Raw genomic sequence first — 57,671 nt, 5'->3', positions numbered from 1 at the left:
CGTTCCATGCAGGCGGTCAAGTATGGACGCCAAGTTTCCTTTTGAATAATCTGATACCCATTTAACGCACGTCGCAAATAGAGCATCGCATTTTGAACATCGCCCTCAAACATGGCCCTCTCTGCTGAAAGTCTAAAATAATCTGGCCAAAAGATGTCAAAAGAGCATCGCTTTAGATAACCTTCAAAGTTTTCGAACCAAATCCCCATATTCTCCGAGCGAAGCTCTAAAAGGAGCGTAAGTAATTCGCGGTAAGCCCAACCTGCATACATCCCTGAGTTATTTTTCGATATAAATTGTTCAAAAAGCTTGCAGGCTAGCCCCAGATTTCCCTCTCTAGTTTGGAACAGTGCCTCGAAAAAGCCCGGGATGGTGATAGGCAGGTTTTGACGGAAGGCAACATAACCTTGAAAAACGGACAATAAGCTGGGAATCTTCATCAAAGTGCTCGCTGTTTTCAAAAATATAGAAAATGTTTTGAACGGGGAACATTGGGATAATGGAAGAGAAAAATTGATACAACCACTCGGTTAGCAAATAAAGGATATCGTCCCCTTCATAGTGCTTTTTAAGAAGCTGATCAAATTTACGAGAAAGATTCCGCAGCATGGTGATTGATTCAGGAAATAAGCCATAAGCCAGATGTAAGGTTCGGGAGACCACTTCACGCAAAGTTGAATAAGGCAGTCCTTGAGAGACAATCTTGAAGAAATAGCCTCTTTCTAACATCTCGTTGACATTCTGCGTATAAACATCAAATCGAATGGCCTCATCCTCACAAACGAGCCCTAATAAACGCTTCTCATTTGATTGTAAAAAATAACGAAAATGCTTTTGATGCTCTTGCGTAATTGGCGCAGCGGCAGGGTGCAGCCATTTTGGGCTGTTATGGTAAAAAAGCGGTTGCACCTGCTCTGGCAGTTGAAAGGCTGCTCGAATAATATCGGCAATTTCATCAGCGAATAACATAGTTTCTGGCTCAGTGCGCAGACGCTCTGATAATTGCAGTAGGTTATTTGGCACGGAGTCGGAGCCATATATCGTATGAATTAGTAAGTGGATAGCTTCAAAATCAGCAGCTCGGGAAAGTAGAAATCGCCGTGCATAACGTGGAAATGAAGTGAATGAAAAATCCGTCAATAAATGATTAATAAACTCGATAGCGGAAGGGAATGGTTGGACATCAATGATAATCGCTAACGTTTCTGGATCGAAAAAAAGCTGCTCTGACAGCAAAAAGCCCATGTAAAACTGTTCTTCATGCAGAATGGAAAGCGCTCTACAAATGGAGATCAGCAATTTTCCTTTGGATTCATCACTTAATGCTGCTTTTTCTATATGTAAAAACGGCAAATAGCCTTCTGGTAATGGAGAAAGCTGAACGACGAGATTGCCCTCAACAAGCTTCCAATCCAGCGGCTGACGGAAATAATCTCCTTTAGCCGCTTTGGCCCAAGAGAGCAAACGATTCTCAATCTGTTTTTCATGGAAATAATTCCAAAGCTTATGATGGAGATGCATCTCCGAATAATCAGGGGCATGAGAGTATGTTAAATGTCGAAAGTCGGAATTCGTTTTTTGAGTTGTATGATTCATCATACTCCATCCTCCTTCTAAGGTATGGGAATTCAAGACGCAGGGGATGGGATGATACCATCAAATAAATGTCATTTCTCAATTGTAACAAATATATGAACCAAAAGGGAGAGGTATCATGGTGCTATTAGCCTAACATTTTCGGGTCTGCTTGGACATTTAACCTGCTTGGCCCACATAATCCGCCTAATTATTGGATAAATAGGCATTGGTACATTCATTGGACTAGGGATAAACGTATACTAACACAAACCTATAGAGGAGTTGACCCATCCATGGAACACAAACATCACCATTTCAGCCCGCTTGCCCAACCTAGCCAACTCAGTCCGCTTAGCCAACCTGGCCCAGGCAAACCATTTCAATGTCCACCTGCTGACCCGATCATGACAGATCCAGAAAGAGTTGTAAGAGATTTCTACCACCCACAAAGAGTTCAAGTTATTCATCCTATTCAAATCGTGAATAGACATCACTGTGTTCCTGTCTATGAGCATGTTTATACTTGTTCTGAGGTAGATGAATATTGCGGTACTCACCCGCATCCGCATCAAGGCATGCTGCGTGAGAAGTAGAGAAGGAAACCCTCGGAAAGAATCTGATGATTCTTTTTGGGGGTTGTTTTGTGTGGTGTTCCGAACAAAGAAATAGATATAGAAGACCATTGATTTTGATCCATTTTAATGGATCGGTTGTTGGTTCTTTGTGTACAAAAACCTTTTTTATTGATAGAAATAAAAAATCACATTTTTTGCAAAAAATGAATTTTAATCTTTAATTAATATATTATTTTCATTCTCTCTGTGGCATGTGGATAGATTTTCATCATGGCTTCAGAATCCATCGTTTTACAACACAACACAAGATAGTTTGAGATCAACTTCTGCCTCTGCTAGATATGTATAAGGCAAAAAATGTTAATTTTTTTTGTAAACGACGTATTCTTTAGAAGGATATAGGGATAGCCTTTTGACGACAAAATATTAAATGATGATCTTGAAACTCATATAGAGTTTGTGAAATCTATAAAATCCAACACGATGGTTAGAGGGCGATGAGTTATAAAGTTTAATCAGTTTTCTGAATACAATCATAGAACTATAACCGGTCATACAGTGATCAAGATACTACCAACAGTTGCTTTAAGTGGGAAAGGGTAGTTAAAGCTTCCAATCAGATAGATGGGGCTAATTTCAGCAATTCTATCGGGCTCGGTTTCATTGATTGCTATCTTCGTGAATTGCTATTTTTAGGCTTTATTTTGGTTGAAGGGTAATCTTACTCTTACAATGATGATTGGAGAGCATAACTTTAAAGTTAGTTTCTCCAACTAAGCACCATTTTCACTACCAACAGTCGCTATCGATTGAAACAAATCGAATGCACTGGCAATTTTTCCGTAAGTGACAAAGATCGTAACCGACATGAAACGGTTAACAGCGATGGTCAATACTCCTTGGTCGCGGGAATTCCAGTATTCACATCGTAAACGATGGATAATTTTCAATAAAAATGACACGTGTCGTATTTACTCGAAATATGTTATGATCAAGCATAAACAAGGGACAGGATATAATATTCAGTACATTCAAAGAAATTAACTTTTATGTTCCTTACTTAAATAGCTTAAGTTTTGAATTAAAACAAGGGAATCATCGGCAAATTAATGTTAGGTTATTGGTTTTATTTATTAAAAAGTAGTCTAACCTGATAAACTTAAGGGGGGAGCGTCAAGAAGTTTGTGTAAGGGGGTAGTGCTTCCACATTAGTTTGAAATTTTCAATCGTGTAAGGGTTGTTGATGTAGCTCAAATGAAAGAGCGAGAGCAGGAATGTTACTCCTTTGGTTTTTTTTCTTCAAGAGGATTGGGTTTAAAACTCCCCATTCCGATTACAAGGGAACTGGAGTTCATTGAAATTATTGAAATTACCAAGTATATCTAAGGTGCGTTCATAATAGCCAATACGACTTTCCGGTGGTTGGCTTGTTCAAAATCCATGAAATTTTTCATTTCTTCCTGCATGATGAACTAGGTTTTCTCTTTCACAAAACCAGTTACAAGATTTTTAAATAGATCAGAGTGCATAGTTTCATGTTTAGTTGTCATGAGTAGGGTTCCTTTCTTGGTGACGTCGAAATCCCGAGAATTCCCTGCTTTTTTGTTGTCTGGGGAGACTCCAAATTCTTTTAAACAAACTATATTAAGTTATCAAGGAAGTGTAATATGTTTAAAATAACAAAAAAGATAGAAATAATATTATTTCTATTTCCGTGTTTAATTATCCTGATTGCTATAGAGTATATTGGACGAAATGGATTTAAGGGGTTGTGGGTATGGTCAGTAATAAATCCTTTGAATTTTTTAGTCAACTATATAGTAATTATATCAATATATACCATTTTAATATTGATGTTTGGAAGAAATAAGGTTATATACACCCTATCTAGCTTCTTATTTAATTCAATAATACTTGTTTACGCTCTTATAAGTCGCATAAAATCAGATTTTGTAGGATTACCTCTTTTACCTTCTGATCTAATCCTTCATAGTGAAACTGACGATATTGTTAATTATATTCACATTTCAGATTATGCCTTCTATATATTATTAATTTGTTTTATCATTTTTCTGATGTTATTTTTTCAATGGTTCTTCTTCTTTCGAACCAATTTTAAAATAAGGTTGGTTGGAGGTGTTATTGCTGGCTTTTGTATATTTTCAATTATTACTAATCAATCTATTAAATTTTTTCATATTAATAATGTGATTTGGGATCAAACAGAAAATTTCAAAAAAAATGGTCTGGTTTTATCTGCCTTTATGAACGTATATAAAAAAAAGATACCAGCTTCTCCAGAGTATAGTAAGAAAACTATAGAGAACATTTCAAAAAACATCAAAGTCCCGAGTTCAAGCACAATAAAGCCAAATATAATAATAGAAATGAACGAGGCTTTTTGGGACCCAACATTATTAGAAACCGTATCTTTTAGTAAAGACCCACTTCCTTTTTTCCATAGCTTACAAAAACAATACACTTCTGGCTACCTGATATCTCCTCAGTTTGGGGGGGGGACATCAAATGTTGAATTTGAGGTTTTAACTGGATTGAGCATGAGATTTTTACCAACGGGGTCTCTTGCTTATGTTCAATATGTTAATCGACCAATTGATTCATTAGCAAGCATTCTAACTAGGAAGGGGTATATATCAACGGCAGTTCACTCATATCATAATTGGTTTTATAAAAGAAATGACGTGTACAAAAAAATTGGTTTTTCTAAATTTGAAAGTGGGGAATTTTTTTATAATACGGAAATTAAAGGCCCTTTTATCTCAGATGATGATGTGTCTAAAAAGATTATTGAGGTAACTTCAAAAACTAAAGAACCAGATTTTGTTTACGCAATATCAATGCAAAATCACGGGCCATATCAAGCAAATAGATATCCAAAGAATAATATTTCTATTTCTGGCTTAACGGGAAACTCAAAGGATATTTTAGAAACATATGCGCAAGGGGTAGCAGATGCAGATCAGTCTCTTCAAAAATTAGTTGACTTTTACAGTAAATCTCAAGAACCTACGATTATAGTTTTTTTTGGTGACCATTTGCCTGTTTTAGGTGATAATTATCGTGTATATCAAGAATCCAATTTTATCAGTAGACCAACGAGTTGGGACTATGAAAGTAACACAAGGATGCATAGCGTGCCTATTGTAGTTTGGAGTAACTTACCAATAGAAAAAGAAAAAATTAAAATGGACCCGTCTTTTTTGGGAGCATATATATTAGATATTACTCATCAAAATGATTCAGAACTTATGCAAGTTATCTCAGACCTGTACGAAGTATCTCCCGTGATCCCTGAAACAAAATACTATAAAGATATTAATTACGATGAGGATAATTTGAAGGATTACAAAAGTTTGCAATATGATATTTTATTCGGTTCAAATTACCTTTATCAATCAAATCATAAAAATATCGTTAATGAGAGTTACACAGTGGGGGAAAGAACTATAATAACGAATATAGGTCCTGATGAAATAACCGCAGTGCATAATGATTCATGGAGTGGGGAAACAGCTATATTCCTACAAGGAGATAATTTCATCCCCAATAGTTATATCTTTATAGATAATAAGAAAATTAAAACCTCTTATGGTGGGAAAAATCTATTGACAGCTATTATACCTAAAGAATTGTATAGAGAGCCAGGGACACTTTCGTTCCAAGTAAAGACACTAGATTCCCATGGTACAATACTTACTGAATCCAATAAAGTAGATGTACCCATAAAAAATCCAGACACCCGAAATATAACAATTGAATCTGTAAACCCCGATGAAATCAAAGCGGGCGTTGTATTTAATCCACATAATGGGGATGCTGCACTTTCTGTTAATGGTAGTGGTTTTTCAGTTGATTGTGTCATATATTTAAATGGAAATCCATTGCCTACAGCTGTTGGTGGGGATAACTTTTTAACCGCAATTGTTCCAGCTAAGTATTATAATCAATCAGGAACGCTCCAATTAGTTGTCCGTGATGCAAAAGGGGATAGACAATCTGAGCAGTATTTAATAGCGGTTAATTAATGTTTAAAAAATGAAGGAGTAAAAATTGTTTCTGGAAGGTATTTCCTGCATGTAACCGAAATTAGGCGTATATATTGTGTATACAGTGAAGTATCCAAATGCTTACACATACAAACACACGCAAATTACCTGGATTGTGCGAGATAAGATGAATAAGCTAATCTAGAACATGATCATTCCATCTAAAGGTTAGGGTTAGCCTGCTATTTTCGGGCTTGCTTGGACATTTAACCTGCTTGGCCCACTAAATCAGCCCTAATTATTGGCTAAATAGGCATTGGTACATTCCTTGGACTAGGGATAAACGTATACTACACAAACCTATATTGGAGTTGACCCATCAATGGAATACAAACCTAACCAACTCAGCCCGCTTAGCCAACCTAGCCAACCTGGCCCAGGCAAACCATATCAATGTCCACCGACTGACCCGATAATGACAAGTCCAGAAAGAATAGTAAGAGACTTCTACCACCTACAGAAAGTTCAAGTTATTCATCCTATTCAAATCGTTAACCAAGTATTGCGGCACTCAACCGCATCCGCATCAAGGCATGCTGCGCTACTAGTCGATAAAGAAACCCTCGGAAAGAATCGTTATTCTTTTCGGGGTTTTTTTTTGTGTGGTGCCAGAACAGAAGAAATTATCGATACACAGAGGACCACAAATGCAAGAGCCACTGCCGCTTCCTGACATGGAACATATGTCGCCTGGCATGGCAGCGGCTTTACGCGGCTGGGAGTAAGTATCTGGTAGAATAGATGAAATGGGATGCCATCAAGTGATATCCATTTGTGGGATGACGGTTGGTGGCTTTTATTAGTCTAGCGAAACGAATTGTATACATATTTTAGTATGAAATGTATAATTATGTATCATATTGGAAAGGATGTGTGGCTATGTCGAATCGTGTGTTCCCTTTGAAACGGGAAAAGCGTGATTTACGCGATTATCATTTTATGAGTACGGCGTTTAAGTCCCCGAGCGAGCTGCCCAAGAAAGTCGACTTGCGCTCAAACATGTCCCCCATTGTCGATCAAGGCGCACTCGGAAGCTGTACGGCCAACGCCATAGCTAGCGGGCTTCGAGAGTATTTGCTCGTAAGCAGTCAGGAGAAGTGGACAGCTCTTTCTCGGCTTTTCCTGTATTGGCACGAACGTAAACTCGAAGGTCATGTGGATGAAGATTCGGGAGCCTATATCCGAGATGGGATGAAAGTGCTCCAGAAGATTGGCGTTTGTCCAGAAGAGGATTATCCATATAACATTGTGGATTTCAGAGATACGCCCGATCCCAAAGCAGAAATGGATGCAGCTAATTACAAAATCGGCGACTACCATCGGATCACCGACTTATATGCCCTTAAGGCTGCACTGGCTGAGCAATCACCCGTTGTTATCGGCATGATGTTATACGAGAGCTTCCAATCTCCTGAAGCAGCCCAAACGGGCAAAATTCCGGTTCCGAAGAAGAAGCGTGAACGGGTGCTGGGCGGACATGCCATGTTGGCAGTCGGGTATGTAGACCGTGGCCAGTCAGGTCATGTCATCGTGCGCAACAGCTGGGGCGAGGACTGGGGAGATCATGGATACTGCTATATTCCTTATAAAATGTTTCAGGATCCGGACAGTGTGATGGATATGTGGACGGGGCGATAAAGGAAATAGGAAAAGGCACCACATCACTGTGGCGCCTTTTCCTATTTCAACTGAAAATTAGTAGCTATGATTGCATCAATATTCTGTTTCTCCGCTGGGTCCTTGGCAATAAGCTTATTTAACAAATCATTGTCCGCAGTTCCTTGCTTCTGAAGAGCAGCCAGATACCATCTGGCGACGACACGGTTCGTCTGATCATCGAATTTATCAGTCACATACGGTTTAATCGTATTAGCTGCACCCGCATAGTCACCACGCATGTAGTGAACTTGACCTACATTGAGCGCCATACTAGGCGTCACAGCGAACTCGCGTCCTTGTGCTTGTTCTTTAGGCAGATTCTTCAGGGAATCGATGCGAGCCAGAACTTCATTGTATGTGGCAAGTACATTGTCGAGCTTTTTATTCGTATCTTGTATATTATTCTTTTGAATGTCTTGGTTTGCGAGTTCGATATTTAAAGACATGCTTTTTTCATAGAGATCAATATACCAAGGATAGTTAGGAATTTGAGCGGTGGACCAGTCTAACGCTTTTTGAGTTTCGCCTTTAATCAGAAGCATATTAAGCTGTTGCATGGCGACCATCCGGTTATGCGGTTCCTTTTTCAACAATTGATTGAGAAGATCTTGTGCTTGATTGAAAAAAGTTTCTGCTTTCTTCGGGTCTTCTTTCTGCATCTGATTAGAAACTTGAAGAAGAATGCCGATTCTGCTAACCTGTCCTGTTAATAAATAGTCTGGATGAGCAGGATGCAGAGAAATCGCTTTGTCCAGCGGAGTTACAATTTGATTGTAATCTTGACTCTTTTTGATAACTTCAAGTGTCTGCTTATAAGAACTATTCGCCGAGACTAGCTGAGCTGAGATATAAAACATCACGATCGACAAGACAGCCAGGAGTGCCGGGAACATTTTTTGAAGTGCAAGTGAATCTGACTTTAATCGTATAGGAGCCGATGTACTATTACTCAGCATCCCGCCTAGTGCAAGGAAAAGAACAGCACCCAAATACACATAGCTTAAATCAAAGTCAATCATACTGTGTGCTAAGAGTGAAACTGTTACGATGAAAAATAGGAAGTGTAGATCTCTTTTTTCCTGTGAGCTTTTGATGTAGCTTCGTATATAAAACACCATAACAGCAAGTACGAAACCGATAAAGGCAAGGAAACCTAGTGCCCCGGCCTCAACTAAGTATTGAAGAGCAAAGTTATGAGCCTGGCGACTTGTGTATGGGTTGTTTTGATACTTCTCATATAAAGAAGCCCAAGCGCCACCGCCTGCTCCAATAATTGGATAATCCGACCAGAGCTTCACAGCATCCTTATAAAATGTTCCGCGCTCCAGAACGCTGTGCTGTTGGAAGTTAATGTTCTCTAGACGTATTTTTACATTGTTAGGAAGGATATTTTTCAAACCTGTATCTCCGAAGAGAAGAACAGCTCCTATAACACCAACGATAATAGCAGCTATAGGGAGGATGAAAGTAGCATTCTTCTTAGTTGAGAATCGAGCTGTCACTCGCTCCAACCAAGGAGCTCCGAAGCGTTGAATAACGATTGCAAGTGCAGTGAAAACTATCGAGGTAAGAAGTAAAATCCACCAACCGTGCCAGGATTCAGCTGCACTAGGCTGTTTTTGTAATCCAATCCCGATATCTGTTACTTTTTGTAGAATTGCCAGAGACGCTGCGAATGCTAGACCAAATTGTATGAGTGCTAGAATCTGTCTACTAATCGAAAAGAAGAAAAGCATAATTAAGAAAACAACCGGAATGACCACAATCGCGCCGCGGGAAAGTGTTAGCCAAAACGAAACAATGATGGGTACTAACATGATTGCATTAAGTAAAACTACGTACCATTTACGAGACTTAACAATGAAGAACAATGAACTAAGGGATAATGTGATTAAAAAAGCAGCATACGTATTCGCATATTGAAAAACAGACGTTAGACGTAACCCATTAGAGTCGGTCATAATCGCATCGCGGTATAAGTAAGGTGTATTTGCATCCATAAGAGCGAACCATCCTACCAAGTGTCCAACGAAGTTTCCGTTACCTAACCAGTACAAAAGTCCGAAGAGGACAATGAAGTAACCGGAGATCAATAATAAAGCGGCAACAATCGACGTGCCTAGCTTGTTTTTTGTCAGAAATACACCTAAAATGAAGAAGGTTGCATACAGCATTTGTATATAGATCATATTTGTTGCCAAATAATGTGATGCTGCATTGGACAAAGAAATGACATAAGTTAATGGCATCATTAAGACGAGAATCGTCATAACATCTTTTTGTTCCTTAAGCTTGAATACAAAGAATGCAAGGATTGCAATAAGCAGTAATATGATGGAGGACCACACCGAAGCTGAGTAGATTGTTCTTTCGAAATCGTAAGTCCCACCATTGAACAACGCACGCTGAAACGGCGCCCAGAACATAAACAAGCCCGTAAACACTACTAAAATCCAAAAAATAACAGAGCTTTTCTCTGTCGTTATCGTTCCACTCGCTTTTGCACGCGAAGCCGCGTAGGCATTCTTACTTGCACTCATGAAAGACAGTCTCCTTTTTTGCTAAAGTTCGATTTTATTTTAGCATACTGGGAAGAGGGTTTCCAAATAATAATCTACACTGAACAATTTAGAAATGAAATAATAACAGAGTTTGGGTGGTTTCAATGAGAGAATTATTGTATTTTTTCAAGGACATTTTTGATAATAGGTTACTTGTGTGGGATTTATCTAAGAAAGATTTTCAAAATAAATTTACTGGATCTTATTTAGGGATTATCTGGGCATTTATTCAACCAATCATAATGATTTTAATTTATTGGTTTGTTTTTCAGGTAGGCTTCAAATCAACTACTGTAAGCAATGTTCCTTTTGTACTTTGGCTATTATCAGGAATGATACCATGGATTTATTTTACAGATAGTGTGTTTAATTCAACGAATTCTGTTGTAGATAGTAGTTATCTTGTTAAAAAAATTGTGTTTAATGTAAGAATTCTTCCTTTTGTTAAAATAGTATCGGCTGCCTTCATTCATCTTTTTTTTATTATTGTATTATTATTAATGCTGTTCATTTATGGTTTTAGCTTTGATTTAGTATATTTTCAATTTTTTTATTACTTTATAGCTCTTTTATTGCTAATACTTGGTATTGGATTGATATCGTCTTCGATTATTGTATTTATTAAAGATGTTGGACAAATTATCAATATGCTCCTACAGTTTGGATTTTGGTTAACTCCGATCTTTTGGTCGATTCAACAAATTCCTCAGAAGTATCATTTTTACTTAAAACTCAACCCAATGTATTATATTATAATTGGCTATAGAGAAACTTTTCTTGATCATGTTTATTTTTGGGAGCACCCTATTCTTACAATCTATTATTGGGTAGTGGTTTTTGTAGTTCTCAGCATAGGGACTATGCTATTTTCTAAATTAAGATCACATTTTGCAGATGTACTGTAAGAAGGAGATATTTATGTATGAAAATGAAGTAAGTATAGAAGTATCCAGTATATCTAAAAATTATAAATTATATAATAAACCTATTGAACGATTTCAGGAATCACTTAGTCTCACGGGAAGAAAATATCACACTCTGTTTTCTGCTTTAACTAATGTTAGTTTTACTGTCTTAAAAGGAGAAACAGTGGGGTTGTTAGGGAAAAATGGTTCGGGCAAATCAACTTTACTAAAGATAATTACAGGTGTTTTATCAGCTTCATCAGGAAATTGTACAGTTACTGGTAAAATTTCTTCTATATTAGAGCTTGGGGCAGGATTTAATTTAGAATACACAGGAATAGAAAATATATACATGAATGGAACGATTCTTGGCTTAAGTAAAAAAGAAATTGATCAGCGCTTAGATGGAATTTTGAAGTTTGCAGATATTGGAGATTTTATTTATCAACCAGTTAAGCTTTATTCCAGCGGTATGTTTGCAAGATTGGCATTTGCATTGTCCATTAATGTGGATCCAGATATATTAATCGTGGATGAAGCACTTGCTGTTGGTGATATAAAATTTCAAACAAAATGTTATAACAAATTCAATGAATTAAGGCAGCAAGGTGTAACCATCTTATTCGTTAGTCATGACATTTCGTTAATAAGAAATTTCTGCAATAGGGCAATTTGGCTGGATAGTGGCGAAGTAAAAATGATTGGTGAAACAGTAGAAGTAACAGCGGAATACACAAAGTTTATTAATTCTGATCATTCAGTCATTAGTGATAATGCGAAAACAAATAATGGGCTGATTGATGTTAAACAAATTCCTACGAGTTCTTTTGAGCCAATCAATAGATGGGGTAACCCTTCAAATTTAATAAATTATGTTGAGCTTTTCAATAGTCATGGTGAATCAACAAGTATTATTAATTTGAACGAGAAAGTGTCACTTAAGGTCATCGCATATATACCAGATGGTATAGACTTAAAAAGTTTAAGTATCGCTTTCTCCATTAAAAATACTTTAGGTATAGACTTAATTGTTTCCACAACTCACGAGAATAATATTAAGATATCTATTAACTCATGTTATATAGAAGCCATTTTTGAATTTGAAAATTATTTGACAAATGGCGAATATGTGATAAATGTGGCTATTGAAAATAGAAGCAATGCAATTCCAGAATATTATGACTATATTGAAGGCGCTAAGTATTTTAAAAGTTCATCAAGTAAACAAGTTTTTGGCATGTTAAATATACCTGTTTCACAAAAAATTGTTTATCTAAGGGAGTAACTCAAATGACAAATAATGATTTAAACTCTCAGGATTATTGGAATGAGAGATTTGTTAAAGACTGGGATTCAAAAGGTGGTAGGAATCAAACCAGTTATTTCGTGAATCTTGCTCTAAAACTCATTCCATCTCCCATATTAAACGTTATTCAAAAGAAAAATTTATCTGTACTTGATTGGGGATGTGCCGAAGGTGATGGGACAGTTGTTTTAGCAAAACAATTATCTTCATCGAATGTATTCGGTTTAGATTTTGCTGAAGCAGCAATTTCAAAAGCAAAAAGTCATTATAGTAACATTACTTTTTTTGATGGTAAATTAGAAAATTACGATAACGTATATGACGTCATCTTTACTTCGAATTGTCTAGAACATTATGAAAATCCTATTGATTGGATGCATTATTTGTCAAAATGGACAAAAGAATTGCTGATAATATTAATTCCTTTTCAAGAATATGAGAGAATTGATGAACACTTCTCCACTTTTGACTACCTGAATATTGCTTTATCAATAAATAATCTCCAACTTCTATATCATAAAGTTGTACCTACCGAACCTAGTTATTGGCCAGGAAAGCAAATACTGTTGATATATGCAAATAAAGATTCTAGTATCTATGATGAATTAACTTTGGATATTTTTCAACCAACTGAACACGAAGAAAATTTACTCGAAGAAACGGTAAACAAATTAACCGCAGAAGTCGAGAAAAGGGATAATATAATATCCTTTATATCAAAAGAAAATGAAACAAATACTGAATGGATAAGCATAGCAAAAGAAGAAGTGGAAAAACGTGAGATCAGTATAACTTTCTTGAAAAATGAAATTGAAGAAAAAAATAAATGGATTGAAAACATAACTGAAGAAGTTCGGAAGCGTGACGAAAGCGTTTCCTATCTGCAGGCAGAAATAAAAGCGAAAGATGAATGGATAAAAAAACTTCAAGAGGAAGTTTCGAAAAGAGATGAAAGTGTAGCCATACTAAAACAAGAAATTGATTCCTTAATGCAGATAAAACAAGTGGAAGATCAGTAGGTGCATCTTACAAATAATCTGAGATGAGGAAAGTAAATGGTCGAATTAAAAAAGAATAATAATGAAATTAAGATTAAGGAATATGTGATTGATAAAATCGAATTTGCTTTTGAACACAATACTCAATCATTAATTCAATTAACAAGAGAAATCGAACGTGCTCAAAGTACAAAGGCCTGGAAAATCATGTGTGCTTTGAGAAGATTAAATGAACAGTTTATTAAAGGTGAAAAGAATGAAAAAAGGAAATTTTTGAAATGGGTATATAATAAAATATCGGGAAAACCAATTGTTAAAGATTTGGAATTATATCAATTTAATCCTGTTAAAAGTATTGGAAATATACTTAAAATTGATAGTTTGCAATTAGTGGATGAAGCAAAAGAATTATATCAAGTTACTGCGTCTAATACACATGAAACTGATGAAGCATATTCTGATTATTATTATTTTGATGTGTTTAGATTTCCAGTTATAGAATGGAACTTCAGATGGCAACGACCACAACAAATTTCAGTTCAGTTTGCTGAGAATGGACACCGAGTATTTTATTTTTCAATTGATACCACAGAATTAAATAATCCTGATTTAACAAGAAAAGAAGTAGAAGAACATGTTTTAATTAGAAAATTACACAACAATGTTTGGGGAGTAAAACTGTGCTCTAATAATCGTCTGAATGCTTACCGAGATGTCATTGGAGATACTATTGACTTGAAGTATCTTAACTGGTCAATTGATTATATAAAAAATAAATACAAGATATCAAATACTATTTCAATATTAGATCTGCCATTTTGGTCTGACTTGGCACATACGTTAACTAATAACAGAATAGTTTATGATTGTATGGATGATCATGAGGGGTTTTCTACTAATTCAGCAGGTATGCTCTCAAAAGAGGAATCTTTAATAAATTCATCGGATATGGTAGTGACATCATCATCTAGACTTTTTGAAAAAGCGATATTAAAAAATGAAAATACAGTTCTTATTAGAAATGCGGGTGAATATGAACATTTTTCTTCCAAAACTGAGCTGCTTACACCAGAATTATCTACTTTAAAAGGACCAGTAATTGGATACTATGGAGCTATTTCTGATTGGTTTGATATAAAACTAATTGAATATTTAGCAAAAAGAAACACTAATTGGAATTTTGTTTTGATTGGTGATACATTTGGTTGCGATATTAGTAACGTATCTGAAATGAAAAATGTAATACTTACTGGCGAGAAACCATACTCCGATTTACCTCAATATTTAAATGGTTTTGATGTTTGTATGATCCCTTTTATTGTAAATAATCTAACTCTTGCTACTAATCCTGTTAAAATTTATGAGTATCTTGCAGCTGGGAAGCCTGTAGTTTCAGTCAGATTACCGGAACTAGAATTGATATCGAATGTTGTGAAGCTTGCATCTAACTATGAAGAATTTGAAAAACTGCTGCAGGATTCATTAAAAAGTAATGATCAATCCGATATTGATAAAAGGAAAACTTTTGCATCTTTGAATACCTGGTCAAACAGATATGAAGTATTCAAAAATGAGATAAATTCCCGATTTTTCCCTAAAGTTAGCATTGTTATTGTAACGTATAACAATTGGTCTTATACAAAACAATGTTTGCAAAGCTTACTTACAAATAATGATTATCCTAATGTTGAAATAATTATAGTTGATAATGCCTCAACCGATGAAACTAAGATTCATTTATCTCGAATAAGAGATCCTAGAGTTAGTGTGTTTCAATCTTCTACGAATAGAGGATTTGCAGGAGGAAATGCACTCGGCTGTAGGAATGCTACTGGCGAGTTTATCATTCTACTTAATAATGATACAATCGTCACGCAAGGATGGATTCAAAAATTAGTTAAGCCTTTAAAAGAAAACTTGGAAATTGGTTTAGTTGGCCCAGTATCAAATTCTGTCGGTAATGACCAAATGTTAGATTTTTTTGTTGGGAATTCTTTAGCGGGGCCTGATCCTGAATGGCTAGCTGAATTTTATGAACAATACAAAGATAGAATTAGATATACGAATTTGTTAGGTTTTTTCTGTGTTGCTTTTAGAAGAGATGTTTATAATGAAATTGGTGATTTAGATAGTAATTATAAAATTGGTATGTTTGAAGATGATGATTATTGTGAAAGAGTAAGAAACAATGGCTATAAATTAGCAATTATCGAGGATGCATTTGTTTATCATCATGGAAGTGTAAGTTTTAAGAAGCTTGAAGATAAAAAGTATAGGCAAATTTGGGAGTTAAACAAAAATTATTTTGAACAAAAATGGTCTAAAACTTGGACATTTCCTAATTTACCCAATAGTATATTTTCAGGTGTACATGATAGTTCTGAAATAGACAAACACATTCAGGAACAAAATAAAAAAAATATATTAATTATTGGAGAAGGTAATTGGAACAAAGATAAAAAGCGGTGGAAAGAAATAACAAAGCTTCTTGGTAGCGATAAAGAGTTATTAATTATTAGTTATGTAACAAACTATTACAATGAAAGTATTTCAGGAATTCGAAAATATGGACCCAACATCTACTTTACAAATCGCGTTGATTTTTTCAAGAATGTAACTTTTGATGTTATTATTTATTGCGGTAGTCCTTTATTAGAAGAAATGAAGGCGCATCGAATAATCATAGATGAACCTTCTTATTCAAGTTCAGATAGTTTAATGAATTTGAAGGAAGAGTTTAAACGAGCGACTATCTTTAAAAGTGAAACTCTTATTGAAGTTTTGAATTAAATTACTTAAAAGGGAGTGCAAGGCAGTGAATGTTGGTAAATTATTTAGGATGATACGACATCCTAGAGTTTTAACTAGAAAATTGTTGCATCGTTTACCTAAATATTATCGAAACATACTGCTTTGCTTTCCTAATGAAAAGAGAATAAAGGGACAAATAAATGAATTGTTAGCTAAAAAACCAAAGAACCCTATCATAATATTTCCATCACCATCATGTCCATGGGGATATTTGTTTCAAAGACCCCAACAGCTAGCAAGAGCATTTGCAAAATTAGGATATGCAGTTATTTACTTAGTCGATACGAGTTTTGTAGGATCTCCTGATTGGGAGGTTAGGGGATTATTTAAAATAGAAGAAAACTTATACTTATATAATGATGGATTAGATGGAGAGTTACTAAAAAAATCATTGGAAGGTGAGAAAATACTGATATGGCAGTATTGGCCTCATCAGAGAAATGTTATTAAAGAAAATCTCCATCATGTAAATAGTATTCGAATATATGATTGTATCGATCACATTAATACTTTTGATAGTTATGATAAGATTCAAATTGATTTTGAAAATTCTCTGCGGGAATCAGATTACATTCTTGCAACTGCAAATGGAATAGCGAATGATTTACGTCAATTAGGATTCAACCCTCTTCTTATACCAAATGGAGTTAATATAAACGATTTTGAGCAATATCAGAGAATTAAATGGGATGATCTTGATGATTTACGACTAAATTCCAAAGTAATTGTTGGTTATTATGGAGCTATTGCTAGTTGGTTTGACTTTTCTGCAATTAGATATGCAGCTGAAATGAAGCCGGATTGGACCTTTTTAATTGTAGGTGAAGTATATTCTGATGTTCAGAAAGATGTTCATGCCCTACGTAGAAGTTATCCCAATGTTATATTTAAATCAAGGGTTTCTTATGATTTTATTCCTCAGTTACTTTCTTATTTTGACATAGCAGTATTACCTTTTCTAATTAATGAAATTACTTTAAATACATCGCCAGTTAAAATATTTGAATATCTAGCAGGTGGTAAGCCTGTAGTAAGTTCAAATTTACCTGAGGTTAATGGATTATCTTCAGTTTTTATAAGTAACAACAAAATTGAATTTTATGAAAAATTACTTGAGGCTGAGACTAAAAAAGATGATGAACAGTTCATATTGAAACTAACTAAAGAAGCTGAAGAAAACACGTGGGAAAATAGATTAAATAAAGTGTTGACCCGAGTGGAGGAGTTGCTTTGAGCAACAAAAAGATTGTTCTTTTTGATAGGTTAGATTCTGAAACTAATCCGGGTGGAGATACTGTACAGATTAGAGCAATAGCAGAATTTTTGCGTAATAAAAATCATAATGTAATTATAGCAAGAAATTATGAAATGGATTTTTCGATATATGATATTGCTATTGGATTTAATTTAACTTTACCATATGAAGCTTATTTGCAATCTCAAATAGCAAAGAAATATAATCTCTCATTTATTTTTTTTCCAGTTTACTGGGATCTTAGCAAATTAGAAATGATTGATATATTTACTATTAGAAATTTTGTTAGAAATATTTTACCTCGAAAAATCATTTTTTCATTAAAAAGTAGATATTTTCAAAAGAAAAATCAGGATATTATTAATTTACTAAATATCGACTACAAGTTAATGAGAAATAAAAATAACTTAATTTGTGAAATTTTAAATGAGACTGCACTTATCTGTCCAAATTCTTTTGCTGAGCTTGGACATATTATAGAAAATTATTCTGTTGAAAATCTGCGAAAAAAATCAATTGTTATTTATAATGGTATCGATTCAGCCGAAATTTTATTTTCGGAAGAAAAAGAGGAAGATTTATGGTCATGGCTTCCAAAAAAATTTATTTGTTGTGTTGGTGGGATTGGCCCTAGAAAAAACCAATTAAATTTAGTTAAAGCAGCGAATAATACGGAAATACCAGTAATTATTATTGGCAAAGCTTCAAAAAACGATGTAGCATATGAAAATTATATAAAAAAAATTGCAAAACCTAATGTTATCTTCCTTAAATATTTAGAACATCAAGATATATTTAAAATATTACGTAAAGCTCATGGGCATTTGCAACCTAGTTTTATTGAAACGCCAGGGCTTTCTTCTCTAGAAGCTGGTTTATTGGGATGTAATATTGGTGTTGCAGATACCGCTCCTGTTAAGGAATATTTCGGAGATTATGCAACTTATTGCGATCCTCATAATGTAAATTCCATAAAAAAATGCTTAGAGATTTTATATAATAACGAAAAGAATAATAAGTTAAGTAGATTTATAACTGAAAAATATGATTGGAAATATGTACTTGGTGAATTAAATATTGCATTAAAGAAGTTTTAAGAGGGATGAAGATATTGAAGAATCAAGTTTATATAAATTTTAGGTTAATAGTTAGATTAGATACTTAAAGATTACTTAAAAATTACTTAAAGATTGTATATATAGTGCTTAAATTTGATTCAGGAGATAATATAAATGGATTCTAAGAGAACAGCATGGATAGATATTTACAAAGGAATAGCAATTATTTGCATGGTAATAGGGCATACATGGTCCCCTTGGACTCCATTTATCTATCTTTTCCATATGCCGGCTTTTCTTTTCATTTCAGGCTTCACAACAAACTATGGTAAATATAAATTAACTGAATTTTTTTATAAAAGAGTTCAAAGCTTATTAATACCCTACATTTCAATAAATATATTCTTCATATTGATAAGAATTGCATTAAGGTATTTTAAAATAGATTCTTATTTTTATAACGATAGTATTTATTTTTTCCCAACAATAAAACAATTTATTCTACATCTTAGTACGGTTGACTTTGCTGGTGCCACTTGGTTTTTAATTGTATTATTCTTGTCAAGTATTGTATCAAAAGTCATATATGATTTTACTAGATCAATGAATTATAAGTTTACTGTACAATTACTTTCTATTTTATTCCTATATTTTTTAGCTTATTATTTATTTTCACACAAAATAATACTACCGTATATGGTTGATTTAATGTTAGCTGGTAGCTTTTATTTTACTCTTGGTTCTATTTTCAGGGGAAAAGTAATTTTCGAACAAGAAATTAATAAAAGAATTGCAATACCTGTTAGCTTAATAATAATTTTTTTGTTTGGACAATATATTCATCCACAAATGAACTGGCCTACTAGAAGTTTCAGTTCGCCTATGATAAATTTTATTACGTCTATTTCAGGTATATACTTACTTTATATAATTTCTAATATTATTACAAAATTTGATATTTTACGTAGTATATTTGTTTATATTGGTAGAAGAACTTTAGCTATTTTAATTCTACATTTCATGATATTCAGAATTACTTTTGTTCTATTCTTTTTTGTAGGTTTATTAGATCTCGGATATTTAAAAGAATTAACACCTAGAGCCAATAATCACTTTTGGCATGGTTTAACAATTTCCACCATCATATCCATATTATTAATTGAAAGATTGTTAGCAAAAAATAATATTTTAAGCTTTTTGTTTTTAGGTAAAAATGCAAATCCTAAGAAGAGGATAATAAAATGAAAAATAAAGATACTATAGGCATAAATAGCGAAAGGCTAATACTTCTATTAATTATAATAGTCTCTTTTATATCTAACTATTGGATTATCTCACCAAGGAATGGGTTTATTTTTGATGATTATAGTTGGCTTAATACTGTGAAATTTAATAGTTATTCTGATATTTTTAACTTTATACCACAATCTAAATATAATGATCGTTCGGTAGGTACGATTTTTATTAAATTATTATTTGATAGTTTTGGTATGGATTTTATTAAGCATCATGTTTGGTTGCTTCTGCTACATATGATTAATACCATTTTATTGTTCTCATTTATTAAGAAGGTATTAAAAGAAATAAATTATAACAATGCAAAATTCCTTCCACTTATCGTTGTTGTAATTTTCGGGATATTTCCAAGGAGTTTGATGGCAGTTCAATGGGACGCTGCAATTTTTGATTTGCTAGGTGCAACTTTGATATTACTTGTACTTAATATTTATGTATTAAGAAATTTGATGGTTCAATATAAAGTATTTCATACAATTATTATAGTTGTTTTATATTATTTAGCTCTGAGAACAAAAGAAATGGCACTAACCTTACCGGTTATTTTATTTATTTATGAAACTATAAAAATATCTATATTAAATAATTTAAGTTTGAAAACTATTTTATCATCTATAAAAAATAATAAACTATTGATTGTGTTATGTTTTATTATGATCAGTTATTTTTTATTGTTAAATCATTTGCCTTCTGCAGGTAATATGACAGAGGATGTAACGAGTCCATACTATCTTTCATTTAACCCCATAGATATATTTAAAAGTTTATTAAAATATCTTATTCTTTATTTAAACTATACTATTCCGGATTTTACATTTACGAAATTCAATAAATTAACAATAACCCTATTAGTATTCTATATAATTTCTTTTGTTATATCGGTATATTATTTAGTGAAGAAAAAAAATTATATATTAATATTAGTATTCCTGGCAATTGCTGCTGCTTTCTCACCAGTGCTCCCAATGAAAAATATGCAACATATTCTTTATTTGTATATACCATCTATATTTTTGAGTATATTTTTTGCGATTTTTCTAAATTTTATAGTGTCAGTGATTAAACCGGTATCGTTCAAAATTTCTTTTATTTTAGTGTTAATATTAAGTGGATACCTCTTAACCTTTTCTGAAGGAATATCTAATTTCAAAGAATATTGGTTGAGTGTCTCTGATAATAATAGGATTTCTATTACTCAACTCTATCAAATCAAAAAACCAGAGAAAGGGGCTACTATATATATTGAAAACGTGAAAGATTCTCATAACGTTTTTTACTACGGTCCTGGTTTTGTGAATAATATTATATTTAATGATCCTACAATTAAGACAGAATTAAATCCTAAAAGTATAAATAAACAAAAAAGTTACCTTTTGTTAGATTATGATAATGGCTCTCTCAGAGAAATTGAAAGAAGAGAAATAAATCAAGAAATGATTATAGAAGAGACATATCCTAATAAAATTATTGCTGGAGTATCTTTTAATAAGCAGCCAAATGGAGATTCAGCACTTGCTGTTAAAGGAATTAACATATCGGCTGGCACAAAAATTATAGCCAATGATATTGTACTTGAAACCATAATTTCAAATGACAACATAGCAACAGTAATAATACCTAATAAAATGTTTGAAATTAAAGGAGTAATAAAAATTCAATTGAAAAACAATAACCTGACATCAAAAGAGAAGTTAATAACAGTTGAATAAAAGGGGGAGTACAAAAAATGTCAGACAAGAAAATTACAATCCTAATTCCGGTCTATGATGAAGAAGAATCATTAACATTATTGTATGACCGACTTACAAAGGTAATTATCAGATTGAATTATAAATTTGAATTACTTTTTGTTAATGATGGTAGCAACGATAATTCACTTGAAATAATCAAGAATCTTGCAAAAAATGATGACAATGTTTCTTTTCTTAATTTATCAAGAAATTTCGGGAAAGAAATTGCCATGGCAGCAGGTATTGATTATGCAACTGGAGATGCACTTGTAATTCTAGATGCCGACCTACAAGATCCTCCAGAGTTAATAGAAAAGATGATTGAGGAATGGGAGAAAGGTTATGATGATATTTATGCGAAACGACGATCCCGTAGTGGTGAGACCTTTTTTAAAAAATACACATCATATGTCTACTATAAAATCTTGCAAAAGAGTACACGGGTACCTATTCAAGTAGATACCGGAGACTTTCGTTTGTTGAGTAAGAGAGCGATTGAAGCTTTAAAAACAATAAAAGAAAGCCAGAGATATACTAAAGGTTTATTTAGTTGGATTGGCCTTAATAAAAAAGAGATAGAATTTGACCGGGATCCTCGAATCGCTGGAGAGACTAAGTGGAACTATTTTAAATTATTTGAATTGGCAATAGAAGGTATTACATCTTTTACTATAGCACCATTAAGATTAGCTTCTATTTTGGGAATTTGTACATTTATTTTTTCCATGGTGTACATGATATTCCTGTTAATAAGAACTGTTATTTACGGTGATCCTGTAGCTGGGTACCCTTCTTTAGTGATAATAATTTTGTTCTTAGGTGGTATACAACTGCTTAGTTTAGGGATTATTGGTGAATATATAGGAAGAATTTTTAATGAGACTAAAAAAAGACCTATGTATTTTGTTGAAGAATACAACTTTGAAAAAGAATCTATCAGAGATAATGGCAAGTCTAGATATGTTAAAGTCTAAGATTCATGTAGATCAGATGTAATGTAGGTTATGAAATTCTGAAACAGCATCTAACCCCAAAATAGGAGACATATTATGAAAGGCATTATTCTAGCAGGAGGAACAGGCTCTCGTCTGTATCCACTAACTAAAGTTACAAATAAGCACTTATTACCAGTAGGCAAATACCCAATGATATTTCACTCAGTGGCCAAGCTTAAGCAAGCTGATATTAATGATATTCTTATCGTCACTGGTAAAGAACATATGGGTGACGTTGTTAACCTGCTAGGAAGCGGTCGAGAAATGGGAGTAACCTTTACGTACAAAGTCCAAGATGAAGCTGGAGGAATTGCTCAAGCACTTGATCTGGCAGAACACTTCGTAGGCAACGATCAAATGGTAGTTATTCTTGGTGATAACGTATTTGAAGAGAGCATTGTTCCATTTGTCGACAACTTCAGGGTTCAACGTAACGGCGCTAAGATTCTCATTCAAGAGGTTCAGGATCCTCAACGATACGGTGTTCCAGAGTTGCAAGGAGAGAAGATCATCTCTATTGAGGAAAAGCCAAAACAACCCAAAAGCAACTATGCAGTAACAGGTATTTATATGTATGACAGTTCTGTATTTGAAATTGTAAAGACGCTTAAGCCATCGGGGCGTGGCGAACTAGAAATTACAGATGTTAATAATGCATACATCGAAAAAAATGAACTTACTTACGATATTCTTCAAGGCTGGTGGACGGATGCAGGTACACATCCCTCTTTAGCTAAAGCCAATGAATTGGCGAAAGATTTGTTTTTTGGAGAAGAGTTTGGGAAACTTAAATTATAAGAGGTGCCAATACTGATGAATATTATTTCTACGAAGTTAGAAGGATTATGTATTGTAGAGCCCGATGTCCATGGTGACAATCGGGGCTTTTTTATGGAGAGTTATAGTAGTGTTAAGTTTGCTGAGCTTGGAATCGATCATCTATTTGTTCAAGACAATCATTCATTATCTGTGGAAACTGGAGTTTTACGAGGACTCCACTATCAGTTAAATCCTAAAGCCCAAACAAAACTCGTTAGAGTGGCATCCGGAGCTATTTATGATGTGGCTGTAGACATTCGCAGGAACTCGTCAACGTTTGGCCAGTGGGTAGGGGTTATATTAAGCGAGGCTAATAAGCGACAACTTCTTGTTCCCCAGGGCTTTGCTCATGGCTTTTGTACTATTGTTCCTAATACGCAGGTGCTTTACAAAGTGGACGAGTACTACTCCCCTGAACACGATAGGGGCATACTTTGGAGTGATCCGGCGATTGGTATTGATTGGCCAACATCTAAACCTATTCTTTCTGATAAAGATCAAAAACACCCGCTACTTAAAGATGCGGAAATAAACTTTTAAAAGTAGGGGAAGCTTTAATGCGGATAAAAAAGGCCATTATTCCAGCCGCCGGATTAGGAACAAGATTTCTTCCGGCAACTAAGGCAATGCCAAAAGAAATGCTCCCAATTGTAGATAAGCCAACCATCCAATATATTGTTGAAGAGGCGGTTGCTTCTGGTATCGAAGACATTATTATAGTCACTGGCAGAGGGAAAAGAGCGATCGAGGATCATTTTGATAATTATTTTGAATTAGAACAAAATTTATTTGATAAAGGGAAATTTGATCTTCTGGATGAAGTTCAAAAACCTACAAAATTAGTTGATATCCATTACATTAGACAGAAGGAGCCTAAGGGTCTCGGACATGCCATTTGGTGTGCTCGTAAGTTTATAGGAGACGAGCCGTTTGCTGTTCTTCTTGGTGATGATATCGTAGTTTCTGAAACACCTTGTTTAAGACAAATGATTGATCTATTTGGAGATTATAATTCCTCAATCATTGGTGTAAAACAAGTAAGTGATGAAGAACGTTCGCGATATGGTATTGTAGAGGCATTGGAAATGAGTGAACGGGTTTACAGGGCAATGAAACTATTTGAAAAACCTACTAGCGATATTACCCAATCCAAACTTGCTATTATGGGGAGATACATTCTTACTCCTAAAATCTTTGATATCTTAGAAACTACTCAAATTGGTCGTGGTGGAGAAATTCAGTTAACCGATGCGATATCTGAATTAAATCAATCCGAAAGCGTATATGCTTATGATTTTGTTGGGACAAGGTATGATGTGGGAGAAAAGTTGGGGTTTATAAAGACCACTATAGACTTTGCATTAGAGCGTCCTGACTTAAAAAATGATTTGCTTGAATATTTAAAACAGGTTATTGCTACTAAATAAAAATAGGGAGCTATACTGACATGAAAGTACTTGTAACTGGTGGAGCTGGATTTATCGGCAGCAACTTCGTTCATTATATGCTGGATCGATATCCAAGCTATGAAATTATTAATATTGATGCTTTGACGTATGCTGGAAATCTAGAGAATCTTTTATCAATTCAAGAAAATAGCCAATATACATTCGTTAAGGGTGATATCACAAACACGGAGCTAGTGAACAGTTTGTTCGAACAGGGTGTTGATACGGTTGTTCATTTCGCTGCGGAATCGCATGTGGATCGAAGTATTCTTGAACCAGATATTTTCGTGAAGACGAACGTCTTAGGTACGCAAGTTTTACTTGAAGCTGCCAGAAAATATGATGTTAAGAAATTCGTTCATGTTTCCACGGACGAGGTTTACGGAACACTTGGTGAGATTGGTCTTTTCACAGAAGAAACACCTTTATCACCTAACAGTCCATATTCGGCAAGTAAAGCTGGATCTGATCTTCTCGTGAGGGCTTATCACGAAACTTTTGGACTTCCGATTAACATCACTCGTTGTTCCAATAACTATGGACCGTATCAGTTCCCTGAAAAGTTGATCCCTTTAATGATTGCGAATGCTTTGAGCGATAAGTCTCTCCCTGTATATGGTGACGGTCTTAATATTAGGGATTGGTTATATGTCGAGGATCATTGCAGCGCGATTGATCTGGTTTTACATAAGGGTATCAATGGTGAGGTTTATAATATCGGCGGTAATAATGAGAGAACAAATATTCAAATCATACAAACTATTCTTCGAGAGCTGGGTAAACCAGAATCTTTGATGCAATTCGTGAAAGATCGACCAGGTCATGACCGTCGATATGGAATTGATGCAACGAAGATTACGGAGGAGCTTGGATGGAAGCCGAAGCATAATTTTGAGACGGGTATTCATGAAACGATTCGTTGGTACTTGGATAATCAAGACTGGTGGAAACGAATTCAGACGGGTGAGTATCAAAAATATTTTACCGAGCAATACGGCTCTCGGCTAGGTGCCAAATAATGAGAATAGTTGTGACTGGGGCAAATGGCCAATTAGGGCAAGATGTTATTAAACAGTTAGGAGCTAAGCACGAGGTTCATGGTCTTGGGAGAGAGCAGCTAGATATTACAAATGAAACCCAATGTCTTGAGGTTCTGAAAGCCTTGAAGCCAGAAGTTATCATTCACAGTGCTGCGTATACAGCTGTTGATCTTGCCGAGACGGAAGAAGCAATAGCTTATCGAGTCAATGCTGACGGAACTAAGAATCTTGCAGTGGCTGCAGAGAGCATAGGGGCGAAATTTTGCTATATTAGCACAGATTACGTATTTGATGGTACGGCTAAGAGTGCTTATCGAGAAAACGATGATACCAACCCTCAAAGTGTATATGGGAAATCCAAAAGAGCTGGGGAACAGCATGTTGAATCGTTATCATCTAAATATTTCATCGTAAGAACCTCTTGGGTCTACGGTATTTATGGCACCAACTTCGTCAAAACGATGTTGAATTTAGCTCAAACCCGAGATTCCTTAAAGGTTGTAAGTGATCAATACGGATCACCGACTTATACGGTCGATCTCGCCCTATTTCTTGAACAACTTGTGCAGACTGAACTTTATGGTATTTATCATGCATCTAATTCGGGAGTTTGTTCGTGGTATGATTTTGCCTGTGCCATCTTTGAAGAGAGTGGCGTGAAGATCAAGGTGGATCCTTGTACAACGGAAGAATTTCCGCGACCTGCTCCAAGACCACGAAATTCTGCTATTGAACATGAAGCAATCCGTGCTAATGGTTTTGAAGATTTACGACCTTGGCGTGAGGGGCTTAGAGCATTTTTGAAGGAACTAGGAGAGAGTAAGGATGAAAACCGTTAGTGTTCACACTGTTACTTACAATAGTTCTGAACATATCGATGATTGTTTGGAAGCAGTTATTAGGCAATCCCATCCGATTGAACGGATAGTAGTTATTGATAATGCTTCAAAGGATAATACACTAGAGAAATTAGAAAAATGGTCGGAGAAGTGTAGTATTATTCAGAATTCCATAAACAATGGGTTCGCTGGCGGACATAATCAGGCTATTCGGATGACAGACACGGATTATTGTCTTATTCTCAATCCTGATGTAGTTCTTGATCCTGATTATATTCTTAACACTGTAAAAACATTAATAAACCATTCTCAAGCGGGTAGTATGACGGGTAAACTGCTATTCAAAGCAGATCCTAGTCACATTGATAGTACAGGGCTAGTGATTAACAAGGCACGCAGAGCCTTTGACCGCGGCGCACATCAGACAGGCGATCAGTTCAATCACGCTGAAGAGATCTTTGGTGTATCAGGAGCAGCTGCCATGTATTCTCGCGAAATGATTAATGACATTAGCCTTAATGGCGAATTTTTTGATGAGGACTTTTTTGCGTATAAAGAAGATGTAGATGTTGCTTGGCGGGCGCAGTTACTAGGCTGGAAGGCTTACTATGAGCCAACGGCTATTGCGTATCACGAACGAGGTTGGAAGGAAGGCGGTAGGAGCAGTAAGCCGCTTTTTGTCAGGAGATTATCATACATTAATCGGTATAAAATGATGGTGAAAAACGATCGAATCTCAATGATACTGAAGCATATCATTCCACTGTTGGTGTATGAATGTCTCAGCTTTGCTTACGCTCTTTTGCGGGAACCAAAGCTGCTTGGAGCTTGGTCCAGCTTTTTCCACACATATAAAGATCTTCGACAAAAGCGAGGTATGATTCGAAGCAAGCAAAAAGTAGAAGCTACTGAGATCAACCGATGGTTTGGGAAATAAATAAAGGCACTTACCCTGAATACTTCGGTAGGTGCCTTTACTTTATTCTGTTCTTCTCATCCCTAGCTTCGGCAAGCCAATCTTCAAACTCGTCTTTTTCGGAGGGGTGCTGAAAATTAGCCTCGATATAAACGAAATCGATATCTTCAAAATAAATAAGCAATAAACGGTAGCCCCATTCACGATCTTCACCAGACTTCCAATGAACTGCCGACCGAAGACGATCCAAGATAATATCCTCGATACCTATGACGTAAACTTTCATATTTTCGTCCAATGGTAGTTCGGTAACTTTATTATAGTCACCTGTCAAAAAGTTACTGGGGATTTCAATAGAGATACCTACAACAGGATGAATCCAATCTTTTCCGATTTTTTGAAAATCCAGTTCTTTTAAAATTTCATCTGCAATCTCATACCCATCCATAACGAGGTCCGTATCTTGAGTGGTATAACCGCTTTGGGAATAGATTTCAACAGCTAACCCTCCCACAATGATAGGTTTAATTTGATGTTCTAAAAGTAATTCTGTGAAAATAGCTGTAGAAAAAATGAGGCGCTCGAATTTTGTTTTATCTTTTAGTGCATAGATAGCTTGCTTAGCTTCGGATATATTTGGCAATAGTTAACACCCGTCTTTCTTTATCGTAAATAATTGTTCCATCTTTAAGAGCTTTACGATATTGGGATCGAGCGAGATAATTTAAGGCCTTAATCTCATCTGGATCTCGAGGTTTCATTCGGTTCATTGTCCAACCTTGGTCTTTGGTTTTTCCACGGAAGACGTTTACTGCGTAATCTACATTTGAACGATTGGCCGCCAACTTGGATTGTATGTCGCCTAGTGACATTTTTCTCATGGAAAACCCCTCCAGTTCCTTATTCTAATTATATCCTACATAAAGGGTAATTAAAATATGGAAACAACCTAAAATCCCTACGAAAGCTTATGAGCTTAAAAATATATAAGTTTTTACGCTTTTATGCGCCCGTGGTATAATAAACATGAATGAAATAACTACAAATGAGGTTTTCCATTGGACCTGTCTATCATCATAGTTAATTATAAAACACGTGACCTAACTTTAGCATGTATAGAGTCAGTATTATCGTCGTGTACAGCTTACAAGTTCGAAATTATTCTAGTCGATAACGCCTCTGATGACGGCATGTTACAGGTGGTATCAGAGCTTCATCCGCAAGTTGTTTGTATTGCTAACACAGATAACGTAGGATTTTCAAGAGCTAACAACCAGGGCATTCGCATTGCTAAAGGTCGCTACGTACTACTCTTGAACTCCGACACAATCGTCCAACCTGATACATTAGACGTCATGCTGCGTTTCATGGACGAGAACCCCGCCGTGGGAGCCAGCGGTTGCAAAATCGTACTTCCAGATGGTTCACTCGACAAAGCCTGTAAACGGGGCTTCCCAACACCCTCAGCTTCCTTTTACTATGCCTTCGGATTTTCTAAGCTATTCCCGAACTCACCTCGTTTCAATCAATATCAGTTAGGTTACTTAAGTTCGGACGATGAATATCCAATCGATTCACTAGTTGGGGCCTTCATGCTAATCCGCCGCGAGGCGATTGAGCAAGTGGGAGTGCTTGATGAGGAATTTTTTATGTATGGTGAGGATATAGATTGGTGTTATAGAATTAAGGAAGCGGGTTGGGTAAATTATTATTACCCTCGCACTCAAATTATCCATCACAAAGGCGCAAGCAGTCGTAGGAAGCCTTTTAAAATCATATATGAGTTTCACAGGGCTATGATTTTATTTCATAAAAAGCATTATCGTAAGAAGTATTCTTGGCTAACGAACGCGATGGTTTATGCAGGTGTTAGCTTAAAATTCATACTTTCCTTAGTCAGAAATAAACTACGTCCAGCGAGGTGATTTACATTGATTCGACAGAGTCAAGGGTTCCTGACACAACTTTATGCACTTGCCGACTTCATATGTATTCAGCTCGTGTTCTTACTGTCATGGTGGCTGAAATTTAGAAGCGGTTGGATCCCATTTGTTTCTCCTCTTCCATTTAAGCATTACATAATGTGGAGTGTCTGTTACGCTATTATCGCGATTTTGATAAGTTATATGGTCAATTTCTATACACCTAAGAGGAAAAAACAGTTTTCTTTTGAAGTATTGAAAATTATCCAAGTCCATACGTTCAGCTTGTTACTGCTGTTAAGTGTTTTGTTCATTTTAAAAGAAGTCGATGTTTCACGTTCTTATCTATTATTATTCTTAGTTAACAATATCCTCTTCATAAGCTTTTATCGCTATATGATTAAAATCTCGCTAAAGCGAGTCCGGCAAAAGGGCTATAACAAGCAATTCATTCTAATTCTCGGTGCAGGCTCACTAGGCCGTCAGTTCTACACGAAGCTGAGGCAGCATCCAGAGTTAGGATATGAAGTAGTCGGTTTCCTTGATGATTATCAGGAGAAACACGAAATCACTTACCAGAGCTATAAGCCAATTATCGGGAAGATAGACGATCTAGAGTCTATTCTGAACGATCTCATCATCGATGAGGTCATTATCGCTCTACCTCTAGATGCTCATCGCAAGTTCGGCAGCATTATCAATGTGTGTGAAAAAATTGGGGTCAAAACACTGATCATACCGGACTTTTATGATTTCTTGCCGTCCCGCCCTTATTTCGATAATTTTGCTGATATGCCGCTGATTAACGTGCGTGATATCCCGTTGGATGAGTTCCGGAATCGACTTTTCAAGCGAGCTTTCGATATTATTTTCGCCTCTGTGGCCATTCTTATTACTCTGCCAGTTATGATTGCATCTGTAATTGCAATTAAACTTACTTCTCCAGGTCCGATCATTTTTAAGCAAGAGCGTGTAGGTCTAAACCGCAGAAGGTTTATGATGTATAAGTTCCGCAGTATGAATGTGTTGGCAGAGAGTGCCTCAAATACGGAGTGGACGGTTGAAAATGACCCGCGGCGAACGAAGGTCGGAACCTTCCTCCGTAAAACGAGTTTGGATGAGCTGCCGCAGTTTTTTAATGTGCTTTTTGGGCATATGAGTGTAGTTGGTCCAAGACCTGAACGTCCTTATTTCGTGGAACAATTCAAGGAAGAAGTTCCGAAATATATGGTGAAGCATCATATCCGTCCGGGCATTACAGGGTGGGCTCAGAGCAACGGCTTAAGAGGCGATACCTCTATTGAAGAACGCATCAAACACGACATTTTCTATATTGAAAATTGGACTTTTTTATTCGATATTAAAATTATTTGGAGAACGATTATTAACGGTTTTATTAATAAAAATGCGTACTAAAAATTTTTTCGCATCAACCGCATGATTCGTCAACATCTTCCCCATACTATGCATATACTAAGTATGCGGGGAGGTTATTCTTATGATCGATCATGAAGACGCTTACCAGGATGATCATTTGTCGGTTGGCAAAGGGTTGATTGTTGGTGTTGTGTTCGGCTCCCTGATCTGGGCGGCCATAATAGCTGGTGTTGTGTATATGTGGTAGAGTGTATTTCATAAATGAAGAGGCTGCTGAGGCTATTTATAGCCCCAAGCAGTCTCTTTTTTTGGTTTGAAAATGTCGGAATTTGGAAGTTGAAGTGCTGGCGGTGTATATCCGTTGATGACACGAGCTAGAGACATTTCTAAATAATCATGCATACGTTAGTTACAGAGGTGATCTAGCTGATGAATGTTATTGCCACAAAACTGCCAGGATTATTTATTATTGAGCCTGATGTTCATGGGGATCATCGGGGTTTTTTATGGAAAGTTATCATCGCGCGAAATTGGCGGAGCATGGAATAGATATTCCTTTTATTCAAGACAATCATTCTTTGTCTGTAGAAGTTGGAGTTTTGCGGGGACTTCATTTTCAGTTGAATCCTAAAGCTCAAACGAAGCTAATTCGGGTTGTTTCAGGTGCAATTTATGATGTGGCAGTTGATATCCGTAAAAACTCTGCTACTTTCGGTCAATGGGTAGGCGTCACTCTCAGTGCGGCTAATAAGCGCCAGCTGCTTGTTCCTCAAGGATTTGCTCACGGGTTTTGTACGACTGAGCCGCAAACTCAAGTGTTATACAAGGTGGACGTATTACTCTCCTGAACATGATAGAGGAATCTTGTGGTGCGACCAGGCTATTGGCGTTAATTGGCCGACAGCTAATCCCATTTTATCGGATAAGGATCAGAAGCACCCGCTGCTTAAAGATGCAGAGATTAATTTTTGAAAATTAACTATAAAAGTGGGTTTATGGATGGTTTTGGTGAAGGAAGAAAGGATTCTTTTTGAATTGATTCTGGGTTATAATGGAATGTATAAAGCTTCTGGTGTGGAGGTTAACCTTGATGAGTGAAATGACAGACCGTGAATTTCTAAGTGCGATACTCAGGAGATTGAATGAGATAGACGCAGATGTTACGGCCATTAAAGATCGGGTTGACAGTATAGATAGGCGGTTGGGTAATGTTGAGGATCGACTCATTGGCGTCGAGAATCGATTGATAAAAATTGAAGATACGGTGCAAGAGGTTAAACAAGTTCAAATACAGCAAGGTGAACAGATTGCAGGTATTGCTGTTACAATGATGGAGCATGCGGCAAGCATACGTTCACTCAAATTGGTAAAATAAATGAGTAAGATTAGCTAACCTAATCTTGCTTTTTTTCGCATACGTTCCCGCAAAGAAATTTCAGTTCTCTACTCTACTACAAGAAGAGAGCATCTAATTTACTTGACTTTTTTTAACACATATAGAGGCTGCATGGGCTAATGAAAGCCACTGCAGCCTTTGTATCTAAGAAACAGGATTTGATGATTTGGAAGGTCTTAATTTCATTGTGTTTTTGAGCCCAGTAACAAGCGGTTTCTCAGCAAGCCTATAAGCCGCGTAGCATAGGGGCACGACCATCGCCACAATAATTAGATCAGTAAGTAGAAATCCAAGATGATTAACCAAATGTGTCACCACACTCAACTTCATTAAAATTGAAATAAATAATAGATGGGTCAGTAAAATCGTGTATGAAGCATTTCCTACCTTGCTAAGGATTTTCACCCAATAAGACAACCGAAGTTGTTCAGGAACAGAAGAAGCGCCTAATAATACAAATGTAGCTGGAATGATGTAAAGCAGGTAATTGTGATAAGGGGTAAAAAGATATTTGTTGTTCAACCATATTATCGCAAAGCCAAGCATGCCTAAAACAATCAATAATTTATAGTGTTTACTTCTATGATACTCTGCCCATTTGGCAATTAAGCAGCCTACAATAAATTCTAAGTTAACTTCATTGAAGATGAAGTTTAGATAGAAATGACGGTCAATATCAGCACCTATCAGCGGAAAATTAAGAACGTGGCAGAGAGTTAATGTTACCCATATGGAAATGAAGAGATAGGCTGGCTTTTTGCCAAGTGACATGAGAAGGCTGAAAACCAAGTAAAAGAGTACAAAGTAACTTAACGACCAGGCAACTGGAAGAACTGGACCATGAGCTTGGGGCAGCAGTAGGAATGATTTGATGATGGTATCTTTATGGGTCTCATATCCGTAGCCAAAGCTAGGGACGAGAAAATAAACGGGCAGTACGACGAATGTAATTAACCAGTAGAAAGGGTAGATACGTATTAGCCGATTCGATAGATAGGGAAGAACACTCATTTTGGTTCCGATTTTATGACCATATGTATGATACAGTAGAAAACCAGTAAGTACGAAAAAGAAATCTACACCACCAGATCGTCCTATAGCACTAATCCCCAGTAAGTCGTATTGAAAGTACTTGAAGGACATAGCGGATGTATGAAACAGCAGCACAAAAAATGCTGCTGCTCCTCGTGAAGCTTGAAGCACGATTCTCTGATTGTTATTCAATAAAAACCCTCCGGTTCATGGTTATGGATCCTACAAACCATCATGCCAAAAGAGTGTGAATAAATTATGTATACAATCTGAAAGGCAGCTGAATTGTTTAAAAGTTCATTTATAAAACCTTTTTCGCGGCCAAGCCCCAACTCGTCTGCATAATCGGCCAAGTCCCCTCATATGCATGTACTATGTTGATGTTAATCATGAGTGAGGGGATGATCGAATGCGCCGGGTCACATGGGTGGTAGCAGTGGTGATGTGCTTAGCATTGGTTCTCGCGGGATGCGGGATGGGCAAGAAGGATGCAGGATCTATCGTAAAGGATTTGGATCATGTGATCAGCAAGTCGGGCAGTTATCAGGCTTCAGGAAGCATGATTTTGAACACGGGGCAGCAGCCGCAGGAGTATCAGGTTGAGGTGGCTTACTCGCCGGATCATTTCTACCGTATTTCTCTTACGAATGCGGGGAAGGACGTGACGCAGATCGTGCTGCGTAATGAGGAGGGCGTGTTTGTGCTTACGCCGCATCTCAAGAAGAGCTTCCGCTTCCAAAGCGATTGGCCGGAGAATCAGGGGCAGGTGTATCTGTTCCAATCTCTTGCGAAAAGCATAATTGCCGATAAGGATCGCCAATTTACAACGGATAATGATACGTATGTGTTCGATGTTGCAGCCAATTATCAAAATGAGCAGCTGTCACGCCAGAAAATTTGGCTGAATAAGAAGACTCTGGCGCCTAAGCAGGTTCAGGTGTCGGATGCGAATAAGAATGTGTTGGTTCAAGTAAATTTTACGAGTTTTGAATTCGATGCTAAGTTCGACAAGGATTATTTCCAAATGGAGCGCAATATGACCAGCTGGAATTTGAAGTCTTTACCTACGATGGCTGGCGTTGGCGTAACGGATGCGAATCACCCAGCAACGGGTGATAAGTCTGTAACAGATAAGAATCTGTCAGCAACAGGCGGTCAATCCGATCAAGCTGCTGGTCAAGCTCAAGATGGGCAAAAGGCGACAGCAACTAAAGCAGGCACAGATGCGACGAAATCGACTGCCGCGGCAAGCAAAGCCCAGAGTATCGGTATCATCGAGCCGTCTTATCTGCCAAAAGAAGTGGTGAAGCAGGACATCACGGATATGAAGCTTGGTGAGGACGCAGCGGTCCTTTTGAGATACAAAGGGAAGTACAACTTCAGTCTCATCGAGGTGAGACCACAGGCAAAATCTGTGTCCTTGCAGCCGGGCACGATTGTTGATCTTGGATTCACGATCGGTGTGCTCACGGGGGATGAGAAGAAGACGCTCACTTGGACGAATGACGGCGTAGAGTTCAGATTGTCGACAGGCGATTTGCCTACGAATGAAATGATCAAGGTCGCTATGGCGACTGAGGGGCAGTCTGGGAAATAAGAAAATATTGTGTCAAATATAAGCTGAAAAAGGGAAGCCCTGCACGATTTGTGTAGGTTTTTTCCCTTTTTTTGCAAATTTTTATGCAAGAAGATTTAACCAACTCCCCCGAAAGGGAGTTTTTTTGGTATAATGCAACTTTGGAGTAAATAGATAATGGAGTGTCTTTGATGAAAACAACTGGTGAGTTAACAATGGACGTGCAACAGCAATATTGGGAAAATGAGATTGCCCTATTCGGCAAGTATCTTGCGGAGGAAGGCAAATTAAAAGCAGATACGATTGACAAACATATGGATCGCATGCAATTTATGACGACGGAGTACTTTGTCCGTTACACATTGGGTTATGAACAGCTGCAAAGCGAGATGATTGTTGATTTTCTTGGTCGTTTCTACATTAGCAATATACTGAATAGCTCTAAGTCTGATATAAGTGCTTATTTACCTTCGATTAAAAAGTGGGTGCAGTTTCTTCTGCAATCTGAAAAAATTTCGGCTAAACAGTGTGCTGAGGTATTAGATGTATGTAAGAATAAAGAGTTTTTCTTAGAGCGTTTTGAACAGTATATGGAGGCAAATAGTGACCTGGCCTTGGAAAATTGGCATAATTCAAATGATATTAAGGCTTATTTGGCTCTTCAGGCGTCTGAATCTGCACCTATCGTGGTTGAGATGAGACCTATTCTGGTAGATAAAAGTTTGCTTGAGCAATGGATGGATGAAAAGACAGCTCTACCTCAAATCGTTGCAGATTTTCAAATGTTTCTGGCTTCTTTGCAGGATGCCAAGAGTTTGAAATTGACGCCTGCCAGACAACATTTGCCGCGGAATTTTTGGAAAGAGCTTGATGAGAAGCTTGGCTGGGAGCTTTTTCGTAAACCAACGTTGAACCAGGACCAGGTGCCTTTGTTTCAATTCTTTTTCTATGCAGCTGAGCATCTTGGATTGATATCTGAGAGCAAGAAGCAGTGTGTAGTCACGAATCAGGCAGCAAGCTATCTCGCATTAACTGATAAGGAACAAGGAATCGTTCTACTAGATTCGCTTTGGAATAAGGTTGAGTGGGGACAGCTGCAGGAAGCTAACGAGGGTGGTTATCCTGAGTGGGTCCAAGATTCAAGAGAGGCAATCGCAAGTGTGCTAGCAAGCTGGCCTGTAGATCAGGCGCAGAATGTTGAAGACGAGTGGAAGCGGACCACGGATGTGTTCCTGCATTCCGTTGTTGCTGTGTTGGAACGGTTTGAACTGGTTAGTGCGAAGTTTAGGCCGGAGTCTGAAATCAAGTATGCTTTTCAAAGAACGCCGCTTATCATGACGGTAAAAGATTCGGGTATGCGCGTTTTCCGCTATTTTGCTAATGAAAATGTTCAACCTCAGCAGAAGCCGGCGGTAGTTCGTGTCATCAATTCTACGAATGATCTAAAGGCTGTTTCTGGTAAAAGTAAAATCGGACGCAATGATCCTTGCACATGCGGTAGCGGGAAGAAATATAAGAAATGTTGTTTATAAGTCTGCAAAAGCAAGGTTGACAGTTTTTCGTGATTAGGCTTAACATAGGTTTACTTGTAATGGATAAATGAGGTGAACGCTGGTGGATGCTTTTTATCGTCCCACGTGGGTAGAAATTTCGTTAGATGCACTGCGAAGCAACATTGAAGGTTTTCAGAAGGTACTGCCGGCAGGAATGAAACAGATGGCAGTCGTTAAAGCTGATGCGTACGGACACGGGGCTGTTGAAGTATCCAAAGAGGTTCTCGCCGCGGGTGTGGATTACTTGGGTGTGGCGTTTTTTGATGAAGCGTTGGAGCTAAGGAATGCGGGGATCACTGCACCTATTCTGGTACTAGGCTATACGCCTCCAGAAGGGGTTGATAGAGCGCGTGAACTCGATGTGACGATTGCTGTCTATAGTAGAGATGTTCTCGAAAAGCTTTGTTTTCAGGGGCAAATGAAAGATGGGGCGCTTCAAAAGAAGCTAAAGATCCATATCAAGCTGGATACTGGCATGGGGCGACTTGGTTTGCACACGGAAGAGGATGCTATTCCATTTATTGAGGAAGCTTTGACGCTGCCGAATGTGGAAGTTGAGGGTTTATTCACGCATTACGCGAATGCAGATGAAGTAGATAAGAGCTATACGATGGAGCAATATCGCCGTTTTGAGCGAATTGTGAGTTATTTTACGGATAAAGGTGTTAAGTTTCCATATATACATGCAGGCAATAGCGCAGCGGCCATAGATTTGCCAGGTTTGACGTATTCAATGGTGCGTTTGGGGATTTCGATGTATGGCTTGTATCCTTCCGAGGATGTAGATCAAACGAAAATCGAGTTAAAGCCGGTACTAAGTCTCAAAACAGGGATTGTTCATCTTAAAACGCTGCCTCCAGGCTCAGGAGTTAGCTACGGCACGATTTATCACACCAAGAGCGACGAACAAATTGGGACACTGCCGATTGGCTATGCGGATGGGTATTCTCGGATGCTTTCGGGTAAGGCTGAGGTTCTTGTTCGGGGCAAAAGAGTGCCAATCGTCGGTAAAATCTGTATGGATCAATGTATGATCAATGTATCGGATGTACCTGATGTTCAGTCTCTGGACGAGGTTGTGGTGATCGGGGAGCAAGACGGAGAGCGCATTACGGCTGAAGATGTAGCTCGTCAGTTAGGTACTGTTAACTATGAAATTATTTGTATGATTTCACATCGTGTTGCGCGTGTGTATGTGCGTGACGGCAAACGTATAGATGCAATTAATCCTCTCATGCGGCATCGCTACTAAGAGTAACAGATTTATTTACCATTTATTTTTTGTGTTAGATGGAGAGGATTTTCCGAATAAGCCATCGAATACTATGTAAGTAGGAATCTTATATCCAAGTGTGTAACATATTTGATATACTGGATGCATATATCTATTGTATAAATTGGTTTTTGGAAAGACATACTGGTAATATTGTCTTTGTATCGTTTCTGGGGGTGCGAAAGTGTGAGCAATGCGCATAATACGAAAAGGATCATGATTAGCTTGCCTGACAATCTGTTGCAAGAAGTGGACGGTATTGTCGAGAAGGAGAATTCTAATCGCAGCGAATTTATTCGCCAGGCAATGAAGCTGTATTTAATTGAACGTAAAAAGCGCAGTCTACGCGAATCCATGCAGCGTGGGTATATGGAGATGGCGAAAATAAATCTCAGCATGGCATCTGAAGCTTTTCAAGCGGAGGAAGAAGCGGACGGTACGCTTGATCGCTTAGTAAGCGGGGTGTAAGCAGTGATTGTCAAACGTGGTGATGTTTTTTTCGCAGATCTTTCGCCGGTTGTAGGGTCGGAGCAGGGAGGGGTTCGTCCTGTTCTAGTGATCCAAAATGATATCGGCAACCGCTTTAGCCCAACCGTGATTGTTGCAGCGATTACAGCTCAAATCCAGAAGGCGAAGCTTCCCACGCATGTTGAAATTGATGCGGAAACGCATGGTTTCGACCGAGATTCGGTAATTCTGCTTGAACAAATCAGAACGATCGATAAGCAACGGCTTACGGACAAAATTACGCATTTGGATGAAGAAACGATGCGCAAAGTTGACGATGCTTTGCAAATTAGTGTGGGACTGATAGAATTTTGAATAGGATCAGGAACGGACGAGGGTGCAAGGTTCCCTCGTTTTTTGGTTTGTATACATACATAGGAATTAAAATGAATAGAAGTGGGGGAACTGGCTGTGGCAAATTTGGAAGAGTTGAAGATAAAGGCTAATGAAATGGAAGAGCAGAAGTTGAGCGAGACTGAGGGAAAGAAGACAAAGGCTAGTGAGTATGAAGAGCCACGGGAGAAAGTACAGATCTCAGAAGAAAAGAAAGCAGAGATCCAGGAGCGTATCCTGAAGCAGATCTCTGCTGAATTGCAGCTGCCCGCTGGCAAAGTGAAGACAACGATGGGGCTGCTTGATGAGGGCAACACGATACCGTTCATCGCACGTTACCGCAAAGAGATGACAGGCGAGCTGGATGAGAACCAGCTGCGAGATATCGAGGATCGGTTGCAGTACTTGCGTAACCTAGAGGATCGTAAGATCGAGGTTGTTCGTTTGATTGATGAGCAGGGCAAGTTGACGGATGAGCTGCGCAAATCGATTGAAGGCGCTGCGAAGCTGCAGGAAATAGAGGATTTGTACAGACCGTTCCGTCAAAAGCGCAAAACGAGAGCGAGCGTTGCCAAAGAGCGCGGTCTTGAGCCGTTAGCGGAATGGATTTGGAAGCAGCCTCGTCAAGGCTCGCTGGAGCAAGAAGCAGCGCGTTATGTTAACGCGGACAAGCAGGTAGGAAGCGCCGCAGATGCGATTCAAGGCGCAATGGATATCCTTGCGGAGAATATTGCGGATGATGCTAAGATTCGAGCTTGGGTGCGTAGATATACGCATGATCAGGGGATTTTACGTACTGAGGCTAAAGATGCAAAGGCTGAATCCGTATATGAGATGTACTATGCCTATCAAGAGCCTGTTAAACGCTTGCCGCCTCACCGTATTCTTGCGATTAATCGTGGGGAGCGGGAGGAAGTTCTGAAGGTTGGCTTGGATGTTGCCGTCGATAAGATTCATGATTATATGGTTAGGCAGGTCGTAAAAGGCGATTCCGTTGTTCGCGAAGTGCTTCGCTCCGTTGTAGAGGATGCTTATAAAAGATTACTCGCACCTTCTATTGAGCGCGAAGTGCGTGGTGAAATGACCGAGATGGGCGAGGAGCAAGCGATTAAGATTTTCGCAGAAAATCTACGGAATCTGCTGCTCCAAGCGCCGGTCAAAGGGCACGTAGTGCTGGGTGTCGATCCAGCTTACCGGACAGGCTGTAAGCTGGCCGTCATTGACGACACCGGTAAAATGCTTGAAATCGCCGTCACCTACCCGACGCCACCGAATAATAAGGTGGCGGAAGCGAAGGCGAAGTTCAAGCAGTTGATCAGCAAGCACGGCGTCGAGCTGATCGTGATCGGTAATGGAACGGCTTCCCGTGAAACGGAGCAGTTTGTTGCGGAGCTGATTGCCGAGATCAAGGAGCAGAAGCTCAGATACTTGATCGTAAGCGAAGCGGGGGCGAGCGTGTACTCCGCGTCGAAGCTGGCGCAGACGGAGTTCCCGGAGCTCGATGTAGCCGAGCGCAGCGCGATCTCGATCGCGCGGAGGCTGCAGGACCCGCTCGCGGAGCTTGTGAAGATCGAGCCGAAGGCGATCGGCGTCGGGCAGTACCAGCATGACGTTTCGCAGAAACGTCTGGACGAGAACTTGAAGGCCGTCGTAGAGTCGGCCGTTAACCATGTCGGCGTGGACCTGAACACGGCGTCCCCGTCCTTGCTCTCGTACGTGTCGGGCGTGAACGCGACACTGGCGAAGAACATCGTTAAGTATCGCGAGGAGAATGGCAAGTTCAGCTCCCGACAGGAGCTGTCGAAGGTTCCGCGCCTTGGCGCGAAAACCTTCGAGCAGTGTGTCGGGTTCATGCGGATTTCGGGCGGTGGGAACCCGCTCGACAACACCCCGATCCATCCGGAGTCATACGACGTGGTGGATCGGCTGTTCAAGGAGCTGAGCCTGGAATTGGCGCAGCTTGGCTCACAGCAGCTGCTAGCGCTGCTGCAGACGCTGGAGCCAGAGGAACTGGCTCCTAAGCTGGGCGTAGGTGTCCCGACGATGCGGGACATCTTAGACAGCCTGCAGCGGCCTGGGCGAGATCCGCGGGACGAAGTCCCCGCGCCGATCTTCCGCACTGATGTGCTGCAGCTTGAAGACCTTGTGCCGGGTATGGAATTGACCGGCACGGTGCGCAACGTTATCGACTTCGGTGCCTTCGTCGATATCGGCATTAAGAACGATGGGCTGGTGCATATTTCCCAGCTCAAGAACGGCTTCGTGAAACACCCCATGGATGTGGTGTCCGTTGGGGACATCGTCCAAGTATGGGTGCTTAACGTAGACGAGAAAAAAGGTCGCGTTGGCTTGACCATGAAAAAGCCTCAACAATAAGAATAACTAAGCAGTTGGCAGCGTTATGCTCCCAGCTGCTTTTTTGTAGGCTGATCGCTGTCCGATAAGAGCCTCCAAAGGCTGCTATTCTTCTTGGTTTATTGCATATTCGATAAATAGAAGCTCCTAGGGACCCTTATTCGGATAAAAATAAGAATATTAATAATGAAATTTACAAATAAGAGCCTATAGAGACTTCTATTTCAATATTTTTGGTCGAAATTGCTGAAATAGCAGCCTTTAGGGACTTCTATTCGGGAACGAGGTGGGGTAGAGTCTTAAGTTACTCGTACGCCCAACCAAGAGGCGTTACCGCCATCAGCGAATCTCCACATCATCCTTCCTTAAGTTACTCGTACGCCCAACCAAGAGGCGTTACCGCCATCAGTCAATCTCCACATCATCCTTCCTTAAGTTACTCGTACGCCCAACCAAGAGGCGTTACCGCCATCAGCGAATCTCCACATCATCCTTCCTTAAGTTACTCGTACGCCCAACCAAGAGGCGTTACCGCCATCAGCGAATCTCCACATCATCCTTCCTTAAGTTACTTGTACGCCCAACCAAGAGGCGATACCGCCATCAGTCAAACTCCACATCATCCTTCCTTAAGTTACTCGTACGCCTATCCAAGAGGCGTTACCGCCATCAGTCAATCTCCACATCATCCTTCCTTAAGTTACTCACAACGCCCACTTCCGAGCGTCATTTCCATCACTTACCCGACATCATCCTCTCCAACAAGTATCATCAATACTCCCCGGAATGGGAGGTTAAAGAGTTTATTTATGAACTCGCCCCACATCCTTCAAAGAGTAAATCATTACATTCCGCTGACCAGCGACAAGAGATAGCATCCCCTCCAGGGATAGTCGTTTCAACCATTCCGCAGCGATACGAATATTTACATTGCATTCGGCAGCGACGTCCTGCAGTCGAACTTTGCCACTGTGACGCTTGGCTATTTGTATGACTAGTAGCTTCCGCAACACCCACTTGTCAGCTTCTAGGATGGCGATAGGTGAGAGAGGCGGTATTTTAGCAGCAGCCTTTCTCGGTAACAACGGATAGATATTGCTTTTTTGAACAGCATTTTTCCTGCCTTGCACTAATCCCAATTGCTCAAGAACTGCATTGTTCCTGCTCTGCCTATCTTGAACTACCTCCATCTCTCTTAAATTCCCCTGCTGAATCATCCATTCAGAACCACTCATCCAACCACCAAACCCGTGACGCCCCAATCCAAGTTCACGCATTTTTCTTAGCCAACCTCTTGTTTTACGTGGCATAATAATCGACTCCCCTTTTTTATGTACGAAAAAAAGCACACCCGAACCGCAGAAATTCTGCAAGATCGAGTGTGCTTCACTCCGATAATCTATTACATTTATTTACAGTATAGAGGGCACATTTCAAATATGCAACCTTTTTTTAACAAATGTTTACTTTTCTCTGCAAGTAGTAAGTTGCTTTGGTTTGAATTCACTGTTCTCTGCAAGTAGTAAGTTACTATGGTTGAATTCACATTTCTCAGCATGTAGTACTTTACTCTGGTTTCACTATGTAAATCAGCATTGCAAAAAAGCCAGCACCCGCTCCGCGCAAGTACTAGCTCTTTTATCAAAATTTACGTTTGCCCGGTCCGTCCGTCGATTGGGTATCAGGCCACTCCTCTTGTGAGCGGCGGGTGCGGTAAAAGTACCAGCTATCATTCAGCAATCGGATTTGTCTGCGGTTTTTGTTCTGGAAGGCCCGCATTAATTGATTACAGAGCCATTGCGGCATATGCCCATCCCCTTCTTCGCCATGTAATAATAGCATATGAAGGATTGCTTCAATGGGTGCAGGTCCTTTTGATTTGCGTTACTTTTTGGGTTTGTTTTACTTTTTGCTTTGCCTTGCTCTTTGCGTTGCCTTACTTTTTGCTTTATGTTTTTTGATAGCACTCTTAAAAATTAACCCTCAAATTCCTCTTCATACCACTGTTCCAGTTGGGCTTGAAGCGCGCGAATTTCAGTTAATAAAGAAATAAGCGGATAAGACTTTTCTTGGATGCCAGCGAAGGTCTTTTCCAAACGATTAATGTAATCCAACCCTTGAATAAGGGTATGCGCGGTGCCAACCAATTCCAAGTCGTCGCATTCTGCAATAACCCGTGGAAGCTGAGGGACAGAGTCAGCGGTCAATTTCTCTAATTCTTTGTGTAATCTTTGATTCAGAGCTGTCAATTGATAAGAGTAGGAAGATGGCATTTCAACGAATTCTAATTGTTGTTCGAACTTGAGAATGACATATCGCATTTGCGGCATAAGGGTTGTTCAAATCCTTTCTTTAGGAAGCTTTCGATCTTCTTTTCTACTTGACAGTATAGCCGTACATACGGTACAAATTCAAGTGAGAACTTGTCAAAGGAGCGAATGGGGATGGAGGATCGGGAGCTGCAGCAATGGATCGAGCAGATCTCTATGGCATCGTTTGGAAGGCCTTTTGTACATCAGGCGCGGTTTAACCGGAGGCTAAGGTCGACGGGCGGGCGCTATTTTACCAAATCCCATGATATCGAAATCAGTTGGATGCAGTGGGAGACATTTGGACGAGATGAGATTGAGAAGATCATTAAGCACGAACTTTGTCATTATCATTTGCATATATTAAAGCGTGGCTACCAGCATCGCGACAATGATTTCAAAACCTTGCTGGCGCAAGTCGGAGGTACCCGGTTCTGCCGTTCGCTGCCGCGGGCTTCCCAGAAACAGTCCTACAAATACAGGCTGGAATGCGTCAACTGCAAAACCGAGTACTTCCGCAAGCGCAAAATGGACGTCCGTAAATACGCATGTGGAAAATGTAGGGGAAAATTGAAATCGTATACACTTGACTTACTAACGCCTTCATAATAAAATAAAACTTATCCATTCCCTGATAGCTCAGTTGGTAGAGCACTCGACTGTTAATCGAGTTGTCACAGGTTCGAGTCCTGTTCGGGGAGCCAGTATCTTTGGAGAGGTACCCAAGTGGCTATAAGGGGACCCTCTGCTAAGGGGTTAGACTGCGTAAGCGGTGCGAGGGTTCGAATCCCTCTCTCTCCGTATCCGAATTAGCTGGAAATAAGCTCAATGGCTTTCATGCCGTTGGGCTTATTTTTGTTAGTTTAATTACATTCATTTTTAACAGTTTTCTAACATCTATTAAACGATTTTCCGATATAGTAATCAAAAATAGATCAATGACGGGGGCAAATTCTGTGGCAAAATTGTTATCTATACGTGTACGACTCCTTTTATTGCTATTAGTTCCTTCCATGCTGTATCTAGGCACAAGTGTTTTTTTACTGCAGCAAAGTAAGTCCAATACGGAGGTATTGGCTTCATCCCTTTATGAAACCACGAATAAAAGCACTTCACTTATCTTGAATGCCGATCGTGATATGTATCAGGCGTTGACGGCTTACCAGCTGTTGGTTTCTGGGACATTGACTGCGGAAGAGAAGACGAAGCAGCTTAAAGCTTTAAAAGACAATATCGATCAAACGAATACAAGGGTTGGACAAGCGGCTGATATAATGAATGCTAAACAGTTATTACAAACAGCGCATACAGAGACGAAGCTAACCATTGAGCAGAACATAGCGGGCTTTCATACGTCATTTGACCAATGGGCGAAAGAAGCGAATGCCGTTGTTCAGTCCTCAAGTACTGGAAAAGGGATTATTAATGACGCTAAATTATTAGCAACTTTCGAAAAAGGCCGCGAGGGTATGAATCAAATCGGTGAAATTTTGGATGCCTATGCGAAATCAAGTATTGAAGAGATTGAGGCTCAAAATGATAAAACGGCAAAAACGATCTACCTATCAGTCGCTATTATTATCATTTTGCTCATGTCAGCAGGATGGATGGTTATTAGTAAAATAATGAAAACGGTCAAAAACATCATGAAAGTTACCGGCCAAGTAGCGGCAGGAGATCTTCGGCATGAGCCTCAGGTCAAGTATACCAAGTGCGAACTAGGGAAAATCACAGAATCGGTAGATATTATGGTTTCGAAAATTAAAGGGTTGATCGGTACGATCGCCCACAATACGCAGTTCGTGCATGACGCTTCGGTTGAGCTTTCGGATAGTTCCAAGGAATCGGCAACGGCCTCTGAGCATGTCGCTACCAGTATTCAAGAAATGACGCAGGACGTCGAAGTGCAGGCAAGAAGCAGCGCAGAAACGAGCCGAGCGATTGAGGAAATGGCAATTGGGATTCAAAGGGTGGCTGAAAATTCAGGTGTAATGGCCGAACATTCCTCCCTAACTTCTCGTCATGCCGAACTTGGCAATGACTTGCTTGGAAAGCTGCAGCAGCAAATTGTGAACATGCTGAAATCGGTCGAGCAGCTCTCACAAACCGTGCAATCTTTAACACTTAAATCCGATGAGATTGGTCTTATTGCATCGAGCATTACAACGTTTGCGAATCAAACGAATCTGTTGTCACTGAATGCTTCGATCGAGGCAGCTAGAGCGGGTGAGCACGGCAAAGGATTTAACGTTGTTGCGAATGAAATTCGTAAGCTTGCCTCGCAATCTATCGAGTCAGCAGAGGGAATTAATCAGTTGATTCATGAGACGAGAGTCGAGATCGCCAGTGTTTCTAATTCCATGAATGCAACCAAGCAGGAAGCTAGTGCGGGATCGAGCATGATGCAGGAAGTGAATCAGAGCTTCCATACCATCATGCAATCGGTGACACACATTGTGACACAAATTCATGAGACTTCAGCGATCACCCAGCAAATGTCGGCAAGCTCCGAGGAGATCTCTGCGACAATGGATCAATCGGCAACGAGTTCAACGCATATTTTGAACAAATCCCAAGGGGTTGCTGCTGCAACTGAGGAGCAGTTAGCGATGATGCAGAATATAGCTGCTGCCTCCGAACAGCTTAGGTCCGTAGTAGATACTTTGAATGAATCTGTTTCTTACTTTAAAATAAAGTAGCAGCTAATAGTAAAAAGGCACCCCTGTGATTGGTGGTTCACGGTGGAGTGCCTTTTTTTCGTTAAAACCAATGTTTACGTTTAAAGTAATACCACATCACACAGCTTAAGATGATCATAAGGATCCAGACATACAGATATCCATAATCCCAATGCAGCTCAGGAATATTTTTGAAATTCATACCATACAGTCCGACGACAAAAGTCAGAGGAAGAAAGATCGTGCTAAAGATCGTTAATGTCTTCATAATTTCATTCATCCGATCGGATTTCATACTCATTTGGAGCTCGAGAAGACCGGTTAGTGATTCCCGGAAAATGTCCAAAGAATCCACGACTCGTGAGATGTGGTCCATGATATCCAGGAAATAGACATCATCTTCTTCACGTGTGTAGGGGAAGGAGTGGTGGGCGATAGCGGAAAGGGTAATTCGTTCCTCCACAATGACGCGGCGCAGCTGATGCATACTCCGTTTAATTTGGAAAATATCCTGTGCAATACGAATTCTAGGGTTGCGATACACGGCCTGTTCCATGCTATTCAGGCGATCATCAAAATGATCCGCAACGATGGAATAATCATCGACACAACGATCGAGTATCGCATGAAGAATGGCTCCTGGATGGCTTAATCGATCTTCGACCTCTTGGCAGGTATGGTAAAGCTGATCTATGAAGGGGAGCTTGTCCTTATATACGGTTATCACAAAATTTTCTCCGATCACGATCCCTATTTCCTGTGGCTCAAGCTGATCGGATACCGCGAAGAAGGTTAAGAAAATGTGATTCTTATACGTATCCATCTTCGGTCGTTGGTTCAGCTTAATCGCATCCTCAATGAGTAGAGGGTGGCACTTGTATAAGTCGCCTAAAACATGTTTGACATCGTCAGGTGAGGGGTTCTCCATTCTCACCCAAGCTACTTCGTTCGGGCCGGGAACGCGTACTTTTTCCTCATGGACCGTTCCATGGGTAGATTCATAAATTAACATGAACGACAAGCACCTCGTGTATTTTGAATTGGTCTCAGCATACCATATTTGCCCGTGAGCATTCCAGATTTTGTGCTTGTCAACGACGACAGAATCTATTATAATTACAAATGTCGTCAAAATGGGCTGCAAAAGCTTACAGACATTCGTGGCCCGTTGGTCAAGTGGTTAAGACACCTCCCTTTCACGGAGGTAACAGGGGTTCGAGTCCCCTACGGGTCATTTTTACTTTCATACCTCGCGGTCGTGGTGGAACGGCAGACACACCATCTTGAGGGGGTGGCGCTCACAAGGCGTGAGGGTTCAAATCCCTCCGACCGCATCCCAGCTTTACAAGCAGGAAACCCTTACTAGTTAAGGGTTTTTTTGTTTTATAACAAATGAAGAAGATGCAGAGTTCAGCTTCATAGATTATCCTTGTTGACGTAACAAATTTACCTACCTATTCAATCTAAAAAACAAGCCTCGGTTTAGCCTGCTTCTTTAGAAAAAGCGGTGACCCGAGGCTTGTATTTAAATACTTGCTTATGCGGGGCTAGCCATCATAACGCCATCGTTACCAATGGTCATCTTATACCGCATTCCGTTTGGACTATGTAAATAAATTCCGTCAAAGTTCGTGGAACCTTGAACAGACACGGCGGCCGTCATGCCCTCGGCTATGTTGTCAGCGACTTGCACATCACTGCAAGTACTGGTAACGCTTATGCCATATTGGTTTTGGTTGCCGGTCAAAGCTTTAGTAATATGATTGCCTGCGACCTTCCCTTTTTTAGCTGAATTCGCAACAAGGATGCCACTTCGCGTATTGTTAGTTTCAGTTGCCGGGGAATGAATGATATTTCCAATAATCTGGAACTTCTCCATGCTTTGGATATAAATACCTGTCCTGCCGCAGCGATCGATCTGATTATGAAGTACCTGAATGTCGGCCGTGAGTCCGCGGTTTTTGTAATCTGCGTCTGGTTCTTCGGAGAATATAGCCTCCATAATGATGTCCTGAAAGACGTTATGACTGATACTTGCTTTGGATACATAAGATATCCAGATTCCACGATATTGGTTGTGGAACAAGTTGCCGGTAATGCTCACCTGATGCACCCATCGCAAATTGATGCAGTTCTTGCTGGACGATCCCTGTGCGAACACATTGCCCTCAATGATAACCGACTCCACTTTGGCATGTATCAAAGCCGTTTTGGGCCATCCTACGCAATAAATCGTTTCGAGCTGCGTCGCCTTAAATATATTACCGGAAATCACAATATTTTTACTGGATTGCGGTAGACCGGTTTGGTTACCAGCAGCATCTTTGGACGAATTGGTATTTCCCGCCGGATTAGACAGCATAACGCCCCTGTTGCAATTGAGGAACAAGTTGTTCGAGATGAACAGTTCAGCGAACTTGAAACTGCGTACCCCGGCAAAAGTCATACCTTCGAAGGTATTGTCAACTACTTTGATATTCGAGTTATAAAGGTCATAAACGGCGTAATGATTGCCTACACCCGCAGGCCATGCTTGTGTGCCTGATGTGCCGCTTGCCCCGAAGTAGCAGCTTCGGACAGTAATGTTGCGGCATGGGGTTCCGTCGAAGGCGCCCATTTGGCTAAAACCTTCCTGCGTATGATTGGCTAATTGAATCGCTTCCGCATAATCTCTGGAATGATCTGGCGTACTATCCCGATATCCAAGGAACCGACAATTCTCAATTACGACGTTCTCGCAAGCGTTCATATCGACACCGTGAGCGGTAACGACATCTCGCATTTCGATGTTGCGGATTATGATGTTCCTGCCTCTGGCCAAGCCGAACCCATTATAGGTATCAGGATACTGGAGGATGTTCCCTTCCCAAATACCGCCTTCGATCCATAAATCTCCATGCCCTTCGTAGCCTTGGAAACCAGGCCCATTATCTCCATTTACTAAAAATGAATAATCATGGCAGCGTAGAATTTTGGCATCTGCATCTAATGTCAGACGTGTATGACGGTAGATCCGCAGTGTGTCCGTGACTTTGTAGGTCCCTTTAGGAATGTGAACATGCGAGCCCGTCCCTTGAAGCGCTTGATTCAATGCATTCTGAATTGCGGCAGTATCATCGGTTGAGCCGTCCCCGACAGCACCGTAATCACGAACATTTTTCATTGAAACTGTTTCCGTCGTAAAGATAGGATGGCTTTTCCGACCGTAGACCTCTTCAGTTACCGAATTGGCAGAAACACCAGAAGTAGATTCGAATAACCTAGTACCGGCCGCAAGGGCTACACTTGTCAATCCCAAGGAGGCAAGCAATTTTCTTCTGCTAATTTGCCGTGTTGGTTGTTCCACTTGATCCTGTTCCTGTTCCTGATTCGACATCAATGATTCCTCCTTAACCAATCTTTTTCCGTCGTTACGATCATCGTCTTACCATCGGAACGAAGCATAATATTGCCGTGCATGCCGGTGGAGTAGACCTTCGCGCCTTTTTTCTCCAAGCGCTCCAGCAGGTTCGGGCTTTGGAACAGATTTTGACTCATGATGACGATCTGCGGGGAAACGGCCTGCAAGAACGCCTCCGACGAGGAGGTTGATTCGCTGCCGTGATGAGGAATATCCATCATGTCTGACTTCAGCTTCTCTTTCCAGGGGGAAGAGGTAAGCTCAATTTCCCGGTGCTTGTAGATATCAGCGGTAAACAAGAATGTGCGTTCACCATAAGTCATCTTAAGCACCATGGAATAATCGTTAATTTCCGGAGCGGAAAATGTCTTCACCACTTCGGGCAACGCGCCTTTGGGTGGACTGAGCACCTCTAATCGCACATGCTCGCCCAGTTGGAATACATCTCCCTCCTCAAGAGTTTTCATAGGAACTTGCTTCGCTTCAAGAGGGGCCATGGCATTGTTGTAAGCGGACGATTTGGTATACGGCAAATTCACCATATAAAAAGACTTGATTGGCTTCTCCTTCGCCACGGTGGCGAATCCCCCGATATGATCAATATGCGGGTGGGTGTTCAGTGCAATGTCTAGTGAATCAATGCCAAGCTTATTTAAATAATTCACCACTTGCGGTCCGACTTCCGGCAGTCCAGCGTCTACCAGCATCGTCTTGCCATCCGGAGAAACAATCAAAAAGCTGTCACCCATCAAATTATCTCCATCCAAATAAAAATAACGGATGGTCAGTTGTCCTTTACCAGCTTCCTTATCAAATATTTGCTCCGTTCGTACACTCGGCACTATCTGCGGGCTCTGAATTGTCAAGGCGACTGGAGTCACCTGGGGCTTGGTATCCGTGCAAGCCGTAAACAGCAAGGAAAGAATGACCGCAATGCACACTAGCTTTGCAACAGCGGTCCAGTGCTTCAAGAACATGATCTTATCTCCTTCCCATTCTGAAGGATAAGCAGGAGGGCGACTAGGCCGCCCTCCCTAGAATCTGCTAGCATTGCTAATTTACTTCTTGTAACGATCGTACGCTTGCTTATAGATTTTCATATATTCACCAACACCCATTTTATCAACGGTAGAAACGTATTTATCCCACTCTGACATCGGTGCGGTACCGGAAATAAACTTCGCTTCCATCTCACTGATATAATTTTGGATATCGTTTCCAATGGACGATCTGAACTCGGTTTCTTCCTGAGTAAAGTTGAATGCATTCCATAGCTCTTTGAGTTTGTGTTGTTCCGCTTTCTTCCCTACAGCTATCGATTCTGGCAATGTCTCGGAGCCTTTGAAATATTTTTCCTGCACATAGCCTGGATAGCTTCCTCCGAGCCAAGTGATGTATTTCGCTAATGCCTGATCCATGGTCAATCCGTTCGGATTTTTCGTAATTTCTTCTACGAATTCCAGCTTGCCATCCGCAGCCTTTTTATAGGTTTGTCCTTCAACGCCCATGAAATAAAACGTTGCTCCTTCGTCGCCGTATAAGTGGTCGATCCAGCGGATCGTGGCTTCAGGGTTCTTGTTTTTGTCTGTGACAACAAATGATCCAGGCCATACGATAGGTACCTTAACTTGAGTAAACAATTGATCGCCGTGCGGCCCTTTTAATGCGCCAAGTCCATAATAGCCCGGCTGGCTCATCTGGGTCATTGGATTAGGATTGATCGTTGAGCCAAAGACTCCCTTTCCGCCTTTAGCGTACAGGGCAGCCGGTTTAACCGTGAAAATTTCCTTATCGATTAGGCCTTCTGTATATAGCTTGCGCACGTACTCGATGACCTCTTTGTATTTCGGATCTGTTCGGAAGAAGCGCAGTTCATTCGATTTAGAATCGACATCTACGAATTTGTGGCCCAATCCACGGTTACCGAAGTCCCATGCACCTCTTATTTGTTCAATTAGCGGATTGATGCCCTCTCCAGCGTAAGGAACTTCGTCCGCCTGACCATTCCCATTCAAATCGGTATTCTTGACTGCCTTCAAATATTGATAAAACTCCTCGGTTGTCGTTGGTTCCTTCATTTTGAGCTTCTCTAGCCATTCCTGCTTGACCCAAAGGGGGGTTCCGATGAGCATCGGAAGGAAGTCAGGACTATAAAAGGACGGGAATGAATAGATACCGCCATCAGGCATAGTCAGCCCTTTTTTCAAGTCTGGGTATTTCTCCATCAGTTTCTTGAAGTTAGGTGCATAATTATTAATCAGGTCGTTCAACTTGACAAAGGTCCCCTGAGCGCCATATTTCGCTAAATCTGCAGAAGATACTCTCGAGGAATAAAAAGCGTCTGGATAATCACCGCCAGCTAACACAAGGTTACGTTTTTCGTTTAAATTTTCAAAAGGAACGAGCTGGAATTTGACGTTAACATTCGTCATTTTCGCATATTCTTTCCATACAAGTGTTTCTTCAAAGTTATTGCCATTGGTAGGAGCTTTGCCCGTGAAAAAGGTCAGTGAAATTGGCTCTTTTACGATCGGCATGCCCGTTTTGTTTAAGTTGGCAACGTCCTTCGTATTGGCAGTTGGACTGGTCGAACTTTCCGCTGTACCTTGCTCTTCACTACAAGCCGATAACAGGCTTCCGGTCATGACAGCTACTATAGTTAACGATACCCAGCTCTTACTTTTCATTAATTTTTCTACCTCCCTTATTTTCCTTTACATCTATGGCTAAAAGGTATTACCTTAATAGCTAAACTTATAAAGCGCAGCATGCAAGCTCTTACAAGTGCCCTTACCCTTTGATCGCACCGATCATAACGCCCTTGGCAAAATATTTTTGAAGAAATGGGTACAACAGAAATATTGGCAAATTAGCAACGATGACCAGTGCATACTTGATGGCTTCACCTTCCAGTACGACATTAGCATTCGTATCGTCGCCAACTCCCAGCATCTCTTGCATTTGTCCCTGAATCAGGATTTCGCGCAAGAACAGCTGCAACGGGTATTGATCACGATCGGTCAAATAAATGAGGGCGCTGAAATAGGAATTCCAATGTCCTACACTGTAAAATAGGATCATAACCGCTATAATTGGCATCGATAGTGGCAGCACAATTTTTACAAGCGTGCCTATATTCGAACAACCATCAATCGAAGCGGCTTCTTGCATCTCTTGCGGAATACCGTTTTGAAAAAAAGTTCGCATGATTAAAATATTATAAACGGATACGGCTCCCGGAATAATAAGCGCCCACATCGAGTTCAGCATCCCCAAATCTTTGACCAATAGATAGGACGGAATCATGCCCCCGCTGAAAAACATCGTAAACACCATCAAAGCAGCAAAAAGATTGCGTCCGTAAAAATCTCTTCGTGAAAGAGGAAAAGCTGCTGCGATCGACATAACCAGATTTATGGCGGTTCCGACCACGGTATAAATAATCGTGTTCGTATAACCAGTTAAAATTTCACTGTTTTGAAAAACTCTATAATATCCAATTAACGTAATTTGTTTCGGCCAAAGCCAAACCTCACCTCGCATGACCGCGTCGGGACTGCTAATGGATGCAGCCAGAACGAACACTAACGGATATAACACAACAACGCATATAAGTGCCAATAATGCATGGACGAACCAGTCGAATAATTTCTCACTGTTGAATTGCTGCTGCATCTTCCTGACCTCCTACCATAAGCTTGTGCCGTTTACTTTACGGGCCATTCGATTGACAATGACAAGTAAAGTGAAATTGACGATTGAATTGAACAGACCGACGGCTGCGGAATAACTGTATTGCCCATCGAGAATCCCTTTGTGGTATACATGGGTGGAGATAATGTCAGATGAAGACATATTGAGCGAATTCTGCATCAGGTACACCTTCTCGAAGCCAACGCTGAGCAAGGAACCCATATTCAGGATGAGCAAAATGATGATCGTAGGTATAATGCCTGGTAAATTGACATGCCAGATGCGCTGCCAGCGGCTCGCTCCGTCCACCCTTGCGGCTTCGTGAAGCTGTGGATCGATACCGGTTAAAGCAGCCAGATAGATAATGGAGCTCCAGCCCATTTGCTGCCATACACCCGAGCCAACATATATGGTTTTAAACCAAGCCGGCTCCGTCAGAAAATCTATGGGTGTTCCCCTAAACCAGGTGATCAGTCCATTCACTAATCCCGTTTGAGGCGAGAGGAAAATGAAGATCATTCCTACCATGACGACCGTGGACAAAAAGTGAGGCGCATAGGTAACGGTTTGTACGAAACGACTAAATTTCTTAAATCGCACCTCATTGATTAGGAGTGCGAGAGCAATCGGTACTGGGAAGCCAACAAATAACTGGTATACCCCGATGCCAAGTGTATTTTTGAGTAATCTCCAAAAATAGTAGCTTTCAAAAAAGCGCTCAAAGTGTTTGAATCCGACCCATGGGCTCCCCGTAATCCCCTTGTTTGCGATAAAGTCTTTGAATGCAATCTGCACACCGTACATCGGCACATACTCGAATATAATAAAGAAGGCCATGACAGGTAAAATAAGTAAGTACAAATCCCAGTTTTTTTTGATACGCCTCACCGTTGCCGAACTTTTTTTTCGGGTACTTACATTCATTTCTGCTGTTGACATAGAAGATTGGTTCGACAAATTCTCACCCGCTTTCGTTTTTTCAATTCAGATCGTAGCATGGCTCTGAGGAAATAGGTATTTACAGTTTTTATGTTCCTTGGCTAAATCATGGCCCACCCAAAATAATGATAACTACATAAAAAAAAGTATCTTATTTACAAGACCATATTCATGTAGAATAAATACAACCAAATAAAGATAGAACCTCACTTGAAAAGGAGTACTCTCATTGAAATGGCCTATCTTTAACCGACAAATGCTCGTTTTTAAAATATTCATTAGCTTTCTTGTCATTATTTTACTGTTTTCCTCATTTAACCTGCTGTCCGTCCATTTATTCGGTAAGGGCGTACAGAAAGAGATTATTCAGTACAACCGCTTGATGCTTAAGAATACCGCAGAGCGGTATCAAACTCATTTTGAACGAATGAAGACTATACTGTTTGATCTTTATTCAGATGAATATGTGGTTGCTTTCAACCGTCAACTTCTTAGGAAGAGTCCGTTAGATATCGAGTTTTCCTCTGCGATGGAACTTATGAAGCCTCTGCGGGCCCAAGCGTACAATCCGATGCTCTATCTCCATAATGTGTTGATTCATTTCAACACGCCATCGATCGTTTTTGAAAAGGAAGGCAGCGTCGAAGCGGACATGTTTTTCTCGCGATTCTACGTGAGCGAAGATTATCCGCTCTCATTCTGGGAAAATAATTTCCATGATTCCCGCAATTACAGGCTGCACGCCGAAGAAACATTTACTGTGTCTAGCCTGAATTCCGCATTGGATCTACAACTTATTCCATTTTCGTTTCGGGTGCCAGCCTCCAATTATCAGGTGATTGCTTTGCTTGATGCCAAACTGATGCGAGAAGCCTATTATGGCGAGGAGGACAATCGGCAGTTCATGATCTTAGAGAAGGATGGATCGCTTCTATATAGCACCTCTGGTCGGCTGGCGGCAACCGATATACCCAAGTTTAATGAAAGTGAAGATTACATCTTATCCGGCGATTATTACTTTTTTAGAGAAGCGCCTGCCGACTCTAGTCTCACCTATGTAACAGCTGTTCCTTATTCCAATATTGCGGCAAGAGTCAGGACTACCACACTTACTCTGATCTTGATCTCTGGCGCTGCGATCATCATCGGCCTCCTTGCTTCCGTGTTCTTCAGCCGCAAAATTAATCGACCGGTCAAAGATATGGTAACTTTGCTTTTACGCAGGGATTCGGGCAAGTTGAAAAGCACCATTCACGAGTTTGACTTGATCCACCAGAACATCCGGGATTTGATGCTGGAGAAGGAGGCCACCCTCAAGGATCTAATCGACAAACGATCTCTTCTGACTAGCTTTGGTTATATCAATAAATTGAAAGCTATTAGGTCCGACATTAACGACTGGAAGGATATCGCCGAAATGAACGAACCTTTCTTCATCGTATTGTATCAGCTCCACTTTAAGATGCTATCGGTTGAGAACAGTCAGATGAAAACGGATCGTATGGCTTACTATATTCAGGAGTATATTAATGTGGTCATGTCCGAATCTGTCCCGTCCTCCCATACCTTTCAAATCGAAAATAATCAAATATTATCTCTAATTAGAGGTAAAGATTTGGGAGAAGAGTTGGAGCAAGGACTGGGGATGTTGAAAATGATACTCGACCGGGATAAAGATTATTTTCTTGCAACTATTGCAATCAGCTCGGTTTACGAGCATTCCAGCCAGTTTAATGATGCCTATCTCGAAGTTCAGGAGATGGCTCAGCGAGCCAGGCCAGTAGATGAAAGTCAAGTTATTCGGGAACGTCGCCATGTACCGCCTCAACTGGTATTCACAGTTCAGCAAGAGCAAGAGCTGTACGCGAACTTGCAGGCAGGCAACCATGAGTTCTGTATTTCATTCTTGAATCGGATGCTCGAACAATTCGATCGAAAGGAAGCAAGCATCCAGCAGCTGAAGCAACTGGCCGCAGGAATCATAGCAAGGGTTGTGAAAATATTAGCCCCCTATGGAGTCGATGCAGAATCCTCCATGCAGCAGCGCCATATGGCACTTATGAAAGAATGCTACACGCTGGACCAGTTCAAACAGTTCTATGAGCATCTTTTTCTCACATCCGCGACAATCATCTTATCCATCAAAGATGAACAAGATCCAACCATCTCGTTCATCTTGGACTATGTAGAGAATCGGTATGCGGAGGATCTGTCACTTGAACTGCTTGCCGATAAACTGAATTTATCCGTTGCCTACTTGTCGGTGTACATTAAAGAGAAAACGGGCACCAACTTCAGCGAGCACTTAAATGCTATCCGAATTCGCAAAGCGAAGGAGTTGCTTACTGAGCATAATCTTAGTGTACAGGAAATCGGCCTTCAGATCGGTTATCAGAACGTCACTTCTTTTATACGAATGTTTAAGAAAATAACCGGCATTCCGCCCGGTGAGTATCGGAAATCAAAACGAATGTAAACCATCTAAAAAATCGTCAATTGCCAGTCGACCCGTTCGGAAGTAGGATAATCTTGTTGTAGACAATCTCGTTGTCACAATCAAAGAATGGGGGGCGTTTCAATGGAGTGGACGATCAGTTATTCCGATTTGTTGTTACTAGGGAAGCCAGTGGAAGAAAATGTGGAAGCGCTGATTAGAGAAGGGGCGAAGCATATTGAGCTTCTGCTTGATGGAGGGGCGTGGAACGATACAGAAGGAACCATGGACAGGGCTGTCCCCTATCTCCTGAATGTCGGTGTTTCTTATAGTGTGCATCCTCCTGCTTGGGATACGAATCTAACCAGTGAAAATAAAGCAATACGTGAAGCTTCATTCGATGAATACCGCAAATCGATCTTATTTGCCCACCGTATAGGGGCCAAGCATGTCGTGATTCATCCGGGGTTTTGCTTTTCACCGGCTTTCAGTAAACAAAACGCAATCGCTCATGCTGAGGAGGCAGTAAATAGGCTATGCCGGATTGCTTCTCCACTCGGGATTCAATTAGCTATCGAGAATGTTGGATATCACGGTCATTCGCTATTTACGGAGGATGAGTATGTGCAGTTCGTCCAGCGGCTGGAATCTGCGGCTGTCTATTTGGTAGACACTGGGCATGCCCACCTTAATGGCTGGAATATTCCAGCCTTGCTCCAGAAGGTAGCCCCTAGGCTTGGTTCCGTTCATCTGCATGATAATTCTGGAGTTTCCGACGAGCATCTTCCCATCGGAGAAGGCTCAATAGAATGGGAACCTATTTATAAGGTTCTGCGTTCAGTGCGCGATTGCGAGTTGATTCTTGAATACGCACCTGGAACGGAGCTTTCCAGACTTCGTTCGGATACAGCTCTTCTTCTAGAGCATCTAGATAGCCATGGAGAATAAGGAATGACAAATAAGCCTCCCGATATGAGGGAGGAGTGGAGAAAAGTACTAAGCAACATAAAAATACAGCGGCAGCTTGGGACTCGAAAG

General features: G+C 39.7%; 47 protein-coding genes, 4 tRNA genes and 1 pseudogene (1 of these 52 running past the window's edge). 37 read left to right on the top strand and 15 right to left on the bottom strand.

Annotated features, from left to right (window positions below):
• Positions 1-422: the 5' portion of a hypothetical protein gene (locus tag GC098_RS21670; RefSeq protein ID WP_171645309.1), read on the bottom strand. The gene continues 256 nt to the left of window position 1, outside the view; the window shows 422 of its 678 coding nt (coding positions 1-422); its start codon is at positions 420-422; its stop codon lies off the left edge, out of view.
• On the bottom strand, positions 337-1,599 hold the full coding sequence (locus tag GC098_RS21665; RefSeq protein WP_171645308.1) for a hypothetical protein: 1,263 nt from the start codon (positions 1,597-1,599) through the stop codon (positions 337-339). The genes GC098_RS21670 and GC098_RS21665 overlap by 86 nt, the downstream gene beginning before the upstream one ends.
• A gap of 272 nt (positions 1,600-1,871) precedes the next feature.
• On the opposite strand from GC098_RS21665, the gene GC098_RS21660 reads away from it, so the two are divergent.
• From GC098_RS21660 to GC098_RS21650, 3 genes are all read left to right on the top strand, one after another.
• Positions 1,872-2,171: a hypothetical protein gene (locus tag GC098_RS21660; protein ID WP_171645307.1), complete on the top strand. Its 300-nt coding sequence runs from the start codon at positions 1,872-1,874 to the stop codon at positions 2,169-2,171.
• Positions 2,172-3,820: 1,649 nt separating this feature from the next.
• A complete protein-coding gene (locus tag GC098_RS21655) occupies positions 3,821-6,199 on the top strand; it encodes an LTA synthase family protein (protein ID WP_171645306.1) in 2,379 nt (792 codons plus the stop codon).
• Positions 6,200-7,099: 900 nt separating this feature from the next.
• Positions 7,100-7,858, top strand: a complete 759-nt coding sequence (locus GC098_RS21650; protein ID WP_171645305.1) for a C1 family peptidase — start codon at positions 7,100-7,102, stop codon at positions 7,856-7,858.
• Between the two features lie 41 nt (positions 7,859-7,899).
• Here the strand turns inward: GC098_RS21650 and GC098_RS21645 are convergent, their stop codons facing one another.
• Positions 7,900-10,419, bottom strand: a complete 2,520-nt coding sequence (locus tag GC098_RS21645) for an O-antigen ligase family protein (RefSeq protein ID WP_171645304.1) — start codon at positions 10,417-10,419, stop codon at positions 7,900-7,902.
• Positions 10,420-10,544: 125 nt separating this feature from the next.
• Here GC098_RS21645 and GC098_RS21640 point away from each other — a divergent pair, with 125 nt between their 5' ends.
• The 15 genes from GC098_RS21640 (at position 10,545) to GC098_RS21570 (ending at position 27,877) form a co-directional block, all read left to right on the top strand.
• A complete protein-coding gene (locus GC098_RS21640; RefSeq protein WP_171645303.1) occupies positions 10,545-11,345 on the top strand; it encodes an ABC transporter permease in 801 nt (266 codons plus the stop codon).
• A gap of 13 nt (positions 11,346-11,358) precedes the next feature.
• Positions 11,359-12,630, top strand: a complete 1,272-nt coding sequence (locus GC098_RS21635) for an ABC transporter ATP-binding protein (RefSeq protein WP_171645302.1) — start codon at positions 11,359-11,361, stop codon at positions 12,628-12,630.
• A gap of 5 nt (positions 12,631-12,635) precedes the next feature.
• A complete protein-coding gene (locus tag GC098_RS21630) occupies positions 12,636-13,670 on the top strand; it encodes a class I SAM-dependent methyltransferase (RefSeq protein WP_171645301.1) in 1,035 nt (344 codons plus the stop codon).
• Positions 13,671-13,706: 36 nt separating this feature from the next.
• The gene (locus GC098_RS21625; RefSeq protein WP_171645300.1) at positions 13,707-16,439 is read left to right on the top strand and encodes a glycosyltransferase; all 2,733 of its coding nucleotides are present in this window, start codon (positions 13,707-13,709) and stop codon (positions 16,437-16,439) included.
• A 25-nt stretch (positions 16,440-16,464) separates the two neighbouring features.
• Positions 16,465-17,694: a glycosyltransferase gene (locus GC098_RS41260; protein ID WP_171645299.1), complete on the top strand. Its 1,230-nt coding sequence runs from the start codon at positions 16,465-16,467 to the stop codon at positions 17,692-17,694.
• Positions 17,691-18,812 carry a glycosyltransferase gene (locus GC098_RS21615; protein WP_171645298.1) on the top strand — a complete coding sequence of 374 codons (1,122 nt, stop codon included), beginning with the start codon at positions 17,691-17,693 and terminating at the stop codon, positions 18,810-18,812. The genes GC098_RS41260 and GC098_RS21615 overlap by 4 nt, the downstream gene beginning before the upstream one ends.
• 135 nt (positions 18,813-18,947) lie before the next feature.
• The gene (locus GC098_RS21610; RefSeq protein ID WP_171645297.1) at positions 18,948-20,018 is read left to right on the top strand and encodes an acyltransferase family protein; all 1,071 of its coding nucleotides are present in this window, start codon (positions 18,948-18,950) and stop codon (positions 20,016-20,018) included.
• Positions 20,015-21,778, top strand: a complete 1,764-nt coding sequence (locus tag GC098_RS21605; protein ID WP_171645296.1) for a hypothetical protein — start codon at positions 20,015-20,017, stop codon at positions 21,776-21,778. The genes GC098_RS21610 and GC098_RS21605 overlap by 4 nt, the downstream gene beginning before the upstream one ends.
• Positions 21,779-21,795: 17 nt before the next feature.
• Positions 21,796-22,773, top strand: coding sequence for a glycosyltransferase family 2 protein (locus GC098_RS21600; protein WP_171645295.1), 978 nt, complete (start codon positions 21,796-21,798; stop codon positions 22,771-22,773).
• A gap of 75 nt (positions 22,774-22,848) precedes the next feature.
• Positions 22,849-23,592 carry a sugar phosphate nucleotidyltransferase gene (locus GC098_RS21595; protein WP_171645294.1) on the top strand — a complete coding sequence of 248 codons (744 nt, stop codon included), beginning with the start codon at positions 22,849-22,851 and terminating at the stop codon, positions 23,590-23,592.
• Positions 23,593-23,607: 15 nt separating this feature from the next.
• A complete protein-coding gene (gene rfbC, locus GC098_RS21590; protein ID WP_171645293.1) occupies positions 23,608-24,153 on the top strand; it encodes a dTDP-4-dehydrorhamnose 3,5-epimerase in 546 nt (181 codons plus the stop codon).
• Positions 24,154-24,170: 17 nt separating this feature from the next.
• On the top strand, positions 24,171-25,040 hold the full coding sequence (gene galU, locus GC098_RS21585) for a UTP--glucose-1-phosphate uridylyltransferase GalU (RefSeq protein ID WP_171645292.1): 870 nt from the start codon (positions 24,171-24,173) through the stop codon (positions 25,038-25,040).
• A gap of 20 nt (positions 25,041-25,060) precedes the next feature.
• Positions 25,061-26,080 (top strand): dTDP-glucose 4,6-dehydratase, encoded by a 1,020-nt coding sequence (gene rfbB, locus GC098_RS21580; protein ID WP_171645291.1) that lies wholly within the window; start codon positions 25,061-25,063, stop codon positions 26,078-26,080.
• Positions 26,080-26,940: a dTDP-4-dehydrorhamnose reductase gene (rfbD, locus tag GC098_RS21575; RefSeq protein WP_171645290.1), complete on the top strand. Its 861-nt coding sequence runs from the start codon at positions 26,080-26,082 to the stop codon at positions 26,938-26,940. Before rfbB ends, rfbD begins: the two co-directional genes overlap by 1 nt.
• Positions 26,927-27,877 (top strand): glycosyltransferase family 2 protein, encoded by a 951-nt coding sequence (locus tag GC098_RS21570; protein WP_171645289.1) that lies wholly within the window; start codon positions 26,927-26,929, stop codon positions 27,875-27,877. The genes rfbD and GC098_RS21570 overlap by 14 nt, the downstream gene beginning before the upstream one ends.
• 37 nt (positions 27,878-27,914) lie before the next feature.
• Here GC098_RS21570 and GC098_RS21565 read toward each other — a convergent pair whose 3' ends face one another.
• Positions 27,915-28,499 (bottom strand): DUF6036 family nucleotidyltransferase, encoded by a 585-nt coding sequence (locus GC098_RS21565; protein ID WP_171645288.1) that lies wholly within the window; start codon positions 28,497-28,499, stop codon positions 27,915-27,917.
• A complete protein-coding gene (locus GC098_RS21560; protein ID WP_171645287.1) occupies positions 28,477-28,737 on the bottom strand; it encodes a hypothetical protein in 261 nt (86 codons plus the stop codon). The genes GC098_RS21565 and GC098_RS21560 overlap by 23 nt, the downstream gene beginning before the upstream one ends.
• Before the next feature lie 177 nt (positions 28,738-28,914).
• Between GC098_RS21560 and GC098_RS21555 the strand changes: the two genes are divergently transcribed.
• The 5 genes and pseudogenes from GC098_RS21555 (at position 28,915) to GC098_RS21540 (ending at position 32,530) form a co-directional block, all read left to right on the top strand.
• Positions 28,915-29,781, top strand: coding sequence for a glycosyltransferase family 2 protein (locus GC098_RS21555; RefSeq protein ID WP_171645286.1), 867 nt, complete (start codon positions 28,915-28,917; stop codon positions 29,779-29,781).
• A gap of 6 nt (positions 29,782-29,787) precedes the next feature.
• Positions 29,788-31,194: an undecaprenyl-phosphate glucose phosphotransferase gene (locus tag GC098_RS21550; protein ID WP_171645285.1), complete on the top strand. Its 1,407-nt coding sequence runs from the start codon at positions 29,788-29,790 to the stop codon at positions 31,192-31,194.
• Between the two features lie 82 nt (positions 31,195-31,276).
• Positions 31,277-31,402 (top strand): hypothetical protein, encoded by a 126-nt coding sequence (locus GC098_RS40875; protein WP_261302619.1) that lies wholly within the window; start codon positions 31,277-31,279, stop codon positions 31,400-31,402.
• A gap of 182 nt (positions 31,403-31,584) precedes the next feature.
• Positions 31,585-32,127: pseudogene (rfbC, locus tag GC098_RS21545) on the top strand (dTDP-4-dehydrorhamnose 3,5-epimerase).
• 118 nt (positions 32,128-32,245) lie between these two features.
• Positions 32,246-32,530: a hypothetical protein gene (locus GC098_RS21540; RefSeq protein WP_171645284.1), complete on the top strand. Its 285-nt coding sequence runs from the start codon at positions 32,246-32,248 to the stop codon at positions 32,528-32,530.
• Between the two features lie 165 nt (positions 32,531-32,695).
• Here GC098_RS21540 and GC098_RS21535 read toward each other — a convergent pair whose 3' ends face one another.
• On the bottom strand, positions 32,696-33,775 hold the full coding sequence (locus tag GC098_RS21535; protein ID WP_171645283.1) for an acyltransferase family protein: 1,080 nt from the start codon (positions 33,773-33,775) through the stop codon (positions 32,696-32,698).
• Between the two features lie 217 nt (positions 33,776-33,992).
• Here GC098_RS21535 and GC098_RS21530 point away from each other — a divergent pair, with 217 nt between their 5' ends.
• The 6 genes from GC098_RS21530 (at position 33,993) to GC098_RS21505 (ending at position 41,201) form a co-directional block, all read left to right on the top strand.
• Complete coding sequence (locus GC098_RS21530; protein ID WP_171645282.1) at positions 33,993-35,180, top strand: outer membrane lipoprotein-sorting protein; 1,188 nt, start codon at positions 33,993-33,995, stop codon at positions 35,178-35,180.
• 170 nt (positions 35,181-35,350) lie between these two features.
• Positions 35,351-36,691, top strand: a complete 1,341-nt coding sequence (locus tag GC098_RS40165; protein WP_246358797.1) for an SEC-C metal-binding domain-containing protein — start codon at positions 35,351-35,353, stop codon at positions 36,689-36,691.
• 82 nt (positions 36,692-36,773) lie between these two features.
• Positions 36,774-37,964 (top strand): alanine racemase, encoded by a 1,191-nt coding sequence (gene alr, locus GC098_RS21520; RefSeq protein ID WP_171645281.1) that lies wholly within the window; start codon positions 36,774-36,776, stop codon positions 37,962-37,964.
• Between the two features lie 207 nt (positions 37,965-38,171).
• The gene (locus tag GC098_RS21515) at positions 38,172-38,453 is read left to right on the top strand and encodes a CopG family ribbon-helix-helix protein (RefSeq protein WP_028553892.1); all 282 of its coding nucleotides are present in this window, start codon (positions 38,172-38,174) and stop codon (positions 38,451-38,453) included.
• A gap of 3 nt (positions 38,454-38,456) precedes the next feature.
• Positions 38,457-38,807: a type II toxin-antitoxin system PemK/MazF family toxin gene (locus GC098_RS21510; protein WP_028553893.1), complete on the top strand. Its 351-nt coding sequence runs from the start codon at positions 38,457-38,459 to the stop codon at positions 38,805-38,807.
• 135 nt (positions 38,808-38,942) lie between these two features.
• Entirely contained in the window at positions 38,943-41,201 is a 2,259-nt protein-coding gene (locus GC098_RS21505) for a Tex family protein (RefSeq protein WP_171645315.1), read from the top strand.
• A 782-nt stretch (positions 41,202-41,983) separates the two neighbouring features.
• On the opposite strand, the gene GC098_RS21500 is transcribed toward GC098_RS21505, so the two are convergent.
• The 3 genes from GC098_RS21500 to GC098_RS21490 all read right to left on the bottom strand — a co-directional run bounded on the left by GC098_RS21500 (position 41,984) and on the right by GC098_RS21490 (position 43,510).
• Positions 41,984-42,490, bottom strand: coding sequence for a hypothetical protein (locus tag GC098_RS21500; protein ID WP_171645280.1), 507 nt, complete (start codon positions 42,488-42,490; stop codon positions 41,984-41,986).
• Between the two features lie 331 nt (positions 42,491-42,821).
• Complete coding sequence (gene cmpA, locus GC098_RS21495; protein ID WP_090818813.1) at positions 42,822-42,986, bottom strand: cortex morphogenetic protein CmpA; 165 nt, start codon at positions 42,984-42,986, stop codon at positions 42,822-42,824.
• 170 nt (positions 42,987-43,156) lie between these two features.
• A complete protein-coding gene (locus GC098_RS21490) occupies positions 43,157-43,510 on the bottom strand; it encodes a hydrolase/acyltransferase (protein WP_171645279.1) in 354 nt (117 codons plus the stop codon).
• A gap of 114 nt (positions 43,511-43,624) precedes the next feature.
• Between GC098_RS21490 and GC098_RS21485 the strand changes: the two genes are divergently transcribed.
• From GC098_RS21485 to GC098_RS21470, 4 genes are all read left to right on the top strand, one after another.
• Positions 43,625-44,098, top strand: coding sequence for a SprT family protein (locus GC098_RS21485; RefSeq protein WP_171645278.1), 474 nt, complete (start codon positions 43,625-43,627; stop codon positions 44,096-44,098).
• A 19-nt stretch (positions 44,099-44,117) separates the two neighbouring features.
• Positions 44,118-44,193, top strand: a tRNA-Asn gene (locus tag GC098_RS21480).
• An 8-nt stretch (positions 44,194-44,201) separates the two neighbouring features.
• Positions 44,202-44,290, top strand: a tRNA-Ser gene (locus tag GC098_RS21475).
• Between the two features lie 155 nt (positions 44,291-44,445).
• A complete protein-coding gene (locus GC098_RS21470; protein WP_171645277.1) occupies positions 44,446-46,188 on the top strand; it encodes a methyl-accepting chemotaxis protein in 1,743 nt (580 codons plus the stop codon).
• 61 nt (positions 46,189-46,249) lie between these two features.
• On the opposite strand, the gene corA is transcribed toward GC098_RS21470, so the two are convergent.
• Entirely contained in the window at positions 46,250-47,179 is a 930-nt protein-coding gene (corA, locus tag GC098_RS21465; protein ID WP_171645276.1) for a magnesium/cobalt transporter CorA, read from the bottom strand.
• 150 nt (positions 47,180-47,329) lie between these two features.
• Here corA and GC098_RS21460 point away from each other — a divergent pair.
• Positions 47,330-47,401: transfer RNA gene (locus tag GC098_RS21460), tRNA-Glu, on the top strand.
• Between the two features lie 18 nt (positions 47,402-47,419).
• A tRNA-Leu gene (locus GC098_RS21455) sits at positions 47,420-47,501 on the top strand.
• 203 nt (positions 47,502-47,704) lie between these two features.
• On the opposite strand, the gene GC098_RS21450 is transcribed toward GC098_RS21455, so the two are convergent.
• The 5 genes from GC098_RS21450 to GC098_RS21430 all read right to left on the bottom strand — a co-directional run bounded on the left by GC098_RS21450 (position 47,705) and on the right by GC098_RS21430 (position 54,184).
• Positions 47,705-49,543, bottom strand: coding sequence for a right-handed parallel beta-helix repeat-containing protein (locus GC098_RS21450; protein ID WP_171645275.1), 1,839 nt, complete (start codon positions 49,541-49,543; stop codon positions 47,705-47,707).
• Entirely contained in the window at positions 49,543-50,544 is a 1,002-nt protein-coding gene (locus tag GC098_RS21445; RefSeq protein WP_171645274.1) for a ComEC/Rec2 family competence protein, read from the bottom strand. The genes GC098_RS21450 and GC098_RS21445 overlap by 1 nt, the downstream gene beginning before the upstream one ends.
• 81 nt (positions 50,545-50,625) lie before the next feature.
• The gene (locus tag GC098_RS21440) at positions 50,626-52,254 is read right to left on the bottom strand and encodes a type 2 periplasmic-binding domain-containing protein (protein WP_171645273.1); all 1,629 of its coding nucleotides are present in this window, start codon (positions 52,252-52,254) and stop codon (positions 50,626-50,628) included.
• 103 nt (positions 52,255-52,357) lie between these two features.
• Entirely contained in the window at positions 52,358-53,242 is an 885-nt protein-coding gene (locus GC098_RS21435) for a carbohydrate ABC transporter permease (RefSeq protein ID WP_171645272.1), read from the bottom strand.
• Positions 53,243-53,254: 12 nt separating this feature from the next.
• Entirely contained in the window at positions 53,255-54,184 is a 930-nt protein-coding gene (locus tag GC098_RS21430) for an ABC transporter permease (RefSeq protein ID WP_376773922.1), read from the bottom strand.
• 244 nt (positions 54,185-54,428) lie between these two features.
• Between GC098_RS21430 and GC098_RS21425 the strand changes: the two genes are divergently transcribed.
• The gene (locus GC098_RS21425; RefSeq protein ID WP_246358795.1) at positions 54,429-56,675 is read left to right on the top strand and encodes a helix-turn-helix domain-containing protein; all 2,247 of its coding nucleotides are present in this window, start codon (positions 54,429-54,431) and stop codon (positions 56,673-56,675) included.
• A 102-nt stretch (positions 56,676-56,777) separates the two neighbouring features.
• Positions 56,778-57,581 (top strand): sugar phosphate isomerase/epimerase family protein, encoded by an 804-nt coding sequence (locus tag GC098_RS21420; RefSeq protein ID WP_171645270.1) that lies wholly within the window; start codon positions 56,778-56,780, stop codon positions 57,579-57,581.
• Positions 57,582-57,671 lie beyond the last annotated feature (90 nt).

The sequence above is a fragment of the Paenibacillus phytorum genome (assembly GCF_013141715.1).
Lineage (GTDB): Bacteria > Bacillota > Bacilli > Paenibacillales > NBRC-103111 > Paenibacillus_E > Paenibacillus_E phytorum.
This window is presented reverse-complemented; position numbering and strand designations above follow the sequence as displayed.

What these genes read in the sequence shown, in the direction of transcription:
- GC098_RS21630 (WP_171645301.1), top strand. Translation starts at nt 12,636, where the DNA reads ATGACAAATAATGATTTAAACTCTCAGGATTATTGGAATGAGAGATTT.
- galU (WP_171645292.1), top strand. Translation starts at nt 24,171, where the DNA reads ATGCGGATAAAAAAGGCCATTATTCCAGCCGCCGGATTAGGAACAAGA.
- GC098_RS21445 (WP_171645274.1), bottom strand. Translation starts at nt 50,544, where the DNA reads ATGTTCTTGAAGCACTGGACCGCTGTTGCAAAGCTAGTGTGCATTGCG.
- GC098_RS21540 (WP_171645284.1), top strand. Translation starts at nt 32,246, where the DNA reads ATGAGTGAAATGACAGACCGTGAATTTCTAAGTGCGATACTCAGGAGA.
- GC098_RS21485 (WP_171645278.1), top strand. Translation starts at nt 43,625, where the DNA reads ATGGAGGATCGGGAGCTGCAGCAATGGATCGAGCAGATCTCTATGGCA.
- rfbB (WP_171645291.1), top strand. Translation starts at nt 25,061, where the DNA reads ATGAAAGTACTTGTAACTGGTGGAGCTGGATTTATCGGCAGCAACTTC.
- GC098_RS21625 (WP_171645300.1), top strand. Translation starts at nt 13,707, where the DNA reads ATGGTCGAATTAAAAAAGAATAATAATGAAATTAAGATTAAGGAATAT.
- GC098_RS21450 (WP_171645275.1), bottom strand. Translation starts at nt 49,543, where the DNA reads ATGTCGAATCAGGAACAGGAACAGGATCAAGTGGAACAACCAACACGG.
- GC098_RS21640 (WP_171645303.1), top strand. Translation starts at nt 10,545, where the DNA reads ATGAGAGAATTATTGTATTTTTTCAAGGACATTTTTGATAATAGGTTA.
- GC098_RS21610 (WP_171645297.1), top strand. Translation starts at nt 18,948, where the DNA reads ATGGATTCTAAGAGAACAGCATGGATAGATATTTACAAAGGAATAGCA.
- GC098_RS21490 (WP_171645279.1), bottom strand. Translation starts at nt 43,510, where the DNA reads ATGCCGCAAATGCGATATGTCATTCTCAAGTTCGAACAACAATTAGAA.
- GC098_RS21600 (WP_171645295.1), top strand. Translation starts at nt 21,796, where the DNA reads ATGTCAGACAAGAAAATTACAATCCTAATTCCGGTCTATGATGAAGAA.
- GC098_RS21655 (WP_171645306.1), top strand. Translation starts at nt 3,821, where the DNA reads ATGTTTAAAATAACAAAAAAGATAGAAATAATATTATTTCTATTTCCG.
- rfbD (WP_171645290.1), top strand. Translation starts at nt 26,080, where the DNA reads ATGAGAATAGTTGTGACTGGGGCAAATGGCCAATTAGGGCAAGATGTT.
- GC098_RS21530 (WP_171645282.1), top strand. Translation starts at nt 33,993, where the DNA reads ATGCGCCGGGTCACATGGGTGGTAGCAGTGGTGATGTGCTTAGCATTG.
- GC098_RS21420 (WP_171645270.1), top strand. Translation starts at nt 56,778, where the DNA reads ATGGAGTGGACGATCAGTTATTCCGATTTGTTGTTACTAGGGAAGCCA.
- GC098_RS21595 (WP_171645294.1), top strand. Translation starts at nt 22,849, where the DNA reads ATGAAAGGCATTATTCTAGCAGGAGGAACAGGCTCTCGTCTGTATCCA.
- GC098_RS21635 (WP_171645302.1), top strand. Translation starts at nt 11,359, where the DNA reads ATGTATGAAAATGAAGTAAGTATAGAAGTATCCAGTATATCTAAAAAT.
- GC098_RS21435 (WP_171645272.1), bottom strand. Translation starts at nt 53,242, where the DNA reads ATGCAGCAGCAATTCAACAGTGAGAAATTATTCGACTGGTTCGTCCAT.
- GC098_RS40165 (WP_246358797.1), top strand. Translation starts at nt 35,351, where the DNA reads ATGAAAACAACTGGTGAGTTAACAATGGACGTGCAACAGCAATATTGG.
- GC098_RS21605 (WP_171645296.1), top strand. Translation starts at nt 20,015, where the DNA reads ATGAAAAATAAAGATACTATAGGCATAAATAGCGAAAGGCTAATACTT.
- cmpA (WP_090818813.1), bottom strand. Translation starts at nt 42,986, where the DNA reads ATGCCGCAATGGCTCTGTAATCAATTAATGCGGGCCTTCCAGAACAAA.
- GC098_RS21645 (WP_171645304.1), bottom strand. Translation starts at nt 10,419, where the DNA reads ATGAGTGCAAGTAAGAATGCCTACGCGGCTTCGCGTGCAAAAGCGAGT.
- GC098_RS21660 (WP_171645307.1), top strand. Translation starts at nt 1,872, where the DNA reads ATGGAACACAAACATCACCATTTCAGCCCGCTTGCCCAACCTAGCCAA.
- GC098_RS21440 (WP_171645273.1), bottom strand. Translation starts at nt 52,254, where the DNA reads ATGAAAAGTAAGAGCTGGGTATCGTTAACTATAGTAGCTGTCATGACC.
- GC098_RS21430 (WP_376773922.1), bottom strand. Translation starts at nt 54,184, where the DNA reads ATGAATGTAAGTACCCGAAAAAAAAGTTCGGCAACGGTGAGGCGTATC.
- GC098_RS21560 (WP_171645287.1), bottom strand. Translation starts at nt 28,737, where the DNA reads ATGAGAAAAATGTCACTAGGCGACATACAATCCAAGTTGGCGGCCAAT.
- GC098_RS21500 (WP_171645280.1), bottom strand. Translation starts at nt 42,490, where the DNA reads ATGCCACGTAAAACAAGAGGTTGGCTAAGAAAAATGCGTGAACTTGGA.
- GC098_RS21570 (WP_171645289.1), top strand. Translation starts at nt 26,927, where the DNA reads ATGAAAACCGTTAGTGTTCACACTGTTACTTACAATAGTTCTGAACAT.
- rfbC (WP_171645293.1), top strand. Translation starts at nt 23,608, where the DNA reads ATGAATATTATTTCTACGAAGTTAGAAGGATTATGTATTGTAGAGCCC.
- corA (WP_171645276.1), bottom strand. Translation starts at nt 47,179, where the DNA reads ATGTTAATTTATGAATCTACCCATGGAACGGTCCATGAGGAAAAAGTA.
- GC098_RS21665 (WP_171645308.1), bottom strand. Translation starts at nt 1,599, where the DNA reads ATGATGAATCATACAACTCAAAAAACGAATTCCGACTTTCGACATTTA.
- GC098_RS21650 (WP_171645305.1), top strand. Translation starts at nt 7,100, where the DNA reads ATGTCGAATCGTGTGTTCCCTTTGAAACGGGAAAAGCGTGATTTACGC.
- GC098_RS21505 (WP_171645315.1), top strand. Translation starts at nt 38,943, where the DNA reads ATGGAAGAGCAGAAGTTGAGCGAGACTGAGGGAAAGAAGACAAAGGCT.
- GC098_RS40875 (WP_261302619.1), top strand. Translation starts at nt 31,277, where the DNA reads ATGATCGATCATGAAGACGCTTACCAGGATGATCATTTGTCGGTTGGC.